46 protein-coding genes and 1 tRNA gene (2 of these 47 running past the window's edge) are annotated in these 57,671 nt (G+C 62.8%); 19 read left to right on the top strand and 28 right to left on the bottom strand.

What is annotated here, in order from left to right; translation table 11 throughout:
- Positions 1-57, bottom strand: a tRNA-Lys gene (locus tag DVU_RS04735) (it extends 19 nt beyond the left edge of the window).
- 236 nt (positions 58-293) lie between these two features.
- Here DVU_RS04735 and DVU_RS04740 point away from each other — a divergent pair.
- Positions 294-2,309 (top strand): protein-disulfide reductase DsbD family protein, encoded by a 2,016-nt coding sequence (locus DVU_RS04740; RefSeq protein ID WP_223295143.1) that lies wholly within the window; start codon positions 294-296, stop codon positions 2,307-2,309.
- A gap of 110 nt (positions 2,310-2,419) precedes the next feature.
- On the opposite strand, the gene DVU_RS04745 is transcribed toward DVU_RS04740, so the two are convergent.
- Positions 2,420-3,643, bottom strand: coding sequence for a M24 family metallopeptidase (locus DVU_RS04745; protein ID WP_010938299.1), 1,224 nt, complete (start codon positions 3,641-3,643; stop codon positions 2,420-2,422).
- Positions 3,644-3,770: 127 nt separating this feature from the next.
- On the opposite strand from DVU_RS04745, the gene DVU_RS04750 reads away from it, so the two are divergent.
- Genes DVU_RS04750 through DVU_RS04760 form a run of 3 tightly spaced genes read left to right on the top strand, consistent with a single transcriptional unit; the run spans position 3,771 to position 5,646 of the window.
- Positions 3,771-4,193, top strand: a complete 423-nt coding sequence (locus tag DVU_RS04750; RefSeq protein ID WP_014524302.1) for a CoA-binding protein — start codon at positions 3,771-3,773, stop codon at positions 4,191-4,193.
- A complete protein-coding gene (locus DVU_RS04755) occupies positions 4,190-4,645 on the top strand; it encodes a YkgJ family cysteine cluster protein (protein ID WP_010938301.1) in 456 nt (151 codons plus the stop codon). Before DVU_RS04750 ends, DVU_RS04755 begins: the two co-directional genes overlap by 4 nt.
- Before the next feature lie 14 nt (positions 4,646-4,659).
- On the top strand, positions 4,660-5,646 hold the full coding sequence (locus DVU_RS04760; protein ID WP_010938302.1) for a DnaJ domain-containing protein: 987 nt from the start codon (positions 4,660-4,662) through the stop codon (positions 5,644-5,646).
- A 141-nt stretch (positions 5,647-5,787) separates the two neighbouring features.
- Here the strand turns inward: DVU_RS04760 and DVU_RS04765 are convergent, their stop codons facing one another.
- A complete protein-coding gene (locus tag DVU_RS04765; RefSeq protein WP_010938303.1) occupies positions 5,788-6,672 on the bottom strand; it encodes a DMT family transporter in 885 nt (294 codons plus the stop codon).
- A gap of 137 nt (positions 6,673-6,809) precedes the next feature.
- Here DVU_RS04765 and DVU_RS04770 point away from each other — a divergent pair, with 137 nt between their 5' ends.
- A complete protein-coding gene (locus tag DVU_RS04770; RefSeq protein ID WP_223295144.1) occupies positions 6,810-8,123 on the top strand; it encodes a hypothetical protein in 1,314 nt (437 codons plus the stop codon).
- 483 nt (positions 8,124-8,606) lie between these two features.
- On the opposite strand, the gene DVU_RS04775 is transcribed toward DVU_RS04770, so the two are convergent.
- Positions 8,607-9,056 carry a metal-dependent hydrolase gene (locus DVU_RS04775; protein WP_010938305.1) on the bottom strand — a complete coding sequence of 150 codons (450 nt, stop codon included), beginning with the start codon at positions 9,054-9,056 and terminating at the stop codon, positions 8,607-8,609.
- Positions 9,057-9,271: 215 nt separating this feature from the next.
- Between DVU_RS04775 and cobU the strand changes: the two genes are divergently transcribed.
- Positions 9,272-9,808, top strand: a complete 537-nt coding sequence (cobU, locus tag DVU_RS04780; RefSeq protein WP_010938306.1) for a bifunctional adenosylcobinamide kinase/adenosylcobinamide-phosphate guanylyltransferase — start codon at positions 9,272-9,274, stop codon at positions 9,806-9,808.
- A 178-nt stretch (positions 9,809-9,986) separates the two neighbouring features.
- A complete protein-coding gene (locus DVU_RS04785) occupies positions 9,987-10,664 on the top strand; it encodes a DUF2939 domain-containing protein (RefSeq protein WP_011792587.1) in 678 nt (225 codons plus the stop codon).
- A gap of 343 nt (positions 10,665-11,007) precedes the next feature.
- On the opposite strand, the gene DVU_RS04790 is transcribed toward DVU_RS04785, so the two are convergent.
- The 3 genes from DVU_RS04790 to DVU_RS04800 form a co-directional block, all read right to left on the bottom strand.
- A complete protein-coding gene (locus DVU_RS04790; RefSeq protein ID WP_014524303.1) occupies positions 11,008-11,598 on the bottom strand; it encodes a hypothetical protein in 591 nt (196 codons plus the stop codon).
- 763 nt (positions 11,599-12,361) lie between these two features.
- On the bottom strand, positions 12,362-21,478 hold the full coding sequence (locus DVU_RS04795) for a DVU1012 family biofilm structural adhesin (RefSeq protein ID WP_010938311.1): 9,117 nt from the start codon (positions 21,476-21,478) through the stop codon (positions 12,362-12,364).
- A gap of 164 nt (positions 21,479-21,642) precedes the next feature.
- The gene (locus DVU_RS04800; protein WP_010938312.1) at positions 21,643-23,013 is read right to left on the bottom strand and encodes a TolC family outer membrane protein; all 1,371 of its coding nucleotides are present in this window, start codon (positions 23,011-23,013) and stop codon (positions 21,643-21,645) included.
- A 425-nt stretch (positions 23,014-23,438) separates the two neighbouring features.
- On the opposite strand from DVU_RS04800, the gene DVU_RS04805 reads away from it, so the two are divergent.
- The 4 genes from DVU_RS04805 (at position 23,439) to DVU_RS04820 (ending at position 30,422) form a co-directional block, all read left to right on the top strand.
- A complete protein-coding gene (locus tag DVU_RS04805) occupies positions 23,439-25,745 on the top strand; it encodes a type I secretion system permease/ATPase (RefSeq protein ID WP_014524304.1) in 2,307 nt (768 codons plus the stop codon).
- 2 nt (positions 25,746-25,747) lie between these two features.
- Positions 25,748-27,094: an HlyD family type I secretion periplasmic adaptor subunit gene (locus DVU_RS04810; protein WP_010938317.1), complete on the top strand. Its 1,347-nt coding sequence runs from the start codon at positions 25,748-25,750 to the stop codon at positions 27,092-27,094.
- A gap of 650 nt (positions 27,095-27,744) precedes the next feature.
- Positions 27,745-28,314: a transglutaminase-like cysteine peptidase gene (locus DVU_RS16765; RefSeq protein WP_223294588.1), complete on the top strand. Its 570-nt coding sequence runs from the start codon at positions 27,745-27,747 to the stop codon at positions 28,312-28,314.
- Between the two features lie 2 nt (positions 28,315-28,316).
- Entirely contained in the window at positions 28,317-30,422 is a 2,106-nt protein-coding gene (locus DVU_RS04820; protein WP_010938319.1) for an HD-GYP domain-containing protein, read from the top strand.
- 218 nt (positions 30,423-30,640) lie between these two features.
- On the opposite strand, the gene DVU_RS04825 is transcribed toward DVU_RS04820, so the two are convergent.
- The 4 genes from DVU_RS04825 to coaE all read right to left on the bottom strand — a co-directional run bounded on the left by DVU_RS04825 (position 30,641) and on the right by coaE (position 35,463).
- Complete coding sequence (locus DVU_RS04825) at positions 30,641-31,807, bottom strand: SufD family Fe-S cluster assembly protein (RefSeq protein ID WP_010938320.1); 1,167 nt, start codon at positions 31,805-31,807, stop codon at positions 30,641-30,643.
- A gap of 1 nt (position 31,808) precedes the next feature.
- Complete coding sequence (locus DVU_RS04830) at positions 31,809-32,585, bottom strand: ABC transporter ATP-binding protein (protein WP_010938321.1); 777 nt, start codon at positions 32,583-32,585, stop codon at positions 31,809-31,811.
- Positions 32,586-33,085: 500 nt separating this feature from the next.
- Positions 33,086-33,826, bottom strand: coding sequence for a rhomboid family intramembrane serine protease (locus DVU_RS04835; protein WP_010938322.1), 741 nt, complete (start codon positions 33,824-33,826; stop codon positions 33,086-33,088).
- 11 nt (positions 33,827-33,837) lie between these two features.
- A complete protein-coding gene (coaE, locus tag DVU_RS04840; protein WP_010938323.1) occupies positions 33,838-35,463 on the bottom strand; it encodes a dephospho-CoA kinase in 1,626 nt (541 codons plus the stop codon).
- Between the two features lie 109 nt (positions 35,464-35,572).
- Between coaE and upp the strand changes: the two genes are divergently transcribed.
- From upp to DVU_RS04855, 3 genes are all read left to right on the top strand, one after another.
- Complete coding sequence (gene upp / locus DVU_RS04845; protein WP_010938324.1) at positions 35,573-36,199, top strand: uracil phosphoribosyltransferase; 627 nt, start codon at positions 35,573-35,575, stop codon at positions 36,197-36,199.
- 179 nt (positions 36,200-36,378) lie between these two features.
- Positions 36,379-37,638, top strand: coding sequence for a uracil-xanthine permease family protein (locus tag DVU_RS04850; RefSeq protein WP_010938325.1), 1,260 nt, complete (start codon positions 36,379-36,381; stop codon positions 37,636-37,638).
- Positions 37,639-37,871: 233 nt separating this feature from the next.
- Positions 37,872-38,843, top strand: coding sequence for a hypothetical protein (locus DVU_RS04855; protein WP_010938326.1), 972 nt, complete (start codon positions 37,872-37,874; stop codon positions 38,841-38,843).
- A gap of 236 nt (positions 38,844-39,079) precedes the next feature.
- On the opposite strand, the gene cmk is transcribed toward DVU_RS04855, so the two are convergent.
- The 3 genes from cmk to DVU_RS04870 form a co-directional block, all read right to left on the bottom strand.
- Positions 39,080-39,778 carry a (d)CMP kinase gene (cmk, locus tag DVU_RS04860; RefSeq protein WP_010938327.1) on the bottom strand — a complete coding sequence of 233 codons (699 nt, stop codon included), beginning with the start codon at positions 39,776-39,778 and terminating at the stop codon, positions 39,080-39,082.
- Positions 39,771-40,892, bottom strand: a complete 1,122-nt coding sequence (gene hisC, locus DVU_RS04865; RefSeq protein ID WP_010938328.1) for a histidinol-phosphate transaminase — start codon at positions 40,890-40,892, stop codon at positions 39,771-39,773. Before hisC ends, cmk begins: the two co-directional genes overlap by 8 nt.
- Before the next feature lie 266 nt (positions 40,893-41,158).
- Positions 41,159-41,602 carry a universal stress protein gene (locus DVU_RS04870; RefSeq protein WP_010938329.1) on the bottom strand — a complete coding sequence of 148 codons (444 nt, stop codon included), beginning with the start codon at positions 41,600-41,602 and terminating at the stop codon, positions 41,159-41,161.
- Between the two features lie 260 nt (positions 41,603-41,862).
- On the opposite strand from DVU_RS04870, the gene DVU_RS04875 reads away from it, so the two are divergent.
- The gene (locus tag DVU_RS04875; RefSeq protein WP_010938331.1) at positions 41,863-42,372 is read left to right on the top strand and encodes a hypothetical protein; all 510 of its coding nucleotides are present in this window, start codon (positions 41,863-41,865) and stop codon (positions 42,370-42,372) included.
- A 432-nt stretch (positions 42,373-42,804) separates the two neighbouring features.
- Here the strand turns inward: DVU_RS04875 and DVU_RS04880 are convergent, their stop codons facing one another.
- A complete protein-coding gene (locus tag DVU_RS04880) occupies positions 42,805-43,299 on the bottom strand; it encodes a CinA family protein (protein WP_010938332.1) in 495 nt (164 codons plus the stop codon).
- Between the two features lie 207 nt (positions 43,300-43,506).
- On the opposite strand from DVU_RS04880, the gene DVU_RS04885 reads away from it, so the two are divergent.
- The 4 genes from DVU_RS04885 to DVU_RS04900 are packed head-to-tail and all read left to right on the top strand — an operon-like array spanning position 43,507 to position 47,710.
- On the top strand, positions 43,507-44,292 hold the full coding sequence (locus tag DVU_RS04885; protein WP_010938333.1) for a hypothetical protein: 786 nt from the start codon (positions 43,507-43,509) through the stop codon (positions 44,290-44,292).
- Positions 44,289-45,356 (top strand): glucokinase, encoded by a 1,068-nt coding sequence (locus DVU_RS04890; RefSeq protein WP_014524305.1) that lies wholly within the window; start codon positions 44,289-44,291, stop codon positions 45,354-45,356. Before DVU_RS04885 ends, DVU_RS04890 begins: the two co-directional genes overlap by 4 nt.
- A 20-nt stretch (positions 45,357-45,376) precedes the next feature.
- The gene (locus DVU_RS04895; RefSeq protein ID WP_223295145.1) at positions 45,377-46,237 is read left to right on the top strand and encodes a TVP38/TMEM64 family protein; all 861 of its coding nucleotides are present in this window, start codon (positions 45,377-45,379) and stop codon (positions 46,235-46,237) included.
- A gap of 30 nt (positions 46,238-46,267) precedes the next feature.
- Positions 46,268-47,710, top strand: coding sequence for a dihydrolipoyl dehydrogenase family protein (locus tag DVU_RS04900; RefSeq protein ID WP_010938336.1), 1,443 nt, complete (start codon positions 46,268-46,270; stop codon positions 47,708-47,710).
- Between the two features lie 102 nt (positions 47,711-47,812).
- Here DVU_RS04900 and hisA read toward each other — a convergent pair whose 3' ends face one another.
- The 13 genes from hisA to DVU_RS04965 all read right to left on the bottom strand — a co-directional run.
- A complete protein-coding gene (gene hisA / locus DVU_RS04905) occupies positions 47,813-48,562 on the bottom strand; it encodes a 1-(5-phosphoribosyl)-5-[(5-phosphoribosylamino)methylideneamino]imidazole-4-carboxamide isomerase (RefSeq protein WP_010938337.1) in 750 nt (249 codons plus the stop codon).
- Positions 48,559-49,200, bottom strand: coding sequence for a lipoprotein (locus tag DVU_RS04910; protein WP_010938338.1), 642 nt, complete (start codon positions 49,198-49,200; stop codon positions 48,559-48,561). The genes hisA and DVU_RS04910 overlap by 4 nt, the downstream gene beginning before the upstream one ends.
- On the bottom strand, positions 49,200-49,808 hold the full coding sequence (gene hisB, locus DVU_RS04915) for an imidazoleglycerol-phosphate dehydratase HisB (RefSeq protein WP_010938339.1): 609 nt from the start codon (positions 49,806-49,808) through the stop codon (positions 49,200-49,202). Before hisB ends, DVU_RS04910 begins: the two co-directional genes overlap by 1 nt.
- A gap of 16 nt (positions 49,809-49,824) precedes the next feature.
- The gene (tatC, locus tag DVU_RS04920) at positions 49,825-50,598 is read right to left on the bottom strand and encodes a twin-arginine translocase subunit TatC (protein ID WP_010938340.1); all 774 of its coding nucleotides are present in this window, start codon (positions 50,596-50,598) and stop codon (positions 49,825-49,827) included.
- A gap of 457 nt (positions 50,599-51,055) precedes the next feature.
- Positions 51,056-51,424, bottom strand: coding sequence for a Sec-independent protein translocase protein TatB (tatB, locus tag DVU_RS04925; RefSeq protein WP_010938341.1), 369 nt, complete (start codon positions 51,422-51,424; stop codon positions 51,056-51,058).
- A 36-nt stretch (positions 51,425-51,460) separates the two neighbouring features.
- Positions 51,461-53,008 (bottom strand): glutamine-hydrolyzing GMP synthase, encoded by a 1,548-nt coding sequence (gene guaA, locus DVU_RS04930; protein ID WP_010938342.1) that lies wholly within the window; start codon positions 53,006-53,008, stop codon positions 51,461-51,463.
- A 37-nt stretch (positions 53,009-53,045) separates the two neighbouring features.
- A complete protein-coding gene (guaB, locus tag DVU_RS04935; protein WP_010938343.1) occupies positions 53,046-54,503 on the bottom strand; it encodes an IMP dehydrogenase in 1,458 nt (485 codons plus the stop codon).
- Between the two features lie 259 nt (positions 54,504-54,762).
- Positions 54,763-55,359 (bottom strand): tetratricopeptide repeat protein, encoded by a 597-nt coding sequence (locus DVU_RS04940; protein WP_010938344.1) that lies wholly within the window; start codon positions 55,357-55,359, stop codon positions 54,763-54,765.
- Positions 55,352-55,489, bottom strand: a complete 138-nt coding sequence (locus DVU_RS04945; protein ID WP_010938345.1) for a CcmD family protein — start codon at positions 55,487-55,489, stop codon at positions 55,352-55,354. The genes DVU_RS04940 and DVU_RS04945 overlap by 8 nt, the downstream gene beginning before the upstream one ends.
- A gap of 9 nt (positions 55,490-55,498) precedes the next feature.
- Entirely contained in the window at positions 55,499-56,173 is a 675-nt protein-coding gene (locus DVU_RS04950) for a cytochrome c biogenesis protein (protein ID WP_010938346.1), read from the bottom strand.
- Between the two features lie 51 nt (positions 56,174-56,224).
- Entirely contained in the window at positions 56,225-56,902 is a 678-nt protein-coding gene (locus tag DVU_RS04955; protein ID WP_010938347.1) for a heme exporter protein CcmB, read from the bottom strand.
- Positions 56,896-57,546, bottom strand: a complete 651-nt coding sequence (locus DVU_RS04960; RefSeq protein ID WP_010938348.1) for an ABC transporter ATP-binding protein — start codon at positions 57,544-57,546, stop codon at positions 56,896-56,898. Before DVU_RS04960 ends, DVU_RS04955 begins: the two co-directional genes overlap by 7 nt.
- Positions 57,546-57,671 carry the end of a heme lyase CcmF/NrfE family subunit gene (locus DVU_RS04965; protein ID WP_010938349.1) on the bottom strand. The gene runs 1,770 nt beyond the window's last position, so the window shows 126 of its 1,896 coding nt (coding positions 1,771-1,896); its start codon lies off the right edge, out of view — the gene reads right to left on this strand; the stop codon is at positions 57,546-57,548. The genes DVU_RS04960 and DVU_RS04965 overlap by 1 nt, the downstream gene beginning before the upstream one ends.

The following is a 57,671-nucleotide window of genomic DNA, read 5'->3' on the forward strand; positions in this document are numbered from 1 at the left end:
CGAACCCCGAACCAACTGATTAAGAGTCAGCTGCTCTACCAATTGAGCTAATGACCCGTGCCGTTCGGCGAAGACGGAACCTAGTCGCCTCGGTCTGTGAAGTCAACATTTTTTTTGCCCGTGGTGCGAAAAAAACGTATCGTCACCTGATGCGACACCAAACCAGAGTTTCAAACATCGCAATATCCTGTGTTCTTGCCGCGTTTCTCCTGCTCCTGCCGGGGCTCGTTCCGGTGTTGGTACCGTGGGCCACACTTGATGGGGGCGCCCTTTCCGCGCACGCTGCCGAGCCTGTGACGTTCTCGACTGAACTGGCGCATGATCGCGAGACGGCGGGTGGCATCATCGTGCTGTGGATCGACCCCGCACCGGAATACCACGCCTACGCGCATGAGCCGGGGGTGGATACGCGGCCCACCGTGGTAAGTGTCCATGACCGGAGTGGGACGCCTCTCGACCTGCCGGTGCTCTATATGCCGGGCGAACCGCTCGACGACCCCTTCACCCCCGGCAGGATCGTCAATGCCTATGGGCCGAAGACTCCGGTCTTCGTTAAGGTTCCGGCACTGCTCGCTGGCGGCGACGTCATCGTGCGGACATCGCTCCTTCTCTGTTCCGACCGTAACTGCCAACCTGTGCGGCATGACATCGTCGTGACCTTGCCCGGCGAAGGCGCATTCGCGGCGTTACCCGATGCCGCGTCGCGTCCATGGCGCGGCAAGCTGGCGCAAGCGGTACCCGGAAGACCCGTCGCCGGGGCGGTCGCCCCCGGCATGACCGGAACGCCGAGCGCTGGCGCGGTAGGCGATGGGGCAGCAATCGGGATGGGCGGCGTTACGCCCACGCCTCGTGATGCAGCCCCCGGAACAGGGGGCTCCCTTCCCTTCCCGTCCTCTACCGGAGTCGATACCACGGCAACTGCCGGCAACGTGGCACGTGGAGAAGAAGAGCAGGCGCAGAAGGCTGTCTCTGGTATCGTGTCTGTCTCTCCCGAAGGAACGTCGTCCGGCGTCGCCGTCTCCCGTTCTGTTTCCGGTGCCGCGCAGGAATCACCCGCGTGGTCTTTCGCACCCCGCTATTTCGCGCCCGAACTTGAAGTCTCCGGTCTTGGCAAGGCCTTGCTGCTTGGCCTTCTGGCTGGGCTCATCCTCAATGTCATGCCGTGCGTATTGCCTGTCATCAGTCTGAAGTTGAGCGGGTTCATCGCCACGTCCGGTGCGCCGGGTGACGAGGGGGTGCGCCGAAGGGCTTTCCGGGAGCACAACCTGTTCTTTGCCGCAGGCATCCTCGTGTGGTTCGTGGTGCTGGCGGGTATTCTCGCCGTGGCAGGGCTTGCATGGGGGCAGTTGTTCCAGCGGCCGGGAGTGCTTTTCGGACTGACGCTGGTGGTCTTCACGCTTGGCCTGTCCATGTTCGGCGTGTTCTCGCTGCCTGTTCTCGACCTCAAGGCAGGCACCACCGGAAGCCCCCGCGCCCAGGCGTTCATGACCGGAGTGGTCGCCACGCTGCTAGCGACCCCTTGCAGCGGCCCGCTTCTCGGCGGCGTGCTGGGGTGGGCCTTTCGGCAGCCCTCGTCAGTGCTGGCACTGGTATTCGCCTTTGTGGGACTTGGAATGGCGTCGCCCTACCTGCTGATGGCAGCGCGTCCCGGCCTTGTGCGGTTCTTTCCCCGACCGGGAGCATGGACGGGTGTGATGGAACAGGTGGTGGGCTTCTTTCTGATGGCGACATCCGTCTACCTGCTCACCATCCTGCCTGCCGCCTTGCTCTTGCCCATGCTGGTCACCTTGCTGGTTGCCGCGTTCGCGGCGTGGCTGTGGGGCACATGGGCGGGGCCGGGGGCCTCGTCGGTGCAGCGCATTGCGGTGCGGTGCGTCGCGGTCGCACTGGTGGGCATGACGGTTGCGTGGGCACTGTCACCGCCTGCCGATGAAGCCCGGTGGGAGCCCTTCGAGGCGACGGCCTTTCGTGATATGCTCGGTCGTCAGCCCGTCATCGTCGACTTCACGGCGGACTGGTGCCCCAACTGCAAACTGCTGGAACGTACGACCCTGAACGCCGCCAACATGGCACGATGGCAGAAGGCCTATGGGGCACGTCTCGTGCGGGTCGACCTCACGCGCGACGACCCGGTGGCACAGGCCCTGCTGCATTCGCTGGGCAGCAGCAGCATTCCCGTGGTCGCCCTGTTCCCTACGGGGCTGCTGCGCAATGCACCACTGGTGCTGCGCGACCTCTTCACCGCAGACCAGATGGATGAGGCCCTCGAACGCGCCTTCGGGCCAGCGGGTCAGCCTCTTCAGCCATGAGATGGTTATGACAAGGAAAGGGCCGCACAGGTCGGCCCTTTCTTTTGTCCAGTCTGCCCAATCTGTCCGGAGAGTGCAGGAGGTCCAGCCCGTGGCCCCCGCGCCGTGGTTCATTCGATGCAGACGATGTCGTACTCGTCACCCGTGAGGCAGCGGCCACCGTCTTCCGTCACTTCAAAGGTGTTCTCCACTCCCACCATCCCCACTCCGGGGATGCCCATCTTGGGTTCGATGGCGATGACCATGCCGGTCTGGAGAGGCGCATCGAACCGCCGGGCCAGTACCGGGTGTTCATCCACGGCAAGGCCGATGCCGTGCCCGAGGAACGGTACCTTGTTGCTTCCAATTCCCATGAATCCTTCAGAGAGTCCGTACTCCCCGACGAGTTGCAGGGCGTCCTGATAGATGGCGGAGGGGATGGCGCCGGGGCGCAGGGCTGCGGCTGCGCGGGCCTGCACTTCCATGCACGTCTCGTGGGCGCGCAGCACGGCGTCAGGGATGGAGGCACGCGGACCCGCCCAGTACACTTGCGTCTTGTCGGTATGATAGCCTTCAAGGGTGAAGCCGATGTCCACGGCCAACGGCGTTCCCCTGCGCCATACAGACCCCGCATAGCCCATGTAGGGGACGGCGGGATGTTCGCCTTTGAGCCCCAGCGGGCCGTTGAAGTGGCTGGGGTAGTTCCCGTTCTCTCCGGCGGCCACATGGCCGAGGAATATCTCCTCACCATTGGCGGACATGCGCATCATGCCCGAATGTCCGCGCTCGAAGAAGACCTGCCACGCGAGGTGCGAGACCTCTCGTTCGGTCATGCCGGGGTGTATGCGCTGCGGAAGGGCTTCGTGCAGGCTTTCGTGATGCCTTGCCCCGGCAAGGCGCATCTTGTTTAGTTCCCATGGTGACTTGACGGCCCGCGCGAGGGTTACCGCCATGTCGCCGGGTACGAAAGAAACGCCCTGAAGACGCTGTTGCAGCAGGTTGGCGAGAGACCATGGCAGTCCTCCCATCTCGGCAGCAACCACCCCGCCCAATGGGGAACCTGCTTCGCGTGCGAGTTCGACGATGTCGCCGTAGGAACGGAAGGGGTGCACACGTTCAATGGGGCTTTCAAGCAGAACGCGTTCGATGCCCTTGCGGACGAAGAGCATGGCTTCGCCTTCGCGGGGTAGCCACAGCACGCCGTTACCGAGCGAACCGGTGAGGTAGTAGATGGAGAGTCTGGCAAAGACCAGCAGACCGGAGGCCTCGGGGGCGACGTCTGCGAGGGCCGCACGGCAGCGGCTGTGGCGGCGGCGGACTTCATCGTCGGGAATGCGTTCTGCGGCAGTGAACATGACGTCTCCTGTTCTGGTGGTGTATGCTGGTCTTCTAGCGCGCGGGCGCGGGGGTTAGCAATCGCAGGATTGCGCTCGGCCCCGCCGCAGGATAGACTGCCGCCTTATCCCCGAAATGAGGTTCACTATGCTTTTCGACGATTCGTTGCGTGCGCACCTTGCCGCGACGCGGACCATCGCCGTCATCGGTGCCAAGGACAAGCCCGGCCAGCCTGTCGACGCCGTGGGCCGCTATCTCATTGAGGCAGGCTACGAGGTGCTGCCCGTCCATCCCGTCCGAAAGGGCGTGTGGGGCCTAGAGACATACTCCAGTCTTGCCGATATCACAGTTGCCATCGACCTTGTGGATGTGTTCCGTGCCCCGGAACATTGCCCCGGGCACGCCGCCGAAGTGCTGGCCCTGCCGCACAAGCCGCGTCTCTTCTGGATGCAGCTTGGCATCCGCAGTCCGGAGGCGGGCCGTCTTCTGGCTGGACAGGGTATTGCCGTCGTCGAGGACCTGTGCCTCATGGTAGAACACCGTCGACTTTTTGGTGGAGGAATCCGATGAGCGAGTCGCAGCGTGAAGCCTTCGATTGCCGCATGTGCGGCCACTGTTGCCACGGCGAAGGCGGTATCGTGGTCAGCCCCACCGACCTTGACCGGCTGTGCGGGCACACGGGGTTGAGCCCCGTGGATTTCGCCGCCACCTATTGCGAACAGCGCAACGGCAAGCTCAAGATACGCACGGGCGAAGACCGCAACTGCATCTTCTTCGAGGCAGGGCAGGGATGTTCCGTGCATGAGGCCAAGCCCGACATCTGCCGTGCGTGGCCGTATTTCCGTGGCAACCTTGTCGACCGTGAGAGTCTTGAACTGGCAAAGGACTTCTGCCCCGGCATCCGCCCCGACGTGACGCATGGCGAATTCGCCGCCGCAGGGCGTGCCTATCTCGAATCGCAGGGGTTGGTGGCGCGCGACCGCAGCACTGAGGCCAACGCCCTTGTGCTGGACGACGAATAGCCACCGGAGCATCCGTGACCGAAAGGGATTGCCGACGCATCCTGCAGGTGGACGACAGGGCCGCGCTTGACGACGTCAAGCGCTCCTATCGGCGTCTTGCGTTCGCGCTGCATCCCGACCTCAATCCGGACAAGCCCGATGCCGCGCGCCGTTTCCGGCAGCTGAACGAAGCCTATGTCCTGCTGACCCGGTTGTACGAAGAGCGTGGGGCGTCGCAGTCGCGAAAGGCCGGCCCCGCATCGGGCGGTGCCGCCGGGGCAAGGCCCGGTGCGGCGAGGGATGGCAAGGGGCGTCCGGCACATCGTGACGACACCGCACCCCCTCATGCGGGGCAGGCTCGGCAGGCCGGGCAGGGCACAACGACATCGGCTGGCGAATCGCGACGTTCCGGCCCCACACCGGGCGAATCCGGCAGGGATGCACGGCAAGGCGCGCGTCCTGCCGGGGCGGGAGAGCGCCCCGGAACAGGTGGGGCGCAACACACGCGCGAGGCGACTTCGCCGGATGGCAGCACCTCCGGTGCAGGGGCTGACAGGACGAAGCGCAAGGCGCAGGAAGCCTATACCGAACGCGAAGACGTCTTGCAGGACATCCTGCGTGACCCATTCGCCCGTCGGGTGTTCGAGGACATCTATAGTCAGATACGGCGAACCGGGGGCACGACGGCGGAACGCCCCCCGAAAAAACGCAAGCTCAGCCTCGAATGGGGCGACAGGAGTGTTGCGTTCGACTTCACGCATGGTGTTGCCGGGGCTGTGCGTGGCTGGTTGCGCCGCCAGATTGACGAGGAACAGACCATCCACCTGCCCGCAGCCAATCTGCTGCCGGGCGGACGGGTGCGCTTGCAGATTCGTCAGGGGTTGTCCGACGAGGTTCGCACCGTGGAGATGACCCTGCCCCCCGATTTCGTCGTGGGCCGTCCCTTACGCCTCAAGGGGCTCGGCAAGCGCATCGGCCCGTGGCAGGGCGACCTGTACCTGCGCCTTCTCGCCAAGGTGTAGGAACCACTCCTCCCCTCTCTATCCGTTCATCCCCCGTCTGCCGACGTTGTCGGATTGCCAGCCCGGTCACAGGTGCTGCGTTGTGGCCTGATGTCTCGTTGTGTGCTCTTGTGGCGTGCTGTGGTGCCCCCGTTGGCGCGATCACTCGGGCTTGGTGGAGTGGGGAGGCACCTGTGGGGTCTCACTGCGGTCGAGGACGATGAGAAAGACCGCCGTGAGCACCAGACCTGCCCCCAGCCATCCCAGAGGCGGGAAGAGTTCACCCCACCACAGGTAGGCAAGCAGTGCTGCCAGTACAGGTTCGAGGTTGGCGACGATGGCGACCCGTGTCGGCGCAAGGCGGCGTATCCCCTCGCAATAGACGAAATAGGCGCAGTAGGTCGTCAGCAGTCCTATGGCTACCAGCAGAAGCCACGCCGTGGGCGTCTTGTGCGTGAAGGTCGTGAAAGGAACCAGTGTCGCGACGCCAGCGGGCAGACAGTAGAGGTAGAGCGTCACCGGCGAGTAGCGACGCATCCAGTGGGCACTGAAGATGTAGTGCAACGAGTAGGCGAAGCCGGAAATGAGACCCGCCACGATGCCTGCTGTGCTGGCACCGCCCGAAAGCCCGCCGCCGGAAAGGCAGGTGAGCACCGCGCCCGTCATGGCGACCACAAGGGCCGCAAGCTTGCGTCGGGTGAGCGGTTCATGCAGGAGTAGCCGCGACAGGACGGCGACCCATGCCGGTGCGGTATAGAGCAACACGGCGGCAAGGGCTGCCCCTCCCTCCTGCACGGCGTACTGGTACGAACCGAACAGGACGCCGACCCCTACGATGCCGAAAGCCGACATGGCTGCCCCGTGCCGGGGGTCGACCCTCCACAGGCCGCATCGCCACGCATGCAGGGCGAAGAACAGTGCGCCGAATGCGGCGCGCCACAGCGCTATCTCCGGAGGGGATAGTCCTTCGTCCATGCAGAAGCGGGCCAGCGGACCGATGAGCGCCCATAGCGACGCCGCAAGAAGCACCAGCAGATATCCGGTCAAGGGGCCCTCCTTAAGTACACATGTTCTGCCCCGTTTGCCTTGTGATGGCAAGCCATTGCATCAAAACGCCGCAAACCGTCCGCACTGCGGAAGAATGCGCAGTGTGCCTCGTGCGACAGACCGGAGGCGATATCGGCATGGCTTCACACTGGGGCGTCACGATGCTACAAGGCACAGGTACCGCGTCGCCCAGACGCAAGACCCGCAGTGACAGGCTGCAGGAGGATGGAATGCCCGAAGAGAAAGACATCATCGAAATGCCTTCCAACCGTCCCGGTAAGAAGCCGCAGAAGAAAGGCTCCGGGTTGGTATGGATTCTTATCATTTGCATCGGTATCGCAGCGGGGGCCTTATGGCTGTTGCGTGATGTGCTTGTGACGAACGTCGTGCCCGAACGTGCCACCACCGACCAGACGGGAACGCAGGCTGCCCTCGCACCTGCGCCGGAACAGGGGCCGCCGCCCGGCCTTGCCGACATGCTGGCTGCCGGGGGCAACGGGGCACGTCCCGATGCGGCAGTCGCCGCCAACGGCACACAGGTGACGGGTGTTGTCGGCAACGCCACGCAGCCCACGCCTGCCGTGCCGATGGAAGACGCCGTGGTGCGCTATGCCTTCGTAGAAGACCTCGCCAGCTGGCTTGTGACCAACTACCACCCGCGCGGCACGCATCCGGAAGCGCGCAAGTCGGGCTTCGTCAGTGCCGGACTCAAGGCCGCGAACCTGCGCTACGGAACGGGGATGACCGGTCTCTCGTGGTCGGGTGAGAGCCTTGCCGCAGGGCGTTCCGCCGTGCTTGCCTATGCCTTCACGTCGCCGATGCTCGATGCGCTGTACCGCATGTATGCGGACCGTTTCATGGCAGCCGTCGCCGAAGCCGCAGCCGCCCCCCGTGACGGCAAGACGCTGACCGTCGATGAGACGAAGGAGATGTACCGTCTGTACGCCAAGCGGTTCCGTGCCCTTTCCGGCGCGTTCGAAGCCGCTTCGGGCATGAAGGACTTCTCGCGCCGCGTCGGTGCGTGGACAGAAGCCAGCGATGCCGCTGCCGATGCCAACGCCAGTTTCATGGAGACCCTCAACGCCTACGAGACGGCGCGTGACAATGGTACGGCGCAGGAGGCGGAAGCCGCACGCAAGCTCATGGACATCTCCGGCAAGCGGTACCAGCAGTCCATCATGATGCGCGAACGCGCGCGTGAGACGCTTGCCGAGGCCATGCGTAGCCGACCGGAGGCGCGCGGTCTGGACGATGACACGCTCGTCTACGTGGCCATGTGGGTGCAGCGTCGTGTGCAGGGGGCGCCGGAACGTATGGACGCCGTGCGTATGGCTGCGAAGCTGGCTGGCGACCTCGGTAGCCGGTTCGAGGCTGCCGCTTCGGCACCGGCTGCGGGGGCACCCTTACCTGCGGCGGGTGGCGCTGGCGTTTCCGCGACACCGCGCCAGTGATGCCAGCGTGACCGCCATGCCTGCTGACGTGGGCTGCCGTATGCCCCTGCATGTTGCATCGGTGGGGCAGCATCCGGTAGTGGGCATCGTCTGTGAAGCCCGTGCAGAAGACCATGGGCAGTATGAATGACTTCAGGAATGCCGAAGGCCAAGACCTTCGGCATTCCTGTCTGATGAGCCCGTTCTTGGGCGAGGTGTCGCCTTTGATACACGCCTGTCGGATGGAATCACGCGAAGCGACGCATCTGTCCGGCTAGGCCCGCGTCTCGCGGCACTACCCCCGGCGAAGCGTGTCATGCGCCAGCATCCGGCCTGTGCCGCCGTCCGGTCTGCGCATCATCCTGTCTGTGCCGTTGGCGTTATGCTGTCCGCATGCGTCGCTGTGTGGCGGCGTATACGGTGCGAGACGGGAATGCCCGACACTGCAAGGCGTCGTGTTTATCCTTGCCATCGGATTGCAGTTGCCCTGCCGTTGGTGCGGGGCTACCATTTCTCGTCGAGCACCAGATGCGAGGCATAGCCCAGTACTGCGGCAAGATACCACACGGCTGCCCCCCGCCAACTCATGCCGAAGAGGTGCACAGGGGCAAGCAGCAGCGGCAGGGGAACCAGCAGCATGGCCCACCAAGTGTGTGTCCATCCTCTGTGTCCGCCGATACAGGGCAACATGGCCATGAATCCGAGCAGTGACGCCCAGAAATAGCGTCGCGTGTAGATGAGGAAGGCGTCAGCCGCAGCTAGCGCACCATAGAACCACGGGCGTCCCTTGGAGGGGGTGTCGATGTCGGGAAATATCGACGATGCAAGCGTGACGCAGAAGAGTGCCGCTTGTGTCTCCCTGTCTGCCATGAGCAGTCCGGTCTGTGTGGCGGCGGTGAGCGCCGCAGCCCCGGTGACGGCTCCGGCGATGAGGTGCACTCGGTATCCGGGCATGGTTCCTCGCAGGTTTCAAACTTTTTACGTGACACTAGCCGGGGAGAGGAGACGGGGCAACCCCCGGCATGGTGTGGCGAAATGCGAAGCGTATACGTCGACGTTGCTGGTCTCAGCCTGTTTGCGGTCCATCACCTGCATTATTGCCTGTTGCGGGATAGAGATGCGGGGATGGAGTCGCTGACATGTGCAATACTCGCATAGGGAGGCTGCCGATGCGTATGATGTTGTTCACGGGTGGTTCGCGAAGCGGCAAGAGTGCCTTGGCACAACGCTGGGCCGAGGCGCAGGGGGCGCGGCGTGTGTACATTGCCACGGCGGGCATTCGCGATATGGAGATGGCGGAACGTGTGCGTCGACATCAGGCTGCGCGCGGTGAGGGCTGGACGACATTCGAGGAGCCTCTCGACGTGGTCGGGGCCATAGGGCGTGCCGAACCCCGTGCCGATGTGGTGCTTGTGGACTGCATCACGCTGTGGCTTTCGAACCTGATGGCAGAGGATGATGACGCGTCGGTCATGTCGCATGTGCGGGCGCTTGCGGCTGCACTTGATGGGACATCGCTTCCGGTGGCGTTGGTGACCAATGAGGTCGGGTGGGGTATCGTGCCACCCACACCGCTTGGCAGAAGGTTCCGCGACCTTGCGGGCGAGTGCAATCAACTGCTTGCCGCAGCCTGCCAAGGGGTTGTCCTTGCCGTAAGCGGGTTGCCCCTTGCCGTGAAGGGCGAAATGCCAGCTGCCCTGCGCTGATTGTCGTGCGCAGGCCCCTGCGGCATATCTCTCACTCCTCGGCCATCGCATCATGTCGTGCCACGGGATGCCTGACCCTTTGCCAGCGTCTTTGTGCGCGAGTGGCAGCGGATGCTTGTGGGGCGGGGTTCCATGCGATACAAGCGGCCTGTCTCACTCTTTTCATGGAAGGAACACCATGTCGTATCTCATCCGCATTGTTGGGGCAGCCCTCATAGGGGTTGTCGTCCTTGTCGCCTCGACCATACCCGCCCGTGCCGCAGAGACGCCCGAACAAGCCTTGCGTCAGGTGCAGCGCGCCATCGACACGTCCGATACGGCCCTGTTGCAACGCTACGTCGACCTTGATGCGGTCATCGGCGGGGCGGTGGATGTCTTCGTCCAGACACTGGTCCGTCAGGCATCGTCGAAGGCTGGACAGGGCGGTATGGCCCCGATGCTGGCCATGATGGTGGCGGGTATGCAGGACGGGTCGGACGCACAGGCTGCACAGGCCATGAAGATGCTGGTCACGGGTGAGACACGCAAGTTCGTGCTGCACGGCGTCGCCTCCGGCAAGTTTGCCGGAAAGCCGCGCAAGGAACCCGTGCAACAGGACGGCGGGTTGTTCTCGCCGCTGTTCGAGGGCGCGTCCACGGGCCGCAAGGAGATACGCTCCATCACCGATGTGAAACGCACGGGAGATGATGCCACAGCCGCACTCAAGGTCTACGACTTCGGCAACGAAGAGACCTACCCCGTGAATGTGCGGCTGGTGCCTGTCGGGGATTCGTGGCGGGTGCGCGAGGTGACCAACGTGAAGCAACTGGCCGACCGCGTCCGGCGCGAGGCGGCTGACCAGCAGACACAGGAATAGGCCTGCCGCGAGGCGGAGTACGTCGCCATGTGGGGGATGCGCCACCTCTCGTCTCGTCCATTTCCGATACCGCAGTATGCTCGCACAAACGGTTCCGGTGGTCGTGCCTGTTCAAGACCAGCTTGAGGTGCCCCCAGTACCGAAGGCGTCTCCAAGAGTCTTGAGAAAACGGCTTGTGAATCTTCGGATTCAGGAGTGATGCATCAAAGGCCATCCACAGGATGGCCTTTCTGCATTCATCTCTGCATTCGCGGGCGATGGTCCCATACGAGAACGGTATAGCGACAGTCCGGCTCACGTGTTCGTGCGATGTCGCAACGACACGGGCGCACGGAGTGGGTGGTCAGCAGATATCCGCCTGTGAAGCCGGGACATAGAGGATGCCGTTCATGGAACTTTCGGGGATGCGCTCGAAACCGAAACTCAGATACCAGCCAAGAAGCGACCTGTGGTCGAGGCAGCCGCGCCCGTGTCTGATGGGTTGAGCATTGGCGGTGATGGGCAACCCGAACGATTCGGCAAGATGGATGAGAAAGGTCAGTGCGCGGGCACCATGACCGCATTGAGGGGTGTCGGCGATGATATGCAGGAGTACCAGCCCCTTCTCTGTGAATCCGACCATGAGGCGCACCGGGCCGAAACGACGATAGCCCGTGCCGGGACGGTCCGGTGCGGTGTTGCGATGGTAGCAGGCTTTCGCCGCAGCAAGGATGCGTGCGTGGTGAGACCCGTGAGGGCTGGTGGCAGACTGCGGCTGTGGCGAGGCACTCGGTGACCTACCCGTGTTCGCTAGGGGGGTGCCTGAAGGACGCCTGTCGGGTGATATGTCGGGTGGCACACCGGGGGGTACGCCGCGGGAGACCGCGCGGGCTGAACGTGAAGGGACAGTGGCGGATGTGCTGGCGGGGGCGGTGGTATGGGCTGTGGTTGTCATGGAATGCTCCGGGGTTGTATACATGCAAAGCCCCCTGCTTGTTGCGGCAGGGGGCCTTTTCGTAGCCTCGACTGGAAAAGTTCCCTCAATGCTTCACGTCGCGAGTCCGTTCCCATGATGTCTTCATGGCGCGATTCATGGACGACTTCTGGTTCTGCATGGCGGAGAGGATACGATTCGATGAAAACACACATCTTTATTGCATCGAAAATGATATCGCGGGTGTTCGTATCACCGTTCCATTGGCGGCAATTTGCACGGAAGAGCGACGTTGTCTTGGTTGCGACGCTCTGACTGTGGTATCTGCAAACAGCATATCTCAATATTTTTGCTGTGCATGATGGCCACGGGTGTCATCTCCTGTGCGAACATGGACAGGCTAGCTTCTATCCTGTTCGGGGTCAAGCTGGCTACTCCTGGCTGTGGGGGGATACTTGCACCAGATGCAGCCCCGTTGTGGTTTGGCTGTGTCGCATGGCTTAAGGGGGGCAGCCGCATTACGTAGCTGTTCCGAGAGGAAGAAGAACTATTCAGTGCCAGCGGACGGGCTACCGGCAGTGGCTACATGCAGCGGGTACCTCCATGATGAGGCTGTTGCCACCGGGAAGACCCGATGTTGAACCCGAGACCGCTTCCCGGCTCACTGCTTGACGGGCAAGGCACCTTGAAAGGCATCGAGCCACTCTGACAGGTAATGGAAAGGCCCGCACCTTGCGGTGCGGGCCTCTTGTCTGTTCATTGCGTACCGTTGGGCGTTCCGGTGCTAGCCGCCGGAGTTGATGATCTGCTGCTGGATGGTGTGGTCGATGATGAGGTCGCGAGTCTCCGAGCCCACTGTCACGCTGTAGACATCCTGGCCTGCGGCGTTTGTGCTGTGAGTCCAGTCGCTTCCCACCAGTTCGACCTTGTCTGCATTATCCCCGCTGATGTGCACGGCCTTGTTGCCGGCTGCGGTGGCTTCCGAGGTCCCGGCGAGGTCGAACAGGTCGGCTGCCGTCAGGCGCACGGTCTGTGCGCCGGTGTCGGTGCCGAGGTCGATGTGCTCGATGCCTGACACCTTGCCGTCGGCGATGTTGTTGAAGTCGAGCACCACGTTATCACCATGGATTTCGAGCGTATCCGTTCCGGCACCACCATGCAGCCCCTTGAAGTCCGCATCGGTGATGCGGTGGTCGCCCGAATTGTCCTGAATGATGATGGTGTCGTTGCCGAGTCCACCGTCGATGTAGTCTCGTCCACCGCTACCGCCAAGCGTGTCGTTCCCAAGCCCGCCGAGGATGATGTCGTCGCCTGCGGTGCCGACGATGGTGTCGTCGCCACTGCCGCCGATGTAGACCATGCTCGTGTCGGTGGCACTATTGTGATCGTCGTAAGCATAGCTGTACGTCGTCTGGGCTGTATGATCGCCTGCCGCCCCGATGTGGATGTTCAGGGTGGCATGGTCTTCCTGCCCGGTCGGCGTCGCTATCTTGTAGACGAAGGCTTCGTCGTGACCATTCGCACCTACAGCAGGCCTGTACTCGTAGTCGCCGTACATGTTGACCTTGAGCGAACCGTACTGTTCGTGCGTTATCTCCGTGTACGAACCGTCCTGTGCAATCAGCTGTCCGTTCACCTCGGTCACATGTGCCGTCATGCCTGCAAGTGCATCTGCGGGAGAGTCGCCGATGAGGTTGCCCGCGAGATACCCCGCCATAATGGCGAATTGGCTGACCTGCACATCAAGGCTGTGCTTGGTTGAGCTGATATCGTAATCATTGTCGCTGGCGATGAGCTCGACCTTGTACCGGGCGGTGTCCTTGAAGTTGTAACTGAACGAATCGCTCCGGATGTCATTCGGGTTTCCGTCGAACAGTTGTTCTTCGTATTCCTTCTTGCCGGTATCAAGGTTGATTATGCGGATGGTGAACGTGTCCGTGTCGTAGGATGACGGCGAGTTGGTCACCTTGCCGTCGATGATGGCCTTCCAGTTGAACGCCACCTCATCGTTGGCGTTTACGCTGAACTCCTTCGAGGCGACCACAGAGTCGTTGACCATGTTCTTGCCGAGTGAAAGCTCGAACGTCGGTTCGCTCGCTGCTCCCACGTTGTGGACATGACTGTCGTTGGCCCACCAGTCATTGTCGTTGTCGTAGATGTAGCGAGGCTCATCGATTCCGCTGGCGAAGTTATCCTTGGCGTCCACCGCTGCGCCCTTCAGCTGCAGGTAGAGGTGGGCGGACGAGGGGTCACCGTCGCCATCACGGATGGTGTAGTCGAAGGTGGGCGTCCCTGTGGGGTTCGCCCCAGGAACGTACCTGAAGTCGCCGTCGGAGAAGTCGAACTCCACCGTGCCGCGGTCTGCGCCCAGCGAGAAAGTGACGCGGGACCCAGGTTGCACGACGCTGTTGTCGATGGTTCCGTCGCCGCCAAGGTCTGTGGTGAACACGAGCTTGCCGGTGCTGGTATTCCATGTGGCTGTGTAGACCGTCCCGTCCTCGCTGGTGAAGGAAACCTTCTCGATGTAGGCACCGTCGGCGCCCTTTACATCATTGTTCAGGAGATTGCCTTCGATGGGCACGGTGTTGAGCAGGGTGCTTTCAAGCTGGCTCAAGTCCGTGAGCACCTTGGTCGAATGCGCGTCGGGGTTATCCGGGTCGGTGGGGTTACGTTCCCATCCCACAGGCAACAGGTGCGTGGTGGAGACCTGACTGCCGATGCCGATGGCATAGGCGATGTCGAGGTTATCCACCCCCTTGAGGGCATCGACCCATGCCTTCTCTTCTGTTGCGTTCAGCGCCTCGCTGATCGGGTCGGGGGCTCCGTCCGAGAAGAAGTACAGCACGGTACGGTCCGCATTAGGCATGCCTGTCTGCAATGCACTGGCTGTCGCTGCGGTGGCGTCATCGTAGTCCGTTCCGCCTCCCGGTACGAACTTGTTGTCGGTCGTCAGGTATTGCGTGGCCTTCGCCACGGCATCATTGCCCTCAAACCATGGCTTGCTGGCGTCGGCATCGCTGTAGAAGTCGACGATCTTGATGTTGACATGGCCCATATCGTCGTAGGCGTGCATCAGCTTGGCGATGGCTTCCTGCGCCAGTTCCATGCGGGACTTTCCATCAACGCCAGAATCCCAGGCCATGCTGCCCGAGGTGTCGAGCACGATGACGAGGTTGGTGGTGGTATTCACCTGCGGGAAGGTCGCGAAGTCATCATGAGCAGTGGGCGCATCGTCGGTGACGTTGATGACGATGTTGGCCTTCGCCTCGTCACCCGAGGTGTCGGTGACCTTCACCTCGAAGGTGCGCTGCACGTTGTCGCCTTCAAGGGTGTTATCCTTGAGGGTGTATTCGTAGCTGACTTCGCCTGTGGCGGAGTTGTACCCGGTGATGACCAGCTTTCCGGTGGCGTCGTCCACTACGGTCTGGGTGTGACCGGAGGTCGAGAAGGCTCCAAGGTCGATGGTCTGACCGGCTACAGTGAGTGATTGCAGCCCTTCACCCTTGTCATCGAAGGTGAAGGTGCCCGTGGTGGTCTCTGAAAGTGCGGGGCTGGAACCATCCGGGAGGGCTGCCTCACTGACGGACACGGGGTCTCCCATGGTGAGCACGGGTTCGGTGTTGCCGCGCTCGACGTTCAGCGAAAGGGTGTCCGCCACCCGGTCGCCGTCGCCGTCCACCAGCGTGAAGGTGAAGCTGTCGTTGCCGACCGAGGTCCCGTCATAACGGTATTCACCGTCCGCATTGACGTACAGGGTGCCGTGGTCTCCTGCGAAGGACTGGTAGCCGTCGCTGCCTGCCTTGGTTGCATCGAACGCGACACCGTTGACCAGCAGCTGCCCCACACCGTCTGCACCGGGGACCATATTGAACTGGCCTTCGGTGTGTTGTCCGACGTTGAGCGTGGCACTGTCGTCTGCGCTTGCCGTCGTGTTGAGTTCGGCCTTGGGCACGTCGTCCACGATGGTCACGGTGATGGTCGCCGTTGCCGTGCTGGCATCGGCGCCCGTCCCGGTGGTGACGGAGACGGGAATCACGTCGCCGGTCTTCTCGTTGTCGAACAGCACGCCGCCTACGTTGGTGCTGTGCGCAACGTTGTCGGTGAGAGTGTAGGTGTAGCTGACAACGCCGGTCGAGGCGTCGTAGCCGGTGATGGCAAGCGTGGCATGACCGCCGGAGGCGACATGCTGTCCGTTGGCCCCGATGTTGAAGGTTCGTCCCACGAGGGTGGAGAGGTCGGAGATGGTCTCTCCGGCGATACCCACGCTGGTGATGCTTTCACCGTTCGCATTGATGCGGAAGGTGCCTTCGGTGACAACCGGGCTGCCATCCGGGTCGGATGCGCTGTCGTAGCCACCGGGGAAAAGGCCCGAACCAGCGGCGTCAGCCGTATTGAGGCCGGATTCATGCACCACGTGGGGGGTAAGGCCTGTGTCGATGTCGGGTGCTCGCTCGACTTCGTTCACCGTCACTTCGATGGTAGCCGCTGGGGTGGTATCACCGTCGGCATCCGTGATGCCCACGTTGAAACCAAGCTTGTGCGTCGTACCCGGCAGGTCGAGCGGAACCTTCTGGTCGAAGTGCCACTCGCCATCGGTCGTGTCGAGTGACATGGTGAAGGCCGTCTTGCCACCGTCATAGGTTCCGGTGAGCGTCTTGCCGTCAGCCGACGGGGTCACCGTCACGGCGTGACCGTCGTAGGTGTAGATGCCAGTGGTGCCCACACCGAAGGTCAGTGCCCCACTGGTGGCCTCGCCGTCGGCCCCGTAGTCCATGTCGACGGTGCCCGAGGCCTTGCCTATGCTGTCGACGAAGCCGACATCCACACCCTTGATGTAGAAGTCGCTGTTGTCGCTGCTAGTGGTGCCGTCGGAGTTGTCCACAGCCTGAACGACGACCCTGTCGAACAGGACGCCTGTGTAGCTGAACTGTCCGTTGGCGGGAATCGCCTGACTGGCGACCTGTACGTTGCCGAGGAAGAAGAGGACCTGTCCGCGTTCGCCTTCCCCACCGGTGTAGAAGGAACCGGGAGCGTCCATGTTGAACCTGTTGGCGACGCCATCCAGTTCGAAGACCACCCCTTCCTGTTCACCGGAAGTCTTGTCGTCGCGGTAGCCCAGTTCGTTCTCGCGGTCGGGACCATCGCTGCCTGCGACGGGCTTCCCGTCGTAGGTCACGCCGAGGCCGTTACTGGTGAAGTTGGGCGTGCCGCCGTTCACCTGCAACTGCACACCGGGGGCTATCATGTCGCCGTCGCCGGGGTGCGTGTCGGCACCGAAGCCGACGTGAACAAGGGCGGACTGGCCGAAGTCGTCGGTGACCGCGCCGTTGCTGACCGTCAGCGTGGGCGCGTCATCCTTGATGTCGATGTTGATCGTGGCCGAGGTGCTGTCGTTGTCACGGTCGGTCAGCGTCACGGTGATGTCGAGGTCGAACGTCTCGTCGGTGGCCGGCGTTGTATGCGGCGCGTTCCTGTCCAGTTCGAAGGTGTAGGTCACCTTGCCGGTTACCGCATCAAAGCCGGTGATGGTCAGGTTCCCGTAGGGCGTGTCGAGCACTGCGCCTTCGGCGATGTCGACTGTCTGACCACCGTAGCTCATGGTGAGTGAACCGAGTCCGTCCTTCACGTCGATGGTGAACTCGCGTTCTGCGGTCACCAGCGAACCGAGGCCGTCTTCGGTGCCGCCGGGCAGGTACTTCTCGTACAGTTCACCTTCAGAGCCCTCCAGCCCCTTGATGGAAACGCCGTCGTCCGTCCCCACGATGGTGATGACGAGAGGTGCCGTTGAAGCATCACCGTCACCGTCCGTGACGGTGTACTTGAAGGTCTCCGTCAACCTGTCCGTCTTGGAGTTGAGGTGCTGTACGCGCGGGTCGTCATTGTTGAGCGAGTACGAGTAGCTACCATCGGCGTAGATGGTGAGCGTTCCGTATTCACCCTGAATCTCGGTGCTACCGTTTTCGGAGAAGTCGGTCGCAGCACCGTCGCCCTTGGCGATGTGTGTGACGCGGTTGCCGTCGGCGCTCAAGTCGTAGCCGGGGGCGGTGTCGTTGGAGAGCACATTGCCAGAGGCGATGAGCTTGCCATCTTCACGTACCCAGTCGGCATCCATCTGGGCGACGGGCATGTCGTCGGTCACCTTGAGCGTGACCGAGCCATCCACGTAGTCACCGTCGATGTCGGTGCCGCGAACCTTGATGCCGGTGATGGTCACAAGGTCGCTTCCGTTGGCGTGCAGCAGCGGGTCGATGAGTTCGGCGTGAACGGTCACGTTGCCGGTTTCACCTGCGTCGATGTTCCCGCCGGAGAGTGAAAGGATGACCGCCTTGTCACCATTGGAGTATCTGCCGACGAGTTTGCCAGATTCGACGGCCCACGTCAGGGCTGCGCCTGCGCCTTCCATCTGGACGCCGCTGGCGTCGACGAACTTGAACGATTCGAAGTCGTCGGAACCTGCGGTGAAGCTGAGGCTGCCGCTGGTCTTGTCGGTGTCGAGATAACCGTCGGGTCGCGTCAGCATCGATGCCGCATCGTCATCGAGCGTGAGCGTCAGGGTTCCTGCGCGCGCCGGACCTTCGCCGTCGTTGATGGCGACGGTGATGGTGTCGGTAAGCTTGGTGTCGCCATCCGAGTCGGTGATGCGCAGGGCGAACTTCAATTCCTGCTTGTAGTCGTGGTCGAGGTTGTTCTTCGCCGCGAAGGTCCATTCCCCGTCACCGTTGACGCGCAGGATGCCCTTCGAGGTGTAGATGTTCTGGTTGATGCTGTATTCGTTGCCGCCGATGACGACCTTGATGGAACTGCCAAGGTCATTGTCGGCCCCCATGGCGTGCGTCCATGTGCCCGCGATGCTCTGCCCTTCGGTGACGGGGCCGGCAGCGGGGGCGAGGTCGATGGTGGGGGTGTCGTCGACGATGGTGACGGTGAGGGACGCAGAGGCTGACTGGGCATGCCCGTCCGCACCCGTGGTCGTCACCGAGACGGGGATGACGTCGCCCGTCTTCATGTCGTCGAGGTCTTGTCCGTGCCTGACGTTGTCCTTCAGTGTGTAGCGATACTGGACACTGTAGCCGGAGGTGGCATCACCACTGACCCCGATGATTTCCAGCGTGGCATGGGAAGGGACGCCAAGGTAGCCGTCGACGGTCACGTCCTTGCCGTTCATGCCGATGTTGAAGACCTTGCCCAGCAGGTCGTTGATGGTCTCCACACCGTTTGAGACGGAGAAGGACACCCCGGCGATGCTGACGGACGTGAGGTCTTCGCCGTTGGTGTCGATGCGGAAGGCACCCTCTACAGCTGCCAGTGACGCATCGTTACCAGCCACAAGGCCGTTCTCGTCGACCACGTGGGCAACGGGAGGCATGTCGATGTCGGGGGCACGGTCGGCCTCGTTCACCGTGACGGTGAAGCTGCCGGAGGCCGTGTCGCCATCGGTGTCGGTGATGGTGTACGAGAAGCCGAGTTTGCCGCCGTTCTCTGGCAGGTCGAGCGGTACGCGCTGTGCGAGCGTCCATTCTCCTGTGGCGGTGTTCACGGTGAGCGTGAAGGCCACCTGACCGGAATCGGTACCATCGTCATTGATGATGTGACCGACCATGGTTCCTGCAATGGGGTTGCCTTCCGAGTCTCGCTCGGGCTCGATGCTCACGCGGCGTCCATCCAGCGTCCAGATGGAGGCGTCTGTGATGTCCGCACCGTCCGAGGGGGCGGCTGCACGGTATTCCACGGATTCGGCTTCTGGCTGCTGACCTGAAGCGATGCCATCGAACACCAGTTCGAACGAGCCGGGTCTGTCTGCCCCATAGTCGAAGTAGAGCATGCCGGAATGGATATCTACGCTGGCGGCGTCTGCTTCGTGGAAGCTGACGTTCTTGATGTAGAAGTCGCTGTTGTCGGATGTGCTGAGCCATGTCCTGTCGGTGGCGGTGACGACAACGCGGTCGAAGAGACCGGTGAACTCGATGCTGCCGGCAGTGGAGGACGTGATGGTTCGCGCTCCCACAAGCTGGTCGCCGAGGAAGAACTGCACGACACCGCGCTCCCCGGAGCCTTCGCTCCCTGACAGTGCGCCACTGGCGTCCATCTCGAAATGGTCGGCGACACCGTTGAGCTTGAAGACCAGCGCTTCCTGCTCATGGGACGTCTTGTCGTCGCGGTAGCCCAGTTCGTTCTCACGGTCGGGCCCGTCGGCAGCGCCAACCTGCACGCCATCATAGGTTCCACCCAGCCCATTGGCACCGCCGTTGTAAGGGGTGCCGCCGTCCATGCGGATGTCAACGAACCCCGTGTTGGCGTCGGTGCTGGCACTGATGAGGTCGGCGAGGGTGCTGCCGCTGGTGAAGTTGAAGCTGTGCGTGAGCGCGTCATCGGCAACGGAGGCATGGGGTGCGTCACTGGCTGCCGCGTAGTCCGCCCGCTCGATGAATTCCTCACTCCCGTACACGCGCGGCCCGTCGTCCCTGACGACGACAGTGATGTTGCCGGTGGCTGTGTCGGTATCGGTGTCGGTGAGCACCACACCCACGTTGAACTGCAGTGCGTCGTTGTGCGGATGGTCTGTGCTGGCGGGGTCGCCGGGCAAAGCGTCACCGTCTACTGAATGGTCGAGGGGACGTTCCTGCGTGTAGGTGTACTTGCCGGTATTGTCGATGGTCATGGTGAAGACGGTGAGGCCGTTCGGGGCGGCGTCATCGCCCTCGGCGACGATGTAGCCGCGCAACGTCTTGCCGTCGTCGCTTACGTCAAAGAGCACTTGTGCGCCCTGTGACGTGAGTGCGGGGCCGTTCGTCTCGATGGTGGCATCGAATACCAGCGACTGGACACCGTCTGCACCCGCCGAGAAATTCAGCGTGCCCTGCGTTTCGATGACGCCATCGCCCCACGGGTCGGCAGGGTTGTCTCCAGTATCGGACACGAGAAGGGGAGTGACATCGCCGGACGTGTTTCCTTCACGGAAATTGGTCTCGTCCACTTCCGCCTGCCCGCCGATGATGACGGGGGCGTCATCCAGAATCTGGATGTTGAGCGAATCGCTGGCAAGGTCGCCGTCGGTGTCGGTGGCGGTGATGGGGAAGGTCTCGAAGATGGTGTCGTCACCGGCGGTGTGGTCGGCGTTGCCCGTCAACTCGTACGAGTAGGTGATGACGCCGGTGGCGGGATTGTAGCCGGTGATGGTGAGGGTGCCGTAGTCTCCGGTGACGGTGCTGTTCACCAGCGCACCCCCGGAGATGACGGTCTCGCCGCCTATGATGACTGTGGCGAGTCCATCGGGGGCGGTGATGGTGAAGTCGCCGGTCAGCGTCCTGCCAGCCGCGTCAGGTGCGCTACCGCTGGCAAGGGCGGTCTCGTCGACGATGCCCTCTCCGGCACCGATGTCAGGACCGCCGGGCGCGATATTGGTTATGGTCACACCGTTGTCGACGATGCCGACGTCGGTAAGCGGCAAAGGTTCTGTGCCACGTTCGAACACCAGCGGGTCGAGGGTGCCAAGCCGGTCGACGCTGTCCACGAGGTTGCCGGGGTCGTCGGTGTAGTCACCCACACCGCCGCTACCTGCGCCACCGCCTGCCCCGGGGCCCGCTGCGGGCAGAAGTTCGGCGTTGAAGGCGGTTAGGAAGGCGTCTCCGGGGAGTTCCTGACCTTCGATGACGAAGGTGGGCACGTTGCCGCCTTCAAGCTGGGCGAAGAAATCGGAAACGATCACTTGCCCGCCTTCAGGGAAGGTGAAGACCAGGTCGTTGCCGGATTTCTCTGTGGTTGCCGCATCAGGGGCGAATTCAAGAGCGAGTTTCAGCCCGGCGGCGTTCTGTATGGTGATGACTTCGTCAACTGCGGGCGCAGGAAGACGTATCGTACCCGCGGTGGCTTGCTGCGGAGTGATGGTGCGATTGAGAGGCATAGCTCCCCCCTTTGGTCTTGCACCCTGCCATGCTGGACATGCAGGGCGGTTGCTCGCTTACGCCAGCCTGATGCTCTCCGGGCTGGCATGGCGGCGGATTCCCCAAATCCGCCGCCAATTGCTGACGCTTGGTCGGGCCGCTGGCGACCCTGTAGCCGTGTGTCCTAGCGGATGGTGCCTTCTTCGGGCACGTTTCGCAGTTCACTTCTGTCGATGGACAGGGAGGCAAGAAGGTTTCCGCCAAGTGCGAGCAGGCGGTAGGCGGTTCCGGCTTCGTTGGCCTTCGCAGTCACAAGCTGCACTTCGGAGCTGTACAGTTCATTCTCGGCGTCGAGAACGTCAAGCAGACTGCGCTGGCCGACGAGGAACTGCTGCATGTATGTGTCGCGCGTCTGGGTGTTGTACGTGACCGCCGTGGTGTAGAAACTGCTCTGCTCGTGCGCTGAAAGGTAACGGCTCCATGTGGCGCGGGTCTCTTCGTTCAGGGTGTCGAGCAGGTTCTGGAGTTCCTGCCTGCTCTGGCGAACGCGGGCTGCCGAACCTCTCACGGCTGCAACGTCTGCACCGCCGTCATAGATGTTCCAGTTCACGCGCATCATGGCCGTGGTACCCCATGCGTAGGATTCGCTGCTCTCTACGCGCTCCTTGTATGAAGGGCCGACCTCAAGATATACATTAGGGTGAAAACGCGATTTGTCGAGGTCTTCCTGACCGCGGGCCGCCTGAATGTCAGACTGGTAGGCGGCGATTTTGGGGTTGGCCGTCAGGCTCGCCCCCAGTGCCGTCTCGAAGCTGGCGGGCGCGGTGTCGGGAATGCCAGCCCGTTCGAGTTCGGTGGGAACCTCCATGCCGGTCAGGCGCTTGTAGGCGGCTTCGGCAACTTCGAGGGCACTCCTGCTTTCCACGAGAGTGGATTGGGCGCGGGCAAGTCGGCCTTGTGTCTGGGTGACATCGGCGATGCTGGCCACACCCATCTTCTGCCGTTCACTCTGCGAGCCGAGGATGGTCTGGTGCTGCTGGACGTTGATCTCGGACAGCCTGACGATTTCGCGCTGGCGCAGCACCTCGATGTGGGCGAGCACTGCGTCGAGTCCGAGGGCTTCGGCGTTATCCATCAGCCTGTTGTCGGCAGAGTCGAGTTTGGCCTTGCCGACATCTACACGGCTTGAAGTCGCGAAGCCGTCCCAGACGGTCTGCGTGAGTACGGCCGAGGCGTCGCCACGTTCGGTGAACTCATCATCCTTGTTGGACTGTCTTGAAGTCGTGTCGCTGTATTGTTCTGCGCCGTATCCTGCGCGAACATCGACGCGCGGCAGCCAGCCTGCTCTTGCGCGGCGAAGATCGTGCGTTGCAGCTTCTCGATTCTCTTGGAAGACTTTCAGCTTCGGGTTGCTGTTGATCGTAGAAAGAACGCTGTCCTTCAGTTTGGTCTCTGCGAACGAGACGTCTGGAAGAGACAGAAAAGCACCTGATGCAGAAATAAGAGCGCACGCGGTTGCGCCTGTGATCATTTTTTTGCAGATTGATGACTTCATATCTTGCTCCTTTATTGTGCTTTTTCATTCTCTCTACATCAAAGATATAGAGCGATAGTTGTTTGTTGTTCTGATTGGATGTATGATTATTTTGTGTAGTATCGCGTTGTGTCACTTTTGCTGGCTGCTTGCGTCTCAGCCTTTGAACGTGCTTGACGCCTTCGGCGGTATAACCTGTAGACTCTTGCGATTATTTGTTTGTCGGTTTTCTTTACACGTAACATCCTGACACGGTGTCGGCAAGTGCACAAAGAAAGATTCTAACGCCTTGCCAGCGGGGGGGAATCTGTCCTTTTGTTGCACAGGGCTGAAAAGGGTTGTACCTTTCTCAACTTTCGATAGGTCGCTGCGTTACGTGGCAGGGTCGAAAAACGGCTTGTTGTCACCTGCTTGGGGGAAAAGTGTCTGGAATTGATGAAGAACATATGGGCGGTTATCAGGGAGCCGACGCGGGTGACGCCTCTGGGCAGGACCGTGTTGCGGCGTCAGGTGTCGCTTCGGAACATTATGCAAAAAATACGCCAGTGGACCTTCCTTCGGGGGTCGCAGCCGGTGACGTGGACTATGCGCCGCCCCTCATGCAGTGTCTGGCCTTGCTGTTCCGTCTGAACGGAAAGCCCGTCTCGACACGCTACCTCATGTCCGGCTTGCCCATGGGGGCCACTGAAGGCCCGGCCCTCACTGCCGCGTGTCTGCGGGCTGCAAGAGTCGCTGGCATGGAGGCCCGTGTCGCCTATAAGCCGACCTTGCGGCAGATTTCACCGTTGACGCTGCCGTGCATCATGCTGCTGAAAGACGAGAAGGCCTGCATCCTGATGCGGATACAGGGTGAGCAGGCCGAGGTGCTCTTTCCCGAGACGGGCATGGATGCCGTCACCGTGCCGCTTTCACGTCTCGCCGAAGAATACGCCGGGTATGCCGTCTTTGGCAGCCCTGTGAGCAAACTCGACAAACGGGCCAGCGAGATGCGCCTGCTCAAGGTCAAACGCTGGTTCTGGGACACCCTGCTCCATTTTCTGCCAATATACAGGCACGTGCTGCTTGCCAGTGTCGTGGTGAACCTGCTCACGGTGGCAAGCCCGCTTTTCTTCATGAACGTCTACGACCGTGTCGTACCCAACAGTGCCACCGACACCCTCTGGGTGCTGGCCGTTGGTATCGGTATTGCCTACATCTGCGATTTCGTGCTCCGGAACCTGCGCAGCTACTTTGTCGACGTGGCCGGGCGCAATGCCGATGTGGTGCTTGCCAGCAGGCTCATGCAGCATCTCATGGCCGTGCGCCTTGACAACAAGCCCGATTCGACCGGGTCGCTCGCGAACAACCTGCGCGAGTTCGAGTCGTTGCGTGAATTCTTCGGCTCGACGACGCTTCTTGCCCTGGTCGACCTCCCATTCCTCGTTCTCTTCCTGTTCATCGTCGCGCTGATAGGGGGCGAGATGATCGCGTTGCCGGCCATAGCCATCCCGGTCGTGCTGGGAGTGGGTATGCTCGTGCAGTACCCGTTCCAGCGTGTCGCCGAAGCAGGCTACAAGGAGGCGATGCAGAAGAACGCGCTGCTGGTGGAGATCATCAACGGGCTCGAGACGGTCAAGGCGTCCATGGCGGAAGGGCGGCTGCAACATGCGTGGGAGAAGGTCGTCGGCATGAGTGCCCGTTCCAACGCGCATTCGAAGGGGCTGGCCAACCTTTCCATCACCGTGTCGCTGCTGGTCACCCAGCTTGTGAGCGTGGGCATCATCATCTGGGGTGTCTACAAGATAAGCGACGGTACGCTCACCATGGGTGGGCTCATCGCCTGCAACATGCTGTCAGCACGCGCCATGGCCCCCCTGAGCCAGATAGCCGCCATGCTGGCACGGTTGCAGCAATCGCGCATGGCCCTGAAGTCGCTCGACATTCTCATGCAGCTGCCTGTCGAGCGCCCTGAAGACAGGCCCTATGTGGACTTCGGACCACTCGAGCACTCGCTTGAGCTGGAGTCCGTCTCCTTTGCCTACCCGGGGGCCGAACGGCTTGCGCTGGACGGTGTGTCGCTGCGGATACGCCCAGGCGAGAAGGTGGGGGTCATCGGCAAGATGGGGTCGGGGAAGTCGACACTCGGACGTCTCATGATGGGACTCTACCAGCCACGGGACGGGGCCGTGAAGTTCGGCGGCGTGGATATCAGGCAGATGGACATGGCCGACCTGCGCGGTCGCATCGGCTATCTGTCACAGGACAACTATCTTTTTTACGGTACGTTGCGCGACAACATCGCCATGGGTGTGCCCAATGCCGATGACCGCATGATCATGCGTGCCGCCGACGTCGCGGGTGTCACCGAGTTCGCACGCAACCATCCCGCAGGGTTCGGCTTGCAGGTCGGCGAACGGGGCATGGCGTTGTCGGGGGGGCAACGGCAGGCTGTCGCCCTTGCCCGCGCGCTGCTGCACGACCCCGACGTGCTCATCCTCGACGAACCTACCAGTAACATGGACACGGGCTCTGAATTCGCATTCAAACAGCGACTCAGGGCCCTGCTTGGTGACAAGACGCTGGTGCTCATCACCCATCGTATGAGTGTCATCGACCTTGTGGATAGACTCGTCGTCGTCGATGGCGGTCGCATCGTGGCCGACGGTCCGCGTGATGCCGTCATCAAGGCGCTTCGCAGTACCGGGGTGCAAGCCGCGCCTGCTGCCCGCTTCAGGAAGAACGGCACGGTCGGTGCCGCCGGGGGGGCTGCCTAGCCATGCCGCTGTTCCAATGGAAAAAACGCGACAGTGTTGCGAGGGAAGACGTACAATTCATGAGCGAGGTCGATGCAGCCTTGCATCGGGCCGGGCATCCTTATGCCTACCTGCTTTCGTGCGCCATCTTCGGCGTGTTCGCCATCTTTTTCGTGTGGGCGGCTTTCGCCCCGCTGGATGAGGTCACGCGCGGACAGGGGCAGGTCATTCCCTCGCAGCGTGTACAGGTCATCCAGAACCTCGAAGGCGGCATCCTGCGCGAACTGCTCGTCCATGAGAGCCAGATTGTGGAAAAGGGCGACGTGCTGCTGCGTATCGACAACGAAGCAGCCGAGAGTTTCTACCGCGATGCCCTTGGCAAGTCCGTCGAACACCAGATTGCCATCGCCCGCCTCGAAGCCGAACTCGAAGGGCGTGACCCCGTGTATCCTGCTGAACTCATGACCGAATGGCCTCAGGTCGTGGAGAACCAGGCGGATGTCTACCGGGCGCGAAGACAGCAGGTCGCCGTCGAACAGAGGGTCCTCGAAGCGCAGCTGCACCAGAAGGAGCAGGAAATCGAGGAGATGACGAGCCGCAAGCGACAGCTTGAAGATTCGTTGCGCGTCGCCGTGGAGCAACGTGAAATCGCCCGCCCGCTCATGGAGAAGCAGATATACCCGCGCGTCGAGTACCTTTCGCTCGAGCAGAAGGTCATCTCCCTGCGAGGCGAGATAAGCTCGCTTGCCATATCCATTCCCAAGGCCCGCGCGGCAGCGGATGAGGCCAAGGAACGCCTCGCCTTCCGCAAGGCACAGATACGTTCCGAGGCGCTTGAGGAACTCAACAAACGACGGGGCGAGTTGAACTCCCTGCGTGAGACGCTTTCTGCCGGGGGCGACCGGGTGACACGTACCGACGTGCGCAGCCCGGTGCGAGGAACGGTCAAGCGGCTCATCATCAATACTGTCGGGGGGGTCATCAAACCGGGTGAGCCCATCATGGAAATCGTGCCACTGGATGACACCCTGCTCATCGAGGCCCGGATACGCCCCGCCGACATCGCCTTCCTGCATCCCGACCAGAAGGCCGTGGTCAAGATAACGGCCTATGACTATTCCATCTACGGGGGGCTTGAAGGGGTCGTCGAACAGATAAGCGCCGACACCATCGAGGACAGGAAGGGCGAGTTCTACTATCTGGTGAAGTTGCGCACCCGCAAGAGTGCCATCGTGTATCGGGGTGAGGCGCTGCCCATCATGCCCGGTATGACCGCAACCGTGGATATTCTCACAGGCAAGAAGACGGTTCTCGATTATCTGCTCAAGCCCATCCTCAAGGCACAGCAGAATGCCCTGCGGGAGCGTTGATGGCAAAGGCGCGGGAGAGACAGTGGCAGGAGGGGCCGTATGCGCGGTTCTCCTTTTGTGCGGCGGTGGTCGTACTGCTCTGTCTCTTCGTGCCCACGTTCTTTCTGGGGCTTCCGGGAGATACCGAAGCTGGGGGTGCCAGTCCGAAAGCGGCCCCCTATGAGCCGCGCGATGGCGAGGCTGTAACGCGGGGCGAGTCTGAACAGCGAGCGTCTTCCCGTCATGTCATCGGACAGGCCCCAGACCCGCAGCAGGCTCCAGATGCACGCGTCATTGCATCGGAAGCGCCTGCTTCACCAGCCCATACAGATGTCCGGGGGGAGCGGAAGGTACCGGGCACCACTGGGGAGGACGCTTCCAGCAACCGGCCTGAAGTCTCACCGGTGCTTGAGGTCGCAGCTGACGCCCCGCTGCGTCATGTACGCCCGGAGGACATGCGAGGCGGTGCGCAGCAGTCCCCGGTGCAGCCTTCGGGACAGCGGGGGCACCGGGCAGGTGCGACTTCGGATGGGACACCGGATGGTGGGGAACATTCCGGGAATGCCGCGACTGCCGAAGATGGAGAAGGGCAGGGAGTGGAGGCGGCCCGGCCGTCGAGGGACGCTCCTGCCAGAGGGCAGTCCTCTGCGTCCTCTACAGCGGCGACCGGGGTGCGACTGTTCGGAACCATAGAATTCAGGGGCCAGTTGAAGGCTCTTCCGAAATGGTCGCGGGTGGTCGAGACGGAACGCAAGAAACCCGGACTGTATCTGGACAGGGCTCTTGGCGGCAAGGGCGGGCAGGTCTGGCGGGAGTTGCGTGGCGAATGGCAGGGCTTGCCGCTGATGGAGAGGTTGAAGAAGGTCAACACGTTTTTCAACCAGTGGCCGTACAGGCTTGATAGTGAAAACTACGGATTGCCGGACTATTGGGCGACGCCCGACGAATTCCTCAGAAAGTCCGGTGACTGTGAGGACTATAGCATCATCAAGTATTTCGCCCTGAAGCAGCTAGGGGTTTCTGCCGATTCGATGCGCATAGTCGTTCTGCTTGACAAGATCAGGGGCATTGCCCACGCAGTGCTGGCCGTCTACGATGGTAATACGGCGTATATACTTGATAACCTTTCCGGACTCGTGCTGGCTCATGATTTCTACAAGCACTACGTCCCCCAGTATTCGGTGAACGAATCCTACAGGTGGGCACACATCCCCCTCGGGAAGAAAGCCGGGAGGAAATGACGATGACACAGGAATGGACGACTGAAGAGAAGACCACACCGCCCATGCGCGACAGGCGAAACATCTGGCGTTCGCGCGTCCTGCTGTTCGGCCTGCTGGTCATGGTGCTCACAGTCACGGTCGCCGCCATCGGTGCCTATAGCAGGATAGGTGCGGCACGGGCCGAACTCGAAGACGACCTCGCCCGCAGGCAGGAAGTGCGCCTCACCGGAAAGGTCAATGCCGCCAACCTGTGGCTTGATGCCTTGAAGGAACAGGGCGACCGGCTCATCAACGCCGACCTTTTCCGTCTTTTCGCTGCGGAGGTCGATTCGCTCGAAGGCGACGTGTCACTTCTGTTCGGTGCTTCCGAGAGTGGCAAGGCGGGTTCGCAGACAGGGCAGCTTGCCTCGCAACTGCCCCTCATGCGCAACCTCCTGCGCGAATTCGTCACCTATTCGGACTTCATCTACGGGCGCATCGTCAACGCCCGTGTCCAGACCTACATGACGACGGACAGTACCCCCACACCCATGACAGCCGACCAGCAGGCACTGGCGAAGAGGGTTCTCGAAGAAGGCAAGGTCGTCTTCGCACCCTTGCGTAACACGACCAATGGCCTTGTCCTTGACATGTTCATGCCCATTTTCGCCCCGGATTTCGAACAGGGCGAAAAGGCAGCGCGCCCCGTTGCCGTGCTCGTGCTCAGCAAGCTTGCGTCGGCCAAAGCCGGAGAGATGGTGGGCAGTGCCCCTCTCGCGCTGGAAGGGGCGCGATTGCACCTCGTCCAGAAGGGGGCGAAGGGATATCAGGAGGTGCTGCCTTCCACGCAGGAGGGACTGCATCCCATTGATATGCCGGAGGGGCTTGCAGATGGCGACCTCGCGTTCGGTATTCGCATGGGTGTCGGCGGCAAGGAGCGCGTCTACTCCCGTGCCGGTGTCGTACCTGCGGCGGGGTGGTGGGTGTTCGACGAGGTTCCCGCCGATGTGGCGCTGGCTTCGCTCAAGGACCACGACCGGGCTGTCGTGGTAGGGGCCGTGCTGTTCTCCGCTGTTCTCCTGCTGGTGCTTGCCGTCTTGTGGTGGTGGCTCGCCGGGAAGGAACAGCGTGAGATCGCTGATGATTTCAAGAGGCTCTTCACTGTCATCGACGAGCAGAAGCATCTGCTCGATAGCATCAACGCCGCCATGCGCGACCCTGTCTCCCTGACGGACGCTTCCGGAGTGTATCATTTCGTCAACCATGCCTTCGGTGAAGCCGTGGGCCGCAAGCCCGAAGATGTCATCGGCCTGGATGTGGCGGCGGTCTTCGGTTTCGATACGGCCCGCAGACTCACGCGGTCCGACGCGACCGTCATCGGTGAAGGCAAGGGACAGGTGGAGCAGGAGACGGTGTTCCTGCAGTCGAGGCGACATGTCTTCCAGATCGTCAAGACACCCATGTTCACCTCCGAGTCGGAGCATCCCCGTGGCGTCGTCTCGGCATTCCGCGACATCACCGAGCTTGTTGATGCACAGGAGCGTTCACGCAAACTGGTTCAGCAGACCATCGATGCGTTCATCACCGCCATCGAGACCAAGGCCCCCTACCTTGCGGGACATTCGAGGGGCATGAGCCAGTTCGCCACGGCTATAGCCCGTCAGATGGGACTTGGGGAGCGTGATGTGGCTACGGTCGAGACGGCGGCCAACCTCTCGCAGGTGGGCAAGATATACGTGCCAAGCCGGCTTCTCACCAAGCCCGGCGCGCTCACGGCAGAGGAGAAGGCCATTGTCGAGGAGCATGTGCTTCATGCACGGCGGACTCTTGAACATATCGAATTCGACTTGCCCATTCTTGATGCCATCGTGCAGATGAATGAGCACCCGGACGGTACGGGGTACCCTGAACACCTCAAGGGTGACGCCATCGGCATCCACGCACGTATCCTTGCCGTGGCCAACGCCTTCTGCGCCATGGTACGCCCCCGGTCGTACCGCCCCGCACTCGGGGTGGACGCGGTCATCGGTGTGTTGCGCAAGGAGGGCGGCTCATTCGACGCGGGAGTGGTGGATGCCCTTGCCCGGCTTCTTGCGTCGCCTGCAGGTGAACGCCTGCTCGAATCGCTTGATGTGCGTCAAGGCTGATAGAGGATTGCAAGCCCGGAAGGGAGTGTGCTCTGTGAACAGGCATCCTGTCGTGCAATAGCGACCGGTGACGGTGGTCGAGGGGCATTCGTGCCGATGCCACCGCGACGCCGGGCAGAAGTTCACGCCGGATGCATGTGCCCATGTCAATGAAAGAGGCCCGGAGCGAAACTCCGGGCCTCTCGTCGTCTGGTCTGATGAGGGATGCTGTCCCGATGCTACATGGCGTCGCCAGCGTCAAGCTGGTTGATCTGCTCTTCGACAGCCTTTTCAAGTTCTTCGGGCAGTCCCATGATGTCGACGTTGAGGAAGCCCCGCACGATGGTGGAGGTGGCTTCATCTTCGTCAAGACCGCGTGCCATGAGGTATTCGATCTCTTCCTGCGCGATCTTGCCCACTGCGGCTTCGTGCGACAGTTCGACCCCGTCCTGCGTACCTTCGAGCTCGGGGATGGCGTGGATGACACCGCCGCCGAGGATGAGGCCCTTGCATTCGAGGTGCCCGCGGGCAGGTACGGCATGGCCCGCGATGTGACCGCGGTTGATGATGGTGCCGCCTGTGGTCATGGTGCGGGCGATGATCTCGCCGCGCGTGTCGGGGGCTTCGAGCAGGATGCGGTTGCCGGTGTCGACGTACGAGCCTGTAGGGGCAACGATGACCGAGTTGAAGCGGGCCACCGAACCACGACCACCGAGGGTGATGGTGGGGTACATCTGCAGGTCGGTGACAGGCTTGAGCAGTACATAGTTGCTGAGGAAGACGGCGTCTTCTTCAAGGTAGCCTGCGGAACGCGGACGGACGGCGGCCTCTTCACCCCAGTTGTGGATCATGGTGAAGGTGAGCTTGCCGCCCTTGTGGACGTAGAATTCGGAGATGCCGAGGTGGGCCACCGAACGGGTGTCATGCGCGGTGGCACAACCCGTGATGATGTGCATCTCGGCCCCTTCTTCGACGACCACCACGTTGTGCACGTTCTGTCCGACGCCGTTGCCCTTGATGAACAGGCACGACTGGACGGGGGCTTCTATCTTCGCGCCCGCGCGGGCACGGATGAAGTAGCCGCCATGCAGGTGCTCGTCGGCGGCACGGGTGTACTCGTCCTTGTTGCGGTCGACGAGTTTCCAGAAATAGTCGGGCAGACCGTGGTAGGTGTCGAGGGCCTGCTTGATATCGAGAATCTCGAGCCCTTCCTGACGGCTGGTGCAGTGCACACCCGAATGGTTCATGTGCATGAACGAGCCGGCGAGATTCTGCTGGTTCACGTCGATACCGGCGTAGAGCAGGCGCTGCTTGTCGGCGGCGTCAAGCTGGGTGAGGTCGCCGATAGAGGAAGCCTGTGCGCCGTCGAACTGGTAGCGCGAGAGGTCGACTTTCTTGAAGCTCATGCTACAGTCCTCCCTTGATGTCGCTATCGAGGCAGCGCAGACATTCCTGATAGCCGTGCTTGCCGATGTGCTCGAGGATGTCGCGCGGGCGTGCCTCGCAGCACAGGTGCCCGTCGTACATCACCTGACCGCGGTCGGCGTTGACGTATTCGAGGATGTAGCCGGTGTGCGTGATGATGAGCCCGGCGGTCTTGCAGGCTGCCTTGCGCTGCTTGATGCTGGCGCAGGATGCCGGGGCGATGCCGTCGAGCAACTGGCGCGCCGTCTGCCCGATGAGCGACATGTTCTCGAGGTCGACCCCGGATTCGGGTTCGTCGAAGAGAACAAGGTCGGGCTGCTGGGCCATGAGCTGCAGAAGTTCGGAGCGCTTTATCTCGCCGCCGGAGAACCCGGCGTTGACGTCACGTTCGAGGAAGCGGTCGAAGTTGACGCGCTGCGCCAGCCCTTCGACGTCCACCTCGCGTCCGCGTCCGCACATGCGCACGAGGTGCCCGGTCTTGAGACCATGTATGGTGGGCGGGCGCTGGAACGACATGCCCATGCCGAGACGGGCGCGTTCGTACATGGGCGCGTTGGTGATGTCATGACCCTTGAAAAGTATCTGACCCTGCGTGACCTTGTAGTTGGCGAAGCCCATGAGCGTCATGAGCAGGGTGGTCTTGCCGGAACCGTTGGGACCGAAAAGAATGAAGGTTTCACCGGGGCGGATGTGGAGATTGATGCCCTTCAGCACCTCGACATCGCCGATGCAGACGTGAAGATCCCGTATCTCGAGCATTGTGGACCCCTTGGAGATGGCTTCATGCGGTACGCGCCCCTCATGCAAGGGGGGACTGCATGGCAGACCTGAACTTATGCGGCATACCCCCGGTCAAGTCAATGTGGACTTTTCCGGTATGTGATAGGTGCGTTTCTGGTGTGTGAAGGGGCCTTCTGGAGATGATGACCTCCGCAATACATGCCGTGCAGATGGCGGGAGGTCGTTTGCCGCCTGCGGTGCCCCTGCCCCAGACGCAATCCCCATATCCTCTCCGTCTCTTCGCCGCCCCGCCCCTGTCCGTCGTCCTGTCATTGGACTGCCCGTTGCCGATATCGAGTCCCCACGTTTCAGGGGCTCCTGTCTGCCTCGCGTCGTGTACGCCATCGAGGCTGTTGCCGGGGCGACGTGCCGGGGGGATGCGCAAAAGCTCGGGCAGATGCTCTGCGCAGGACGCCGTGAGGCTGCGCAAGGCGCCGGGGGCGTTGCGGGGGGGGGCTGTCCGAGACGCCCGATGTCGTTCAGTCCTGCAAGGGAGGAACAGCCTTTCTGCTACGCCCGAAAGGGCCGTGAGGGGAGCAGAAGTAGCAGCGTTCGGGCCTGCGGAACAACGGCAGGAGCAGCACTCCGGCGATGAACCCGCCTAGGTGGGCCCACCATGCGATGCCCGCGCCCTCGTCTCCGAGGGCGGAAAGGCCGGAGGCCAACTGTACGAGAAACCAGATGCCGAGGTACACGAGGGCGGGCAGGTCGAACACCAGCGGGATGAAGACCAGAAGTACAAGCGTCGTGACCCGCGCGTGGGGGTACAGGAGGAAATACGCGCCGAGAACACCTGCAATGGCGCCCGAGGCACCGACGACCGGTATCGTCGATGCGGGGGAGAAGAAGACATGTGTGAACAGCGCTGCCAGACCGCACGTGAGATAGAACACCGTGAACCGCCACGGACCCATGACATCTTCGATGTTGTCGCCGAAGATCCATAATGTCCACATGTTGACGAGAAAGTGCCCCCAGCCGCCATGCAGGAACATATGCGTGAAGAAACTGGCTTCGCCGCCGGGCGGGAAACCAGCCGAAAGTGCCCAGTCGGGGAACGAGAAGCGGGCGGGCACGACACCGAAGACATGAAAGACCGTGTAGACCTCCGAAGGGGCAAGTCCCTGCTGCCACAGGAAGACCGCAAGGTTCAGGCCGAGAATCGTCCAGACGGCCCACGGCGTATGGACTCTGGGGATGGTGTCGCGCAGGGGGAACATGCGTTGTCCTCCTAGTCCTTCCAGATGTCGTGCAGTTCTTCGGCGAGTCTTGCTTCTGCCGCTTCGCGGCGCGTATCGAGTGCGGCGATGAAACGGCCCGTCTCGCCGGACAGGTCTTCCAGCGAACCGCCGTTGTCGATGAGCATGTCACAGGCGCGCATCTTGTCCTCGTCCGGCCACTGCCACGCGGTCATGGCGGCGATGGTCTCGGGTGTCCAGCCGCGTATCTCGGTCAGGCGGTGCATGCGTTCGCGTTCAGGACAGGCCACCCCTGCCAGCACGTCGCATGAACCGTCGCCGCTTCGCCAGCCTGCTTCGAGGAACAGGGGGACTTCCGCCACGGCCACGGGTGCGCCCGTTTCGGCATGGCGTGTGTAAAAGGCCTCCATGTCGTGCCTGACGAGGGGGTGCACCATCTGTTCGACCTCGCGGCGCAGCCCCGGTTCAGTCTGCATGGCGGCAAGCAGGGCCCTGCGGTCGACAGGTGCGGAGTCGTCGGGCACGAACCTGTCGCCGAAGCGTCCGCGCAGGCAGTGCCAGCCATCGGCCCCCGGTTCATAGAGGGCTGCCACCGCCGCGTCGGCACTCCATGTGGGAACGCCGCGGTCTTGCAGGCAGTGCAGCAGGGCGGACTTGCCGCAACCCGGTGAGCCTGTGATCACCACCCGTGTCATGCGACGCGCGAGGGCGATGGCGAGGTCGGGGAAGTCCTGCGGGGGCGGGCAGGTGAAGCGCAACCGTTCCCCGGTGACGGGGTGGGTGAAGGCAAGATGCCATGCATGCAGCATCTGCCTTGCGCCGTAGCCCTGTTCGCGTAGACGGGCTGGCGTGCCGGGGCCGTAGAGTTGGTCGCCCCAGAGGGGAAAGCCCGCGTGGGCCATGTGCACTCTTATCTGGTGCGTGCGGCCCGAATGGATGCGCACCGCCACGAGGGCGTAGTGTCCTTCCGGGGCGGCATGGAGCACGCGCCATTCGGAACGGGCGGGTTTGCCGCCCTTCACCACCGCCATGCGCACCTTGTGGGTGGGGTGGCGCCCGATGGGGGCGTCGACCTCTCCGGTGGCGGGAGGCACGCCATGCACGAGGGCGAGGTATTCCTTTTCGACGGTGCGCTCGGCGAAAGCCTCGCTCAGCTTCAGGCGCACACCCTCGGACAATGCCACGAGAAGCAGGCCGCTCGTATCCTTGTCGATGCGGTGGACGATGCCGGGTCTGAACCCTTCTTGCGCGCGCAGCGCGTCGAAGTGGTGCACCAGACGATGCACCAGCGTGCCTTCGGGGCAACTGGGGCAGGGGTGCACCGTGAGTCCGGCGGGCTTGTCGATGACCAGCAGGTGCTCGTCGCGATGGATGATGGTCAGGTCGCCCTCTTCGGGCTCCACGGCTGTGGCGGCGGGGGCTATGGCGAGTTCCACCCTTTGTCCGGAGCGTAGCCGGGTACTGGGGGTGGTGCAGACGGTGCCGTCGACCGTGCACTGACCGTCGCGTATGGCACGCTTGATCTTTTCGCGTGAAAGGTCGGTATGGGACAGGGCCTCGCCGAGAAAGCGGTCGAGCCGTTCGTTGCGCATCCCGGCGGGAACCGTCAGGCTGTGTGCCTGCTCCTTTCCGGAGAGGGCTGTCTGTGTGTTCTGCATAGGAGGAGAGCCGATGGTTTTTCTTGACGTCGCATCTGTAGATTGGCTATTTACTGTCCGTTTGGGGTTCTGACGCCCCTGTCACCGTACCACGTCCAAGGAGACAACCGTGGCTGTTTACGTCGTCGACCATCCGCTGGTCAAACACAAGCTGGGCCGCCTGCGCCAGCATGATGTCCCGGTGAGCGAATTCCGGGCCATCGCCAACGAACTCTGCCGTCTTCTCGCCTACGAGGCCACGAAGGACCTCGAAACGGAGAAGGTCAGCGTACAGGGTTGGGCCGGGCCTGTCGAGGTCGACCAGATAAAGGGCAAGAAGATCACCGCCGTGCCCATCCTGCGCGCCGGTCTCGGCATGCTCGACGGCTTCCTGGATATGATTCCCGGTGCCAAGGTCAGCGTGGTGGGCATGTTCCGCAACGAGGAGACCCTCGAACCGGTGCAGTACTACACCAAGCTCGCCAAGAACATCGACGAGCGCATGGCTGTCATCCTCGACCCCATGCTGGCGACCGGCGGCACCCTCGACGCCACCATCGACCTTCTCAAGAATGCAGGCTGCCCGCAGATAAAGGGACTTTTCCTCGTCGCCGCGCCCGAAGGGCTGAAGCGCATCGTGGACAAGCACCCCGATGTGGACATCTACGTCGCCGCCGTGGATGAACGCCTGAACGAACACGGCTACATCCTGCCCGGTCTCGGCGACGCGGGCGACAAGATATTCGGCACCAAGTAAGACGGTATCCGCAATGGTGGGGCATTTTTCCGGAGTCGGCGCATCGTGAATGTGCCGGCTTCGTTGAAGAATGCCCCTTTTTTGCGGCTTTCAGGCATCCGCAGGCGGGGTAGGGCGAACGTGCGCCGGGCGTCGTCGTCCATGATGTGCAGAGATAACCGAACAGGGAGGAGGCAGAGGTGACGACAGACCCGCGTTTCATACCGGAGTACAATTTCAGGTTTCGTGACGGGCTGATAGGGGCCCAGATGCTCTTCGTGGCCTTCGGCGCACTGGTTCTCGTGCCGCTGCTTACAGGCCTCGACCCCAACGTGGCCCTGTTCGCGGCAGGGTGCGCCACGCTCATCTTCCAGGCCATCACGCGGGGCAAGGTGCCCATCTTCCTTGCGTCGTCGTTCGCCTTCATCGCGCCCATCATCTACGGCGTGCAGACCTGGGGCATCCCGGGCACCCTCTGCGGTCTCACCGCCGCGGGTCTGGTGTACATGGCGCTCAGCGCCCTCATCCGCGTGCAGGGGCCCGGCGTGGTCGAGCGTGTGCTGCCCCCCATCGTCACGGGGCCCGTCATCATGGTCATCGGCCTCATCCTGTCTCCCGTGGCCGTCTTCATGGCCATCGGCAAGACGGGTGACGGCGCGGTGCAACTCATCCCCAAGGACAAGGCCATGATCGTGGCCATGGTGTCGCTGGCATCCACGGTCATCGCATCCCTGCTTGGGCGTGGTTTCGTCAAGCTCATTCCCATCTTCTGCGGCATCGTGGCCGGTTACGCCACGTCGCTCTTCTTCGGCATCGTCGACTTCACCCCGGTGCTCAAGGCCCCGTGGTTCGCCGTGCCCAATTTCGTCACGCCCGAATGGAACCTCGACGCCATCCTGTTCATCGTGCCCGTGGCCATCGCCCCGGCCATCGAACATGTGGGCGGCATCCTTGCCATCGGGTCCGTCACCGGCAAGAACTACCTCGAAGACCCGGGTATCGACCGTACCCTTTTCGCCGACTCCATCGCCACCATGGTGGCTACATCCGTGGGCGGGCCGCCCTGTACCACCTACGCCGAGGTCACCGGGGCCATTGCGCTCACCCGTGCCTTCAACCCCGCCATCCTCACATGGGCAGCCATCACCGCCGTCTGCCTCGCCTTCGTGGGCAAGCTTGGCGCATTGCTGACCACCATCCCCTCGCCTGTCATGGGCGGCATCATGGTGTTGCTCTTCGGTGCCATCACCGTTGTGGGCATGAACAGCCTCGTGCGCGCAGGGCAGGACCTCATGGTGCCCCGCAACATGGCTGTCGTCGCCATCATCCTCGTGTTCGGTCTCGGTGGCATGGCCTTCAACGTGGGCGAATTCTCGCTTCAGGGCATCGGCCTCGCCGGTATCACCGGAGTGCTTCTCAACCTCGTGCTTCCGGGCAGACGCGCCGCTTCCGGCAGGTAGTACGCCGTTTGTCCGACGGAGTACCCGTCTTTTCGAAAGCCGCCTTCGGGCGGCTTTCCTGCTTTTGCGCGGGCCGTCAGGTCAAGAAACACGGCGTCGAGTATGTTCGTGGTGGGGCCTTTTGCGGCGTATGGGTGTCAGCGGGATTGCACTATGGCGAACACACAGGTATGATAGCCAATTCTGTTAACAATAGCACACATATGTGACGTCATACAGCTTTCGGTGGGGCCATGCAGGAAGAAAACGCCAACGATTCCGCAGAAAAGAAGAGCCGCTCCTTTTTCAGGCTGGGCAGCCTCGGTTCCATGCTCAACGAAAAGGAACAGAAGAACCTTCTTTTCTATCTTTCCATCGGGATCATCATCGTCGAGTTCGCCGTCACAGTGGGGGCGCTCATCTACGGTATCGCCAACGCGCACCAGCAGCCCAACGGCATGATGCGCTTCAGCTTCCCGTGGGCGGGGTATCTCGTCTCCGTGGTGGTGGCACCCGTGGTGGTGATGCTGCTGGTGAACCTCATCGGCATGGGGTTCTATCGTGCGGTGCACGGTGAACCTGTCCTCGACGAGGAACAGATGAAGGAGATGCCGCAGCGTATGCGGTCGTTCTTCTCCCTCGTGCGCGGCGCACCTACCATCGTCCTGTTGGGCGGCGTGCTCGTGCTGGGTGCCGTGCTGTACTACCTTGACGGTGTGATGACCTTCCTGCTCAAACTGGGCGACTCTGTGGAGACCATCGCCATATGGGGAACGGTGGGCCTCGTCGTCGCCTGGTGTGTGAGCTATCTTGCCCGCGCGTGGTTCATGTACAAGACGCGCCACCTTGAAGAGGAGTTCGCGTTCCGCCGCGAAGTGTTCGAGAAGACGGGCATGGTCATCCTCGACCAGAAGGCCATGCTCAGCAGTGAAGTGCCCGGCAGACAGGGGATGCGAGAACTCCCTGCCGGTACTGTCGAGGTATTGCCCGCCGGAGGCGGCGCACCCTCGGCCCCTTCAGGCGGGGGGGCTGACACCGGTCTTTCCGGCGCAGATTCGGCGCAGGATGGCGCCACGGTGACCATCGTCGCCTCCGATGCCCCTGCGGAACAGGGTCCTGCCCCCACGACCGCTGGTGCTTCCGCCGATGCGGAGGATGGCGACGTGGTCGATGCCTGCATCGTGGAACCCGCGTCGAAGAAGGCCGATGAAGGCACGAAAGGCTAGTCGGAACGTTCATCGGGCGTGGGTGCAGAGTCCATCGCCCCGACGGCTGTTTGCATGAGGGACCATGGGCGGGCCGGGGCTGCCTCGCCGAAGAGGATAGATAAGAAGGGGGGAACCGTCAGGTTCCCCCCTTTCTATTCTGGGGACTTTATCTTTGCCGCCATCGGGGAGTGTGAGCCCTGTATACACTGTGGGACACTCCTGCCACGAGATGCCCCTCTGGCAAAGGTGCGAGGCTAGAGTCCGTCGCGCGACCTGATGTGCTGCATGATGACACCGAAAACACCGTCGATGTCGAGGTCCCCCGTGTCCACGATGATGGCGTCGGCGGCGGGGCGGAGTGGGGCGACGGCCCTGTTGCGGTCTTGCTCGTCCCTGCTGCGAATCTGTTCGGTGAGGAGTGCAAGGTCGTGGGCCTCGCCCATGGTCTGTAACTGTGTGTACCGGCGCATGGCCCGTATTTCGGGGGCGGCATCAAGGAAGAACTTGTGCCGTGCACCCGGGAAGACCACAGTGCCCATGTCGCGCCCTTCCACGACCAGGGGCTGCGCTGCGCCCATGCGCTGCTGCGCTGCCTTGAGGCATTCGCGCACCACGGGCAGTGCGGCGATGCGCGAGGCCATGGCCCCCACTTCTTCAGTGCGAATCTCGTTGCCGATGTCCTCACCGTTGCACGAGAGTACCGATGCCCCGCCACGACCCCGTAGCGTGAAGACGAACCCGGCAAGGCGGTCGCGCAGGAGTGCCTCATCCAGATCGGGGCCGTCGGGGCCGAGTCTCCACGCCATGGTGCGGAACATGGCCCCCGTGTCGAGATACGGGATGCCGAGGGCATCCGCCACGCGGCGTGCCAGCGTCGTCTTGCCCACACCGGCGGGGCCGTCGAGGGTCACCACCTTGAGTGCGGCCGGGTGGCCCCCAGTGGTATCAGGCATGAGGCAGAATCTCCTTGCAGGCTTCTATGAAACGTCTGTTCTCGTCGGCGTTGCCCACGCTCACCCGCAGGTGTTGGGGCAGGCCATAGCTTTTGAGAGGTCTGATGATGATGCCGCGCCGCAGAAGCGCCTCGAAGAGGTCGGTGGCATCCGTGGGCGGTCGGAACATGATGAAGTTGGCCCACGAGGGCATGACCTCGCACCCCAGTGCCGTCAGTCCTTCGGCGATGTACGCACGGCCTTCGGCGGTGACGCGAAGGGTCTCGCTTCTGAACACAGTATCCTCAAGGGCGGCAAGTCCCGCTTCTTCGGCGAGGATGTTCACGCTGAACGGCAGCCGTACCCGGTGCAGGTAGTCGGCCAGACGTTCCGGGAGGATGCCGTAGCCGAGGCGAAGTCCCGCAAGCCCGAAGCTCTTGGAGAAGGTGCGTAGCACCGCGATGTTGGGGAAGGCGTCAAGCCGAGAAAGCAGCGAATGCGCGGCTTCGTCGCCGCAGAAATCCATGTACGCCTCATCGATGACGAAGAGGCACGACGGGGGCAGTGTGCGGGCGACGTGTTCAAGTTCAGACACCGGCGGACACCAGCCGGAGGGGTTGTCGGGGGTGGTCACGAAGGCGATGGCGGTGTTCTCATCCGTGGCGGCGAGGAAGGCGTCCCAGTCGAAGGTGAAATCGGGTCGCAGGTCGGCCTGCCGGAATTCCAGACCGCAGAACTTCGCCTGAAGCTCGTAGATGCTGAAGCACGGGCGAAAGGCCACGATGTTGTGCTTGCCGGGGGTGGCGCGCACGCGGATGAGCAGGTCGATGATCTCGTCTGAACCGTTGCCCGCCACGACACGTTCCGGCGCGACACCATGATGGGCGGCAATGGCACGCGTGAGGCGGGGGTTGCCCGACTGCGCGTAGCGGAAGGCGAGGTCGGCCTTGGTCTTGAGGGTACGCTGCACGACGGGCGAAGTGCCGAGGGGGTTTTCGTTGCTTGCCAGCTTCACCACGTCGGCGAGTCCGAAGCGGTCGCGTATCTCGTCGATGGACAAGCCCGGAACGTAGGGCTTGAAGTCGAGCACTTCTGGCCGCACATCGTCCGGCCTGCTCATGCTTGGTGCGGTCATGATCTGCTCCTTCTGCGGGGTGGCGCGGAATACGTGCGACCTCGTGAAATAGTCCACGGCCGCGGGTTTCGCAAGCCGACAGTTTGTGGCGGGCAGGGAGCGGCCATGGGCGGGATGAAGTCCCTAACGGCCGGGGAGGTGTCTAGTCGTGCTGCCGGAGACTGTCCGGGACTTGCCGGTTCAGAACCCTTGTACCGCCCGACAACGAACGTAAAAGGGCCGCCGCCAGATGGCGACGGCCCGAAGTGGACGATGCGATGATGCCATCAGGCAACAGGGCGGATGGTCAGCACGGGCTGTTCCGCGCTCTTGACCACCTTCTCGGCCACGGACCCGAAAAGGATGCGGTCGATGCCACGTCTGCCATGGGTACCCATGATGATGAGGTCGACCTTCTCCTTCTCTGCAAGGGCGAGGATTTCTTCAGCCGCATAGCCGATGACGATCTTGCCCTTGGCGGGGACGTTGCCGAAGTTCTCGGCCACGAAGTTCTCCATGGCCTTCTCGGCACCGCTGACGATTTCACCCACGAAGTTCTCGATGGAGTTGGGCGGCACATGGAACCCTACGTACTGGCTCAGAGAAGGGGCCGCGTAGACGACGAGAACCGAGGCCCCCATGCTGGCGGCCAGCATGGATGCATGTTCGGCGACGGTCTTGCTGTGGTCGGAAAAGTCTATGGCGCACAGGATAGTCTTGTAACCAGTCATGGTTTCCCTCCATGTGGGGGTTGCCGGCGCATCATGCCGGGATGAGCTTGTGAGCAAAAGCTCTATCAACATATATAGGCCCTTCCGGGCAAATAGACAAGCCGTCCCATGTGTCGTACATGGTGCCATGGCATGGTCGGGCGGCAGTTTTTTCCTGTATCCTGATTGTGTATAGCTGTTGTTTCAGTGTGTTATGGCTGTTTGTCTGGGTGGCGTGCTTCTTGCTCCGCCACAGGCAAACCCTAACCTATGGGGGTGCCATGAAGATTCGTAGCGAGCATCTGGATGCCCTGTTGCAACAGGAGCAGACACGGCGCAAGCAGCCCGCTGACGCGGGGGGCTTCGACGAACTGCTCTCGCAGCAACTGGGTGAGGCCGGAGAGGCACAAGAGGTGCTGCCAGCCGTTCCGCCGCCGGGTGCACGGGCCGGAGGCGTCTCTCCCCTGCTGTTGCAGGGGGTGGAGGCGACAGCGGCCACTTCTGCTGTGGAGGAGGCGGACGCCTCGTCCGTTGCCGCAGCGGCAGACAGCATCGGCGGGCTTCTCGACGGATGGGGTGCCTACGCCGAGGAACTGGGCAAGTCCGGTTCCGGCGGGTTGCGCAACGCCTATGCCATGCTGGAAGGGCTCGACGGGCAGTTGCGTTCCCTGCGCGAACAGTCGCCCGACCTCGCCAGTCGTCACCCCGGTCTGGCCTCTCTGGTCAATGACCTGGAGGTGATGACCACGACCGAGAAGTTCAAGTTCAACAGGGGCGACTACGTGGCATAGCCGACGTCAGCCCGGACAGGCCCTGCTTTTGCGGCGTGTCCGGTGCTGGTGTCGTTGCGATGAGACGGCAGGGTATTCCTGACGTGACTGTCGTATGCTGTGTCCTTCTGTACGGTGCGGCGGCGGTGCTGCCGGTACCTGTCCCCGTTCGCAGGGAAATCAGAGACCGTCCCGACACCTGAAGGTGAACGGACGGTCTCTTGGCGATGACCACCCCTGCACTGGAAGCCTGAATCGGCTACGGCGCTGTTTCCCTTGCGCATCGGCCTGACGAGAACGGTGCGGTGTGGAAGGGGCGTGAAACCGCCTGTCCGCCTCTTCGCAGGTTATCGCCCGTCGCCAGCAACGTCAGACCGCCCGCTACCATGAAGGTGAACGAGTGGCCTGTTGTCATCTTGCGGAGGCGTGGCTTCGCTGGCGGGGCGCGGTTCGCTAGCCCCCGTCCTCCATGCGTTCCATCGTCCAGCGCAGGGCAGCCTCAGCCGTGTCTTCACGGATGGTTCGCCTGTCGCCCGCGAAGTGGAACCTGTGTGCCTCGATGACGCCATCCAGTGACGAAGCTATCCATACCGTTCCCACGGGTTTGTCGGCGGTGCCGCCATCGGGGCCGGCGATGCCCGACACTGCCACGGCTGCCTGTACCCCCGCGATGCGGCATATGCCTGCGACCATCTCTCGGACGACCTCCTCGCTGACGGCACCGTGGGCCGCCAGAGTGCCTTCGCGCACTCCAAGCAGGTCACGCTTCACGTCATTGGCGTAGGCGACGACACCGCCTTCGAACCATACGGAACTACCGGGGATGTCGGTGCACCATGCAGCGATGAGGCCGCCCGTACACGATTCCGCGGTGGCAAAACGGCGCCCGGTGGCAGTGAGGCGTGCACCCAGCAGGGCGATGAGGTCTATGACGGCTTCTTCTTTCATCAGGGCTCCGTTCGTCTCGTCCTTGCCGTGTCGCGTCCGGGATGAGGCTGTGGCAGGTTTACAGTTGATTATGGCAGGTGGGAGTTACCATCGCAAGCGGCTTCGGACAAGTCGCGCCTTGCGTTGGCGCTGTGCTGCGGCTAGTCTTGGCGGCATACCCGCAAGCCGTCCACATGTCGGTCAGATGCGGGCTTCAGGAGGTGGGCGTTGGTACACACACGGGACGAGATGGTCGATGCCCTTGATGAAGAAGTGCTCAGCGAGATGGCATGCAGTTTCTTCGGTGCGCGCTGTTCCATAGATGACGAGGTTGAACTCTTCGAGGCCCGTGCCGCCGACCTCGAACTCGCGGGACAGCGGGTGACGAGCCTGTTGGCCTTGCTGAACGAGGCCTTCATCGAGCCGCATCATGCACAACGGTTCTGGGCTGCCATCAACGTGCCTGAATCGTTCGTCGCATTGGCGTCGGGGCAGAGGGTCTCGCATTACCATGCCGTACCATGGGCTCTGACCTTGTGCCGCAGGTACGTGAAATTCCTCGAACGGTTGTACGCATCGCTGGTGCTCGCGGTGGAACGTTACCGCAGTGGTACGGACTATCAGCGCACTGACGGGATGGGCCGGAGTCGGCTTGTGGGGTGGGATGGCTACCAGAAATGGGCTGAAGAACTCAACGCCCGCATCGATGCCGTCAACGCCAACCAGTCGCCTTCTGCGGTGCTTGGCTTTGCCCGTGGCCTTGATATGAGCGGGGCCGAAAAGGCACGGGTGGTGGGGGCGGCCATCAACGGATACAGTGACGCCATTGATGACAATCTGAACCTCCACCATGTGGACGGCAGTGCGGCTGGCCTCGGCCCGGTGCAACCCCTGCCGTCTCCCGATGCCGTGAGAAGTGTCATCCGTAGCGAGGGCCGTGCCATCTGCGCCGCCGAAAGGCGCCGTGTCATGGCGTTGCTGGACAGGCTTTCACGACTTGCGGAGGTGTCATGATGCATCGTGACACGGTGACAAGCTTTCCCTTTGTCGCGACCGGCATGGAGAAGGGCTGCCGTATCCTTGCCGCAGACATCGGCGGGACACGCAGCCGCTTTGCCTACTTCGACTATGCCGGAGGGGAGCTTGGCATGGGCGATGTCGTCCGCATCCCCACGGCGGAGGCTACCGGGTTCGACGACCTGCTTGGCAGGGTGCGCGCAGCCGCGCCCGGTGCATGGGCGCGACTGACGCGACAGACTGACACCGGGAATGATGCTCCGGATACGCCCGATGCAAGCGTCACCGCCTTCGCCGCCTTTGCCGTGGCAGGGCCTGTCGAGGAGGGGGCGCGTTGTCTGCCTCCCAACATCGGTTGGCATATCGACCTCGCCACCACGCGTGGTTTGCCGTGTGCAGCGTCGCTGCTCAACGATTTCGAGGCGCAGGGATGGGCCTGTCTGCTGCCCGGGGCGCAACAGTGCCTTCAGCTACTGCCCGGAAAGCCGGACGCGACGGCACCTGTGGCTGTCGTCGGGGCAGGCACGGGGCTTGGCAAATGCCTTCTGCTTCCGGGCACGCCGCACAGGGTGCTGCCCTCGGAGGGAGGGCACGCCACGTTCGCCTTCGAGGGGCGTGCCGAGGCCGAATACGCCGCCTTTGCTGCCGACCGCCTTGGCGTGGGACGACTGATTGGCGATGACGTGCTTTCCGGGCCCGGGCTGTCTCTGTTGTACGCCTATCATCACGGCGAGACGCTACCCCCGCACGAGGTGGCGGCACGTCTCACCGGAAGTGACGTCGTCGTCGAGTGGTTCGCGCGTTTCTACGGGCGCACCTGCCGTGACTGGGCGTTGCATACCCTTGCCAGAGGCGGTGTGCGCATCGCGGGGGGAGTGGCGGCTGCCAACCCCATGCTGGTGCAGCATGGGGCCTTCGCCGAGGCGTTCTTCGATTGCCCCACGCACACGCACCTCTTGCGCACCATCCCCGTCTCACTGGTCACCAATGCCGACGCCGGCCTATGGGGGGCGGCCATCTTTGCCCTGCTTCATGCCGGGACAAGGAGAACGCCACGATGACATCAGGGGATTCTGGCGACATGAAGCATGGAGCACGCGAGGCGGTTACCGTCGGCCCCGGCGGCAGTGCGGGTGAAACGGATGTGGATACTCCCGTCCGGGGACAGGCCACAGAGGAGCGTATCGTCTTGCCCTGGGGGACGGGACAGACCGGCGACGAGGCTGTGTCGCCTTCCGCAGCTTCAGGGGGGCGCGGCAGAACGTTCGTGCGTGTCGCCCTGTTGGGACTGGTCGGCGTGGCACTGGCGGGTTTCTGGTTCGCGGGGGGGAGTGACCTGTTGACTCTCGAACGCCTGCGGGCCTCACACGACACGCTGGTCTCCATCTATAGGGAGTCTCCGGTTGCCAGCGTGCTTGTCTTCTCCCTCGTCTATGTGGCGGCTACGGCCTTGTCCTTTCCGGGGGCGGCGGTGCTCACGCTTGGCGGGGCCTCGGTCTTCGGCTTCTGGGTGTCGCTGGTCGCCGTCTCTTTCGCCAGCACCGTCGGGGCGACCCTCGCCTTCATGGGGGCCCGCTACGTGTTCCGTGATTGGGTGGCCCGTCGTTTCATGGAACCCATGCGACGGGTCGACGAAGGTGTGCGCAAGGACGGGCTCTTCTATCTGTTCTCGTTGCGCCTCGTGCCTGTGGTGCCGTTCTTTCTGGTCAATCTGCTCATGGGGCTGACCCGCATGCCCACGCGCACCTACTACTGGGTGTCGCAGGTGGGCATGTTGCCCGGCACGGCCGTGTACGTCTACGCCGGGCAGGAGTTGGGGCGCATCAGGACGACGGCGGACATCTTCTCGCCCGGACTCGTCGCGGCCTTTGTGCTGCTTGCCGTCTTTCCGTGGATGACCCGCAGTGCACTCGCATGGTATCGTGCTCGACGGATGGACTGACCCGTCAACCTCCAGCCTGCCGGAGATGCCATGGACTACGACGCCGACCTGTTGGTCATCGGGGGCGGGGCCGCAGGGTTGACTGTGGCCGCCGGTGCGGCCCGGCTGGGTGCCCGTGTGGTTCTGGCCGACAGGGGGCCGACCCTTGGCGGAGACTGCCTTCATCATGGCTGTGTGCCCAGCAAGACGCTCATCGCCTCGGCAAGGGCACGGAGGACCATGCGTGATGCCCCACGTTTCGGGTTGCCGGAGGTGGCACTCCCCCCCGTGGACTTCAAGGCCGTAGCCGCGCATATCGCGGGGGTGCAGTCTGTCATCCAGAAGCACGATTCTGTCGAGCGCTTCAGCGGGTTGGGGGTCGAGGTGCGCTTCGGCGATGCGGTGTTCGTCGATGAGCATACCGTGGCGGTGGAAGGACGACGCATTTCGGCGAGGCGCATCGTGGTGGCAACGGGGTCGTCTCCGCAAATCCCCGCCTTCCCCGGTCTCGCAGATACCCCCTATCTGACCAATCGTGACATCTTCACGCTTGAGACGCTGCCCGCATCCCTGATTGTGCTGGGGGGCGGCCCCATCGCTGTCGAGATGGCACAGGCCTTCGCGCGTCTGGGCTCACGGGTGGTGCTCGTCCAGCGGGGGGGGCACATCCTTTCGCGTGAGGATGCCGATATGGCGGCGGTCGTCCATGAGGCCCTAGAACAGGATGGCGTGCGCATCATGACAGGGGCGACGGTCGAGGTTGCCCGTCGTCAGGACGCCGGTGTTGTCGTGACCGTGCGGGTGGGCGATGAGCATGTCGACGTTCACGGAGAGCGTCTTCTTGTCGCGCTCGGTCGTACGCCGAATGTCGAAGGACTGCACCTTGGCAATGCCGGTGTGGTCTTCTCTGAACGTGGCGTGCCGGTGGACGCCCGGATGAGGACGTCGCAGTCGCATATCCTTGCGGCGGGCGATGTCACGGGGGCGTGGCAGTTCACCCATGCAGCCGGGTACGAGGGGTCGGTCGTGGTCGCCAATGCCGTGTTGCGTCTGCCGCGAAAGGCGAAGTACGACCGGATGCCGTGGTGCACGTTCACCGACCCGGAGTTGGCCTCTGTGGGGCTCAATGAGCGCGAAGCGCATCGGCAGGGCATCGGCGTGGACGTGCATACCGAATCGTTCTCCAGTAATGACAGGGCGCTGGCAGAAGGAACGGCCTGCGGGCTTTTGAAGCTGGTACTCGCACGCGGGACGCAGCGGGTGCTTGGTGTCCAGATTGCGGGACCGCACGCAGGCGAACTCATCAACGGCTGGTGCATGGCGCTTGGCGGCGGGGTAAGGTTGACCACCCTCGCCGGAGGGGTCATGCCCTATCCCACGCTGGGCGAGATTTCACGCCGTGTGGCGGGGAACATCGTCTCCGAGGCGTTGTTTTCGGACAAGGTGCGCAATGTGCTCTGTACTCTTTTCCGCTACCGCGGCAAGGGCTGCTGACGTCTTCTGTCCGACTGGCGCAGAAACAGGAAGCCCCCCGGCATCGGCGATGCGGGGGGCTTTGCATTTGTCAGTGGCGTGGGCGCAACTGCCTCTACGAGGTCAGCATGCTTCCGCCTTCTCCTGCTGGCGTATCCAGTCCATGGCGGTACGCAGGTCGAGGGTCCCTTCGTAGATGGCACGTCCGGAGACGGCCCCCTGAAGGTTGGTGGTGCGTGACAGCGGGTAGAGTGCCTTCACGTCTTCAAGCGTGGCGACGCCCCCGGCTGCGATGACGGGCACCGTGCTAGCCTTGGCAAGATGTTCGAGCGCAGGCAGGTTCACACCGGTCTGCATCCCGTCACGGTCTATGTCGGTGTAGATGATGAAGGCCGTGCCCGCCTCAAGCAGTCTGGGCAGCACCTCGTCCACGGTGAGACCGGAGTCGGCGACCCACCCCTTTGTCTTCAGCTTGCCGCCCTCGGCATCCAGCGAAACGCCGATGCGACCGGGGAATTCCGCGCAGAGTGCGGCATAGGCATCAGGTTCTTCAAGGGCGATGGTGCCGATGATGAGGCGTTCGACCCCGGCTTCGAGGTAGGCTTTGGCGGTGGCTGCGTCACGGATGCCCCCGCCAAGCTGGACAGGTATGTCCAGCGCGTCGCAGATGCTGCGTATCAGGGGGGCATTGACCGGCTGGCCACTGAATGCGCCATCGAGGTCGACGACATGAAGCCAGCGCCCGCCCTGTTCCTGCCAGTGCCTTGCAGTGGCTACGGGGTCGGATGAGAAGACCGTCTCGTCGTCGGCCCTGCCACGGCGCAGCCGGACGCATACGCCGTTCATGAGGTCGATGGCGGGAAAGACGATCACAGACCGAACTCCTTGATGGCCTTGCGCATCCCCTCGCGGGAGAGGTCGAGTGCCGTAAGCCACTTGCCCCCACGCATGAGGAACTTGGGCATGTCGAGCATGTTCTCGGCAAGTCCGGTCTGGCGTTCGTCGAAGCGCGAACGGGCCACGAGGCTGCCTTCCCTGATGTCGATGAGGTAGAAATCGAGCACCACGCTGGCGGGTGTGACGACCCCGGCGTCTCCGCCATCGCGTTCGACGAGGTCGATGACCTGCGGTACGACCAGCAGGTCGACCCCGGCGGTGCGGCCCACTTCGACCCAGTAGGCGAGGGCCTGCCCCTGACCGGGCTTGTGGGTGGACGTGTCGATGTCCTGTGCGCCCTGCTGTACGAACGTGTAGGTGCGTTTGGTCTGTGTCTGCAATTCTTCGGCGAAGGTCTTGCTGAGGTCGAACATCTTCTCGGGGCCCACCATGTGCTGCCCTTCGGGGATGTACCCGGCCATGAGGTCGACGGTGGTCGTGGGCTGGGTGAAACCGGTCACGCCGATTTTAAGCTGCGGCAGCGGCGCTGGGCCGCGCTGTTCCTTCTGACAGCCTGCGAACAGAAGAGCCGCGAATACCAGTACGATGAGCGGGAGGCGCATGGCGGTACGCATCAGTCGAGGCTTCCTTTGGTGCTGAGCACCGTCTGGCGGTCACGGCGGACGGCCTGCCGCAAGGCGAGGCCGAGGCCTTTGCTGGCCGATTCCAGCAGGTGGTGTCCATTCTTGCCATAGAGATAGGAGACATGGAGGTTCATGCGTGCGGCAGAGGCGAACGCCTTGTGGAATTCGCGCCACAGGTCCTTCTCCTCTCCGGCGATGACGGGCGGCAGGTACTCGTCGCCCCGCCATTCAAGCCAGGGACGCCCGGATATGTCGAGCGTGACCTCTGCCAGCGCCTCGTCCATGGGCACACGGGCGAAACCGACGCGGGCGATGCCCTTGCGGTCGTCCAATGCCGTGGCGAGTGCCTGCCCGAGGCACAGGGCGACATCCTCTGCGGTATGGTGTGCGTCGATGTGCATGTCGCCCTTGCAGGTGAGGTCGAGGTCGAACCCTGCCCAGAAGGCCGTGAGCGTGAGCATGTGGTCGAGCATCCCGAAGCCGGTGGTCACGCGGACATTACCTTCGCCCTCGATGGTGAGGGTCAGGGCGATGGTCGTCTCGTTGGTGACCCGCTCGACGGATGCCTTTCGTGCGACAGTTTGCATACCGTTGCCCATGGGCGTTCTCCGCTGTCTAGTGGCCCTGTTCAGGGCGTTCGTCCGGGGTGGCTTCGTCAGCGTCGCCATCTTCCTCTTCGTCGGTCTTCTCCTTGCGACCCACGGCGGCGGCGATGAAGATGCTTATCTCATACAGCACCAGCATCGGGCACGCCATGAGCATCTGCGAGAAGACGTCGGGGGGCGTCAGTATGGCGGCCACGATGAATATGCCCAGTATGGCGTATTTCCTTCCGCGGCGCATCATCCCGGCGGTGAGAATGCCGAGTTTGGCGAGGAAGAAGGTGAATAGCGGCATCTCGAAGATGATGCCGAAGGCCAGAAGCATCTTCAGCGCGAAGCCCAGATATTCGCTGAGTGAGGGCATGGGCAGGATGCGGTCTGTCGCAAAACCCATGAAGAACTCGAACGCGTAGGGAAAGACCTGAAAGTAGCAGAACGCCGCGCCGCCGATGAAGAACGAGGCGGAGAACAGCGCGATGGGGATGGCGTTCTTCTTCTCCTCTTCGTAGAGGCCGGGAGATATGAACGCCCATATCTGATAGAAGATGAAAGGGCTCGCCACGAATGTGGCTGCCACGAGACCCACCTGCATGTACACGAAGAAGGCTTCGGGCAGGGCTGTGAAGATGAGCTTGCTGTCGGGCGGCATGGCCTTGACCAGCGGCTGCATCAGCAGGTCGAAGAGTTTTTCGGCGAATGAGTAGCAGCCCGCAAAGGCGAGACCCACGGCGATGAGGCAGCGCACGAGGCGCACACGCAACTCGCCCAGATGGTCGAGAAGGGTCATGCCCGGTGTCTCGTCTTCGGGCGTATCCTCGTCTTCGGTCGACGTCGCCGCAAGGGCCTCAGCCAGCGTCCGCGGGGCCGGAGGCGACGCAGGCTCCTCTTCGGGGGCGCTGTCGGATGTGGTGTCGGTGGGGCCGTCAGCCCCTTCGGGAGTATCGGCGGAAATTTCGTCGGAAGTGTTCACTGTCGCCGCGGTGTCGGGACGTGCCCCGTCGGCCTCGCCAGGAGGGGGGGATGCCGGGGCGTCCGTTTCGGGGGCAGTGTCACCGGATGCCTCGATGCCGTCGGTCGGGCTGCCGGTGGCATCGTCCCTGACAGGTTCCTGTGCAGAGGCCTCCGTCCCTTCGTTCGCCGGTACGGTCGAGGGGGAGGCCACCTCGGTGGCTCCCCTTCGCGGTCTTCTCTCTTGTCTGCCGCCTCGTCCACTGTGGCCGAGGGGTGCTTTGCATCCCCTGCGGTCATGCAGCGTCCTTTCCGGCGGCGGTCTTCGTTTCGGTTCTGGTGGCCTGTGCGTCGATGACGACGTCAGGCTTGGCACCATCGGCGGTATCGGACTTGGGGGCAGCCTCGGCGCTGGACTTGGCCGCGGGCTTCTCGGCCTTGGCCTCTTCCGAGAAGAACTCCTTCTCGGCTTCCTTCTTGCGGCGCTGGTGGTCTTCGAGGTCGACCTCAGCATTCAGCGTGCGCTGGAAGTCGGTGGACACGCGACGGAATTCGCCGAGTGCCTTGCCGAGGGTGCGCGCCATCTGGGGCAGGCTCTTGGGGCCCAGCACGATGAGGGCCACGACGAGTATGACGAGAAGCTCGGTGCTGCCGATGCCGAACATGCCTTGATACCGCCTTTGGTTACGGGTGCTGCGGGATTACTCCCATTCTATGGTGCTCGGGGGCTTGGACGAGATGTCGTAGACCACCCGGTTCACGCCCTTGACTTCGTTGATTATCCGGCTGGAGATACGCTCAAGCAGTTCGGAAGGCAAGCGTGCCCAGTCGGCGGTCATGGCATCGACGCTGTCGACGATGCGCAGGGCGATGACGTGTTCGTAAGTACGCCCGTCACCCATGACGCCCACGGTCTTGAGCGGCAGCAGCACGGCGAAGCCCTGCCACACCTTGCGGTACCAGCCGGAGGACATGAGTTCCTGCTGCACGACCTTGTCGGCACGGCGGAGGATGTCGAGCCTCTCTTCGGTTATCTCGCCGATGACCCGGATGGCAAGCCCCGGGCCGGGGAAGGGGTGACGCCAGATGATGAAGTCGGGCAGGCCCAGTTCGGCGGCGACCTTGCGGACCTCGTCCTTGAAGAGTTCGCGCAGCGGTTCGATGAGCTTCAGGTTCATCTTCTCGGGCAGACCACCCACGTTGTGATGGCTCTTGATGACCGCAGAGGGACCCTTGTGCGACACCGATTCGATGACGTCGGGGTACAGCGTGCCCTGCGCGAGGAAGTCGACATGTCCGAGGGCCTTGGCCTCTTCGTCGAACACCTCGATGAAGGTGTAGCCGATGATCTTGCGCTTCTGTTCGGGGTCGTCGACGCCATGCAGCTTGGAGAGGAAACGCTCCTGTGCCTGCACGTACTTGAGGTTGAGGTCGAAATGCTCGCGCAGGTAGTCGACCACTTCCTGTCCCTCGTTGAGGCGCAGCACGCCGTTGTCAACGAAGATGCAGTGCAGTTGCTTGCCTATGGCCTTGTGCAGCAGCACGGCGACCACGGTGGAGTCGATGCCGCCGGAGAGGGCGCAGACGACATGCCTGTCACCCACGACTTCGGCCATCTCCTTCACGGCGCGTTCGACGAACGACGACATGGTCCAGTCGGCCTTCAGCTTGGCCACGTGGAAGAGGAAGTTGTTGATGATGCGGGCCCCGTCCTCGGAGTGGTGCACTTCGGGATGAAACTGGACGGCGTAGATGCGCCGGGCCTCGTCGGCCATGGCGGCCACTTCGAGGGTGGCGGTACGGCCCACGACCTTGAAGCCGGGGGGCGGCGTCTTCACCTTGTCGCCATGGGACATCCACACGCGCGAGGTGGTGCCGAGGTCGAGACCGTCCCACAGGGGGCAGGGGGCGGTGAGGGTGAGGTCGGCAGGCCCGTATTCGCGGGTCTCGGAGGTGGCAAGCTCGCCGCCGAGGTCCTGCCCCAGAAGCTGCATGCCGTAGCAGATGCCGAGCACCGGCACGCCAAGGTCGAGCAGCCCCTTCTCGAGGGCGGGTGCGTCCTTCTCGCCGACGCTGGCAGGGCCGCCGGAAAGGATGATGGCGGCGGGCTTCATGGCCCGTACCTGCTCGGCGGTGACGATGCAGGGGTGTATCTCGGAGTAGACACCGGCTTCGCGTACGCGCCGTGCGATGAGCTGCGTAACCTGCGAGCCGTAGTCGATGATGATGACCTTGGTCTGTGCGTCCATGCTGTAACCTCGGGCGGCGTGCCGCCGTTGTGGTACGTTAGTTCTCGACCCGGTAGTTGGGCGCTTCCTTCGTGATGATGACGTCGTGCACGTGGCTTTCACGGAGACCCGCTGCGGATATCTCCACGAAGCGCGACTTCTCGCGCAGTTCTTCCATGTTGGCGGCACCGACGTAACCCATGCCGGCGCGCAGGCCGCCGATGAGCTGGTAGAGGCTGTCGGCGACGGGGCCCTTGACCGGCACACGCCCGACGATGCCTTCGGGGACGAGCTTCTTGCTCTTCTCCTGGAAGTAGCGGTCGCTGCTGCCGTCCTTCATGGCGTCGATGGAACCCATGCCGCGGTAGATCTTGTAGGTACGGCCCTGATAGAGGATGGTCTCGCCCGGGCTTTCGTCGGTGCCTGCGAAGAGGCTGCCGATCATGACGGTATGGGCACCCACGCAGAGGGCCTTGACCACGTCGCCGGAGAACTTGATGCCGCCGTCGGCGATGAGGCAGCGGTCCATCTCGTTGGCGGCCTTCACGGCTTCCATGATGGCCGTCACCTGCGGCACGCCCACACCGGCGACGATGCGCGTGGTGCAGATGGAACCGGGGCCGATGCCGACCTTCACCGCGTCGGCGCCAGCCTTGAGGATGGCCTTGGCCCCTTCGTAGGTGGCCACGTTACCGGCGATGAGCTGGCACTGCGGGAATGAGGTCTTGACCATCTCGATGGCGCGCAGGACGTTGCGCGAATGGCCGTGCGCCGAGTCGAGCACGAGCACGTCGACACCGGCGGCGATGAGTTCGCTGGCGCGCTCTTCGCAGTCACGGCCGATGCCGATGGCGGCACCCACGCGCAGGCGACCGTTCTCGTCCTTGCATGCGTTGGGGTACTTCACCACCTTGTCGATGTCCTTCATGGTGATGAGGCCCTGCAGGCGGTTGTTGCCGTCGACGACCAGCAGCTTCTCGATGCGGTGCTGATGCAGGTGATGCTTGGCTTCTTCGAGGGTGGTGCCCACCGGGACGGTGACAAGGTTCTTGCTGGTCATCACTTCGCTGACGCAGGTGGTTTCGAGGTCTTTCACGAAACGTACGTCGCGGTTGGTGAGAATGCCCACAAGCTTGTCGTTCTCGACCACAGGCAGACCCGAGACACGGTACTCGGCCATCACTTCCAGTGCCTGCCGCACGGTGAGACCGGGGGCGATGGTCACGGGGTCGATGATCATGCCGCTTTCGGACTTCTTGACCTTCTCGACCTCAAGACGCTGGCGGTGGATGGGGACGTTCTTGTGGATGACGCCGATACCGCCGTTGCGGGCCATGGAAATGGCCATCCCCGATTCGGTGACGGTGTCCATGGCTGCGCTCAGCAGGGGGATGTTCAGGCGGATGGATGGCGTCAGCCAAGTGGCCACGTCCACCTGGTCGGGGGTCACCTCGGAATAGCCGGGTTGCAGCAAAACGTCGTCGAAGGTCAACGCCTTGCACACGATCTTGGACATATCGGTCTCCAGGGTGTTTGTTGTCGCGGGCCGCGGCCCATGTCCCTGCATGAGGGCTGGAAAAGCCATTCTTTGACAATTTTGTCAAAGAATAATCAACTATTTTATGTCTACACGTGTCGTCTGTCAATACTGTTCAGCCGCACAGGCGTGGGGCACTTCGGGCCCATGCGACGGATGATACTACGGAAAAGTGATTGCATAAACTACGGGCAGCGTTTTGCCGCTGCCCGTAGTGCTGTCTTGGTCAGTCTGGTTGTCAGTTGCCGGTGGCCTTGGCGAGTTCCTCGCCCGCGCGCTTGCGGAGTTCCTCAGGGGCGTCCTTGGCTGCGACGACGGCCTTGAGGTGTTGCAGGGCCTTGGGCTTGTCGTTGAGGTAGTGCAGGTACAGCAGCCCGAGGTTGTAGCGTGCGGCGGGTTCGTCGTTGATGGCGAGCAGCCGTTCGAAGGTCTCTGCCGCCGGGGCGAACTGTTCGCGGTGGTACTGCGCTATGCCGAGCAGATACAGCGGACGCCCCTCTGTGGGGGCGGCGATGACCGCCCGTTGCAGGAAGGCCTCTGCGCGTGCCCAGTCCTCATGACCCAGGAAGTGCTCGCCAAGGAAGACAAGGGCTTCAAGGTCGTTGGGGTTCTGCTGCAGCCGCTGCATCATGGGGCCGAGTACTTCGGCCTCTGAGGGGCCCTGCGTGGCGGCCGGGGGCTGCTGCCTGCCTTCCACGACGAGACCGGGGTGGTTGAGGCGGTACAGGAACGAACCGCCGAGCATGACGAGAAGCGAAAGCCCCATGACTGCGAGAATGGCCTTGCGGGGGCCGTCGGGCATGGCGGCGGGAGGTGCGTTGCGGGTATCAGTCATCGTTGAGCATCTCCATCTGGCGCAGGCGCCTTTCGAGAGTCTTCTGGGCGCGGGCGAGCATGAACACATACGCGCCTATGCCGAGCCATACGGCCGCGTTGGCGTAGAGAAGCCAGTCGGTGCTTTGCATGGTGGACTCCTAGAGTGCCTCGCGCGTGGCAAGGGTGTCGAGCCTGTCTGTCTGGCGGGTCTGCATGTAGCGCACTCCGGTGAGTGCTGCCCACATGAGGCCGAAGACGGCGACGCAGACGACGGCGGTGAGTTTCATTTCCGGTTCGAGGCCGCCATCGCGCGAGGCGAAGACGGCGGGGTGTATCGAGCGCCACAGACGCGCCGAGAGAAAGACCAGCGGCACGTCGACGAAGGCGGCAATACCCACGACGGCGGAGACCGTGGCCTGCCTGTCGCGGGAGAGGTTCATGGAACGCAGGACGAGGTATCCGGCGTAGACGAACCACATGACGAGCGTGGTGGTGAGACGCGGGTCCCATGTCCACCATACGCCCCATGAATGTCGTCCCCAGATGGAACCCGTGACCAGCGCAAGTCCGCTGCACAGCACGCCCACCTCGGCGGCGGCACCGGCGAGGCTGTCCCAGCGCCTGTCGCGCGTACGCAGAAAGGCGATGCTGGCGATGAACACCGTGAAGAAGCTCACGAACGACCACCATGCCAGCGGCAGGTGGGTGTAGAAGATCTTCTGCACGAGGCCCATCATGGATTCGACGGGGGCGTACACGTAGATCAGGTATTGGCACACGGCCAACCCCGCACCGGCGGCGAGGGCTAGGGGAGCGAGCCAGTTGTTGCGCATGGTGTCGCGTCCTGCGGTCGTGGACGACCGGTCTTCGCGGCAGGGCCGCGGTTAGTCTTCGCCCCCGTAGAGGAAGCCGAAGAGGACGATGCCCGTGCCGAGGAAGAGCGCATCGAATGCGCCGATGATGCCAAGCCACTGCGCGCAGCCTTCGACCATCTCCTCCGAGAATGCCCCGGCACCCACGCGGATGCCTGCAAGCAGCACGGGCACGAGCAGCGGGAAGAGGACGATGCTGAGCAGCGACTCGCGCGCGGCCTGCCCCTGAGAAAGGGCCCCGAGCAGCGAACCGAGGGCTACGATGCCCACGTCGGCGAGCAGCACGGTCAGCAATCCCACATCCCACAGTGACGACAGTTTCTGCCCCAAGAACACCACCGTGGCAGGCAGGAACACAAGCTGCGCCGCCAGAAGCAGTAGCAGCCCCGAAAGCGCCTTGCCAAGCCACACGGACTGCACCGGCACAGGGGCCAGCAACAGGCCGTAGCGGGTGCCGTTGGCCTCTTCGATGCTGTAGAGCGTGTTGTAGATGAGCACCTGACAGAACGCCGAAGCCAGCCAGAAGATGGCGGCGGCGCCCTGCGGCGTCATGGTCTCGCCGACCTGCTGCGACAGGCTGAACACGAAGATGAGCAGCAAGCCAAGCAACAGTGCCTGAACAAGGCCCGTACCCCGTGCCAGCACGAGGCGCAGGTCTTTCATGGCGATGGCGGATGCGGCCTTCAGCATACGGCCACCTCCGGCGTATAGTCGGCGGCGGGGCCGTCGTAGGACACGCGGCGGTCGCCAATGGCGACCACCCTGTCGGCACGGACGATGTCGGAGGCCACGGAATGGCTTATCCACACCAGCCCGGCGCCGCCCTTGCGGGCCGCGTCTATCTCACGGTGCAGGATGCCGAGGGACCGGACGTCAAGCCCGGTCCCCGGTTCATCGAGCAGAATCAGTTTCGGTTCGAGCAGCAGAAGCCGCGCAAGGTTCAGGCGCTGGGCCATACCCCGCGAGAAGCCGCCCGCCCGTTCGTGTGCGAAACGCTTGAGTTCCATGCGGTCGAGCGCGTTCAGCAGCCGTCCTTCGTCAGCGGAGAGGTCGTGCAGCGAACTCCAGAACGCGAGGTTCTCCAGCGCGGTCAGGTCGGGATAAATGAAGGTCTGGTGGCCGAGATAGCCCAGCTTCTCGTCAGGGACGGAACGTTCCACGGTGCCCGCGCTCGGGCGCGACAATCCGGCCATGATCTTAAGCAGGGTCGACTTGCCCGCACCGTTGGCACCGGCAAGCAGCGTCACCGTACCCTGTTCGACGGTGAGGCTCACGTCCTTGATGATCAGCCGGGTGCCGTAGAACTTGGCGACCCTTTCAAGCCTGAGCAGCATCACGCCTCCGCTGTCTTCCGGCGACGCATCCCGATGAAGGGGAACAGGCACATGATGATGCTGCCTATCCAGACCCAGTTGATCAGCGGGGTGACGTTGAGGTGCAGGGTGGCCTTGCCTTCGCG

It is taken from the genome of Nitratidesulfovibrio vulgaris str. Hildenborough, assembly GCF_000195755.1.
GTDB classification, from domain to species: Bacteria; Desulfobacterota; Desulfovibrionia; order Desulfovibrionales; family Desulfovibrionaceae; genus Nitratidesulfovibrio; species Nitratidesulfovibrio vulgaris.

Bases quoted from the DNA above. Each gene is read 5' to 3' on its own strand.
- DVU_RS04745 (WP_010938299.1), bottom strand. From the start codon at position 3,643: ATGTTCACTGCCGCAGAACGCATTCCCGACGATGAAGTCCGCCGCCGC.
- DVU_RS04750 (WP_014524302.1), top strand. From the start codon at position 3,771: ATGCTTTTCGACGATTCGTTGCGTGCGCACCTTGCCGCGACGCGGACC.
- DVU_RS04755 (WP_010938301.1), top strand. From the start codon at position 4,190: ATGAGCGAGTCGCAGCGTGAAGCCTTCGATTGCCGCATGTGCGGCCAC.
- DVU_RS04770 (WP_223295144.1), top strand. From the start codon at position 6,810: ATGGCTTCACACTGGGGCGTCACGATGCTACAAGGCACAGGTACCGCG.
- DVU_RS04775 (WP_010938305.1), bottom strand. From the start codon at position 9,056: ATGCCCGGATACCGAGTGCACCTCATCGCCGGAGCCGTCACCGGGGCT.
- cobU (WP_010938306.1), top strand. From the start codon at position 9,272: ATGCGTATGATGTTGTTCACGGGTGGTTCGCGAAGCGGCAAGAGTGCC.
- DVU_RS04785 (WP_011792587.1), top strand. From the start codon at position 9,987: ATGTCGTATCTCATCCGCATTGTTGGGGCAGCCCTCATAGGGGTTGTC.
- DVU_RS04790 (WP_014524303.1), bottom strand. From the start codon at position 11,598: ATGACAACCACAGCCCATACCACCGCCCCCGCCAGCACATCCGCCACT.
- DVU_RS04795 (WP_010938311.1), bottom strand. From the start codon at position 21,478: ATGCCTCTCAATCGCACCATCACTCCGCAGCAAGCCACCGCGGGTACG.
- DVU_RS04800 (WP_010938312.1), bottom strand. From the start codon at position 23,013: ATGAAGTCATCAATCTGCAAAAAAATGATCACAGGCGCAACCGCGTGC.
- DVU_RS04805 (WP_014524304.1), top strand. From the start codon at position 23,439: ATGGGCGGTTATCAGGGAGCCGACGCGGGTGACGCCTCTGGGCAGGAC.
- DVU_RS04810 (WP_010938317.1), top strand. From the start codon at position 25,748: ATGCCGCTGTTCCAATGGAAAAAACGCGACAGTGTTGCGAGGGAAGAC.
- DVU_RS04820 (WP_010938319.1), top strand. From the start codon at position 28,317: ATGACACAGGAATGGACGACTGAAGAGAAGACCACACCGCCCATGCGC.
- DVU_RS04825 (WP_010938320.1), bottom strand. From the start codon at position 31,807: ATGAGCTTCAAGAAAGTCGACCTCTCGCGCTACCAGTTCGACGGCGCA.
- DVU_RS04830 (WP_010938321.1), bottom strand. From the start codon at position 32,585: ATGCTCGAGATACGGGATCTTCACGTCTGCATCGGCGATGTCGAGGTG.
- DVU_RS04835 (WP_010938322.1), bottom strand. From the start codon at position 33,826: ATGTTCCCCCTGCGCGACACCATCCCCAGAGTCCATACGCCGTGGGCC.
- coaE (WP_010938323.1), bottom strand. From the start codon at position 35,463: ATGCAGAACACACAGACAGCCCTCTCCGGAAAGGAGCAGGCACACAGC.
- DVU_RS04855 (WP_010938326.1), top strand. From the start codon at position 37,872: ATGCAGGAAGAAAACGCCAACGATTCCGCAGAAAAGAAGAGCCGCTCC.
- cmk (WP_010938327.1), bottom strand. From the start codon at position 39,778: ATGCCTGATACCACTGGGGGCCACCCGGCCGCACTCAAGGTGGTGACC.
- hisC (WP_010938328.1), bottom strand. From the start codon at position 40,892: ATGACCGCACCAAGCATGAGCAGGCCGGACGATGTGCGGCCAGAAGTG.
- DVU_RS04870 (WP_010938329.1), bottom strand. From the start codon at position 41,602: ATGACTGGTTACAAGACTATCCTGTGCGCCATAGACTTTTCCGACCAC.
- DVU_RS04875 (WP_010938331.1), top strand. From the start codon at position 41,863: ATGAAGATTCGTAGCGAGCATCTGGATGCCCTGTTGCAACAGGAGCAG.
- DVU_RS04880 (WP_010938332.1), bottom strand. From the start codon at position 43,299: ATGAAAGAAGAAGCCGTCATAGACCTCATCGCCCTGCTGGGTGCACGC.
- DVU_RS04890 (WP_014524305.1), top strand. From the start codon at position 44,289: ATGATGCATCGTGACACGGTGACAAGCTTTCCCTTTGTCGCGACCGGC.
- DVU_RS04895 (WP_223295145.1), top strand. From the start codon at position 45,377: ATGAAGCATGGAGCACGCGAGGCGGTTACCGTCGGCCCCGGCGGCAGT.
- DVU_RS04900 (WP_010938336.1), top strand. From the start codon at position 46,268: ATGGACTACGACGCCGACCTGTTGGTCATCGGGGGCGGGGCCGCAGGG.
- DVU_RS04910 (WP_010938338.1), bottom strand. From the start codon at position 49,200: ATGCGTACCGCCATGCGCCTCCCGCTCATCGTACTGGTATTCGCGGCT.
- hisB (WP_010938339.1), bottom strand. From the start codon at position 49,808: ATGGGCAACGGTATGCAAACTGTCGCACGAAAGGCATCCGTCGAGCGG.
- tatC (WP_010938340.1), bottom strand. From the start codon at position 50,598: ATGACCCTTCTCGACCATCTGGGCGAGTTGCGTGTGCGCCTCGTGCGC.
- tatB (WP_010938341.1), bottom strand. From the start codon at position 51,424: ATGTTCGGCATCGGCAGCACCGAGCTTCTCGTCATACTCGTCGTGGCC.
- guaA (WP_010938342.1), bottom strand. From the start codon at position 53,008: ATGGACGCACAGACCAAGGTCATCATCATCGACTACGGCTCGCAGGTT.
- guaB (WP_010938343.1), bottom strand. From the start codon at position 54,503: ATGTCCAAGATCGTGTGCAAGGCGTTGACCTTCGACGACGTTTTGCTG.
- DVU_RS04940 (WP_010938344.1), bottom strand. From the start codon at position 55,359: ATGACTGATACCCGCAACGCACCTCCCGCCGCCATGCCCGACGGCCCC.
- DVU_RS04945 (WP_010938345.1), bottom strand. From the start codon at position 55,489: ATGCAAAGCACCGACTGGCTTCTCTACGCCAACGCGGCCGTATGGCTC.
- DVU_RS04950 (WP_010938346.1), bottom strand. From the start codon at position 56,173: ATGCGCAACAACTGGCTCGCTCCCCTAGCCCTCGCCGCCGGTGCGGGG.
- DVU_RS04955 (WP_010938347.1), bottom strand. From the start codon at position 56,902: ATGCTGAAGGCCGCATCCGCCATCGCCATGAAAGACCTGCGCCTCGTG.
- DVU_RS04960 (WP_010938348.1), bottom strand. From the start codon at position 57,546: ATGCTGCTCAGGCTTGAAAGGGTCGCCAAGTTCTACGGCACCCGGCTG.